A 55,859-nucleotide genomic window follows, 5' to 3' on the forward strand; every position below is an offset into this window, starting at 1 on the left:
GAAGACGCAGTTGCTAAAGCAAAAAAAATAAAAGGTTAGTTGAGGTGAGTTTTAATGGCTGAAACTTTCAGATTAAAAATCATTGCTCCAACCGGCATCTTTTTCGATGAAGATATCGAGCGTATTGTCATCCGGGGAACAGAAGGGGAGTTTGCTGTGCTTGCAGAGCATACCCCGCTGACCACCACCGTAGCCATTGGTTCCTTTAATATAATTTTTGGCGATAAAAAAAGTAAATGCGGCACCCTTTTAGGGGGCGTTGCCACGATTAATCCCAGAGAAACCATTATTTTAACCGATGCTGCGGAATGGCCGGAAGAAATTGATCTTAAACGGGCTCAGGAAGCAAAAGAGCGGGCGCTACAACGTCTTAAGGACGATAAGTATGACTCGGCTCGAGCTCAGGCAGCTTTGGAAAGAGCAATTGCTCGTATCAATTCAAAAGAAGGTTTATAATTTAAAGATTTATAGCTAATAATTTATAGTTAATAAAAGAAAGCTGCGATTCCTTGCGAATCCTGGCTTTCTTTTTTTATTGGGGTTTTTTGGGGCAAGTGTTTTAAAGACCCTTTTTCTGTGCTATAATTTAGGTTGAAAGTTAGGGCATTGTGTGTCAATCGATGAAGGATAAAATAAAGATTAAACAGTGATGTAATGGTAATTAATAACAAAACCATTACAAACGGAGGATAAGGAATGAATATTTGTATAATTGGCCTGGGTATTTTAGGGATTACCTATGGTTCTGTTTTGTCAGATTCGGAAGTGAATGTCATCTGTGTCGACACAGATGAAGAAACAATCAATATGCTCACTGAGGGTGAAATGCCGATTTATGAGCCGGGTTTAAAAGCATTGGTCTCGACTTCAGTTTCAAGTGGTCGGTTAAGCTTTAGTTCAAATATTCAAAATGCCATTAGAAGAAGTGAAATTATTTTTATTACCTGTGAGGTGCCGACCAATGATCATGATTTTCCTGATCTTCGGTTTATGAAGCCGATTGCTCAAAGCATTGGCAATCATATGGAAGCCTATGTAACCGTAGTCATTAAATCAACCGTGCCGCCGGGAACCTGCCAAATTATCAGACAAACCATCCAAACAACGCTGGACGATCGGGAGGTGGATATTCCCTTTGATGTTATCAGCAACCCGGATTTTGCCCGCAAAGGCTCGATGATCAAGGATTGTCTGGTACCGGATATGGTGGTGATCGGATCGGATTCGCCGGCGGCGGTGGAGCGCTTAAAAAGTGTTTATGATAGCCTTCATGTCCGGGAAGAAAACTATATGATTACTGATCCTCAGAGCGCCGAAATGATCAAATACGGAGTGAATGCCTTTCTGGCAACGAAGCTTTCTTTTATCAATGAGATGGCTTTGCTTTGCGAAAATGCCAATGCTAATATCCTCGATGTTTCCAACGGCATGGGTCGTGACGAGCGGATTGGGAAAGGCTATCTGGATGCCGGGCCGGGATACGGCGGCAGTGACCTGCCCAAGGATTCCAAGGCCCTGGTGGAGATTGCCAAAGCCTATGGCGAGGATTTTATGGTGCTCACAGGTGCCATCCAGGCCAATGAGAAACAAAAGAACAAAATGGTGGAAAAAATAAAACGGATTATGGGTAATCTGGAAGGAAAAACCATTGCCATTTTAGGATTGTCCTACAAACCAGAAACCATCGATATGCGGGAAGCCCCGTCGATTAATATTGTCAAGGGACTGGTAGCCGACGGAGCCAGAATCAAGATTTATTGTCCCGAAGGGAATCAGGAAGCCAAATGGCGGTTGCACAACGAAAAGGATGAGATTACCTATTGTCATGACGTGTATGAAGCGGCCCAGGATGCTGACGCGATAGTGCTCATTACCAGCTGGCGGGAATTTAAAGGGATGGATCAGGAGCGGGTTCGCGGGGCCATGAAGGATCGGTTTTTCTTTGATTTTAGAAATCTGTTCGGAGAAGAACCACCAAAAGGTTTCATATATTTAGGCCTGGGGATTCCAGAAAAGGAGATAAAATAAGATGAAAAAAGTACGCAAAGCGGTTATTCCGGCAGCAGGTCTGGGTACCCGATTTTTACCAATTACGAAATCGACGCCTAAAGAAATGCTGCCGATTGTTGATAAACCCACAATCCAATATATTATTGAAGAAATTGTTGCTTCAGGAATCGAAGAAATATTGATTATCACGGGACGAAACAAAGAAAGTATCATTAATCATTTTGATCGGGTGCCGGAACTGGAAGCCCTGTTAAAAGCCGCTGGAAAAACTGCGGCGCTGGAGCAAGTGGAGGCCATCACCAAGATGGCGAAAATCTTCTCAGTGCGGCAGAAAGAAGCCAAAGGGCTGGGACATGCCGTGCTTTGTGCCAAAGAATTTGTGGGTGACGAACCTTTTGCTGTGGTGCTGGGAGATGATATTGTTTATAATGATGGAAACCCGGCACTCAAACAAATGGTGGACGTCTATGATCAATATGGCGCCTCAGTAATCGGAGTTCAGCAGGTCGCTCCCGACCAGGTCAATAAGTATGGTATTGTTTCCGGGAATGCGGTTGGGGAACGGGTATATCAAGTTGATGATCTGGTTGAAAAGCCGGCGATTGGCAAGGCCCCATCGACGATGGCTATTTTAGGACGATATATCATTACCCCGGGAATATTTGATGTGCTGGAGCACACTGGTAAGGGTTCCGGAGGCGAAATTCAACTCACCGACGGACTCAAAGCCCTGGCGGGCCGGGAAAAAATGTTTGCCTATGATTTTGTCGGTCAACGTTATGATGTTGGAGACAAGCTGGGCTTTCTTCAGGCCACTGTTGAATTTGGGTTAAGGGATGACAAACTGGGTGCAGATTTCAAACGATATTTAGAAACCTTGTTGAATGATAAATAAGCAGTTTATACAGATTGCAGGGGGAGAGGTCTGACGCCCTGGTCATTTGTGATCATTCTTACAGGATTGGAGAAAGGAAAATAATGGACTATCAAAAAGCATATCAAAACTGGCTAGATCAGCCGGAACTCGATGGAGAACTCCGTCAGGAGCTGGAAGCCATCACCGATGAAAAAGAAATTGAAGATCGTTTTTATACCGACCTGGAATTTGGCACCGGGGGAATGCGGGGGAAGATGGGTGCCGGTTATAACCGTATGAACATTTACACCGTCGCCAAGGTAACCTATGGCCTGGGAAAACACCTGTTGCGGCAGGACATTCAAAACTGGGAAAAGGGTGTGGTCATTGCCTATGACTCCCGCCACAATTCCAGAAAATTTGCCGAAACCGCGGCGGGGGTGCTGGGCAAAATGGGCGTTGCTGCCTACCTTTTTGAAGAGCTGCGGCCAACCCCGGAACTGTCTTTTGCAGTGCGTGATCTAAAAGCCGCCGGTGGCATTGTCATTACGGCATCCCATAACCCCAAGGAATACAACGGGTACAAGGTCTATGGATCCGACGGCGGGCAAATGGTAACGGCCTCAGCCGATGCCTTGATCGCAGAAATTGCAAAAATAACGGATATATTTGATATTCCGATTATGACATTAGCGGAAGGTCTCAATCAGAAAATCATTAAGATGGTCGGTGAAAAAATGGATAATGCCTTTACGGCAGCTGTGACGTCCATTTGCAGGCCCAATCCCAACAGTGAATTGAAAGTTGTTTATACCCCGCTCCATGGTTCGGGCAATCAGCCGGTGCGTCGGGTTTTAACCGAATTGGGTTATCAGCATGTGATTGTGGTACCAGAACAGGAATTGCCCGATGGCGATTTTACAACAGCACCTTACCCAAATCCTGAGGATCCGTCGGTATTCGTCCTGGCAATGGCATTGGCCGAAGAAAAAAATGCGGATATCATTATTGGCACCGATCCCGATGGTGATCGGGTTGGTGTGGTTGGTCGAAATTTAAAAGGCGAGTTTGAAGTTTTTACCGGCAATCAAACCGGCGCCCTGCTGGTTGATTATTATCTGAAAACGCGAACCGCTCTGCCTGAGAATAAGGTGGTGATTAAGACAATCGTCACCAGTGAATTGGGCGGGATTGTGGCAAAATCCCATGGCGCGGGAGTATTAGATGTGCTGACCGGTTTTAAATACATTGGCGAATTGATGACTGAGTTTGATAAAACCGGCGATTATACCTTCGCCTTTGGTTACGAAGAAAGCTATGGCTATCTGGCGGGAAACTACGCCCGCGATAAAGACGCGGTAGTGGCGTCAGCCCTGGTTTGTGAGATGACTGACTACTATAAAAAACAGGGCAAGACGCTGTATGAAGCCCTGATTGATTTGTATGAGAAACATGGTTATTTCATTGAAGATGTGGTTGCCTTGACCCTTGAAGGTATTGAGGGAAAAACAAAAATCTCTGCGATTATGGAAAAATTCCGAACAGTCAGCTTCCCGGGTTTTGCAAATACCAAACTGATTAATTTTAACGATTATGAAGCGGGCATAAGCAATGATATAATTTCCGGAACAAAAAAAGAAATTGATTTGCCCAAGTCAAATGTTCTAAAATTTGTTTTTGATGACTATTCCTGGTTTGCTTTGCGCCCCTCGGGGACAGAACCCAAGCTTAAGATTTATTTCTCGGTCACCGGAAAAACCCGGGCAGAAGCGACCGCAAAAAAAGAATTGCTGAAAAAGCAGGTAACTGATTTAATTTAAACGTAAAGATCATTAACTAGGCGGCAAAAAAATATAATGAAAAGAATTAATAAAAGGCGTTATCCCATGAATTGGGATAACGCCTTTCAGCTTAAACAGTATTTCTCGAAACCGGAAGTCGCAACTAATTACCAGGCACTAATTATCAGTTTCCGTAGATGTGCTGTCGCCCGGACTCTCTTCTACTGTTGAATCGGAATCCGATGAGCCGGAATCACTTCCGGAATCAGTGTCAGAACCGGAGTCGGTGGTATCATCACGGGAGTCAGAACCGGAAGAACTGTCTTCTGAAGTGGATGAGTCCGATCCAGACGAGCTTGAACTATCGGAAGAACCCGATCCAGAAGGTTCGGTGTTTGAATAAGAAGATCCCGAATTAGTGGTGTCGGAATAATCGCTGCTGTCACTGGGACTGGATTCGGTATAGGATGAGGAGGAACCAGTGCCGGCATAGTAGGCAATGGCATCACTGATTTCCTGAACCCGGTCAGAAGGTACATAAGCTTTATAGGTGCTCGAACTGGCGCTGGTTCCCGACGCTGTACTGGAGTTTGAACTGGTGGTCGGACTGCTGACATTGGTTCGATTTTCGGTGCTGGTTGAGGTACTGTTGGAACTGCTGCTATCCGTTGCTGTGGTTGAACTTCCACTGGTAGCAGTTGTATTGGTTGTCGTGGTCGGCTGGATAGGACCATAGATAAAGGCATGAAGGGCAATGACATTATCGGCAAGACTTTTAGGGACCACATAGGAAACGCTATTGATCATGGCTGTTGTTACATGGGTATCGGTTGGCAGTCGAAACTCCAGAAATTGCTTGTCCGGGGATTCTAAAAATGCCTTGGCATAGGTTGTCAGTTCGCTGATTGAGAGGGTGGTTTTAATATAGGGATAAACCTTGCTCAACAGACTGATGCCGGTGGCCATATCGATATTGAAGGCTTTGTCGGCAATTTGACCGACAACTTCCCGCTGACGTTCGGTCCGATAAAAGTCATCATCACTAAAACGGTTTCGGGCATAAGCCAGGGCCTGGACGCCGGTGATGGTTTGCACACCGGTTGTTTCGAGATAAGGGTCAGCTTTCCCAACCTTATCGTTGACATCATCAATATATTTATTCGTCCATTCCAGAACATCTTCGTTTTGCACATTGACCTCAACTCCGCCCAGGGCATCAACGGTATCCACCATGGCGTCAAAATTGACGATCACATAATCCTTGATATTTAAATCAAAATTTTCATTCAGCGTTTTAACGGCCAGTTCAGGCCCGCCGTAGGAATAGGCCGCATTGATTTTATCAAGGCTTTCATAGGTGTCTTTGGTTTCGGGTATTTGAACTAACAAGTCACGCATCACCGAGGTGACCTTGATGTTTCCGTTTCTAAAGTCCATCGAAACGATCATGATGGTGTCAGTACGATCTCCTTCAATGTCACTACGTCCGTCGACTCCAAAAACGGCAATATTGACGGTATCGATATCCAGATCGTTATTTACATTTAATTGAGCCTCATCCATTTTGGGTTCGGCAACCATTTCATTTATCTGACTAAGGGTATTAAAGCCATATACTAGTCCGGTGCCTATTAGTGAGACAATCAGAAATAGGGTGACTAAAACTATTTTCTTTTTCATGAAGGTTCCTTTCGATTTACGAGCTATAATCATATCAATCAATAATACCATAAACTAGCTTAAAAAAACATTGAATAATACTACGGAAACAAGAAAAAATGAGAAAAGTGGTTTTAAATGGGTAAAGTGATAATCTTAAAAACCTGAAAGAATCTAGAAAAAAATAGACTTTTATAAGGATATAAAGTATAATGACAATGAATTTTTATGGGGTACAGCTAGAAAAATAGTGACGAACGAGAGAATATAAACACTACAAGAATGATGAAATAAGGTGAAATATGAAAGTTTTATTAACCGGTTCGAATGGTCAGCTAGGTCGGGAATTAACCTGGCAGCTGGAGAAAAAAAAGATCGACCATGTGGGATATGACATTCCCGAATTTGATATTACCGATAAAGAAAAAATGATGGCGATTATTGTCAAAGAGCAGCCAACCGTGATTATCAATTGCGGAGCGCTGACTAATGTGGATGGCTGTGAAACCCAGAAAGACCTGGCCATGGCCATTAATGGCATCGGTCCGAAGCATTTAGCCGAAATTGCCCGAGATCAGGATATTGTTTTAGTTCAGGTTTCCACTGATTATGTTTTTGATGGTGCCGGGATTACAGTCGATGGGGCGTTGCGGCCCTATCTGGAAACAGATCCCATCGACCCTAAAACCGTTTATGGCGAAAGCAAGGCGGCGGGGGAAAAAGCCGTTTCTGAAACAACACCCAAATATTTTATTGTCCGGACCGCCTGGTTATACGGGGATGGTAATAACTTTGTTAAAACGATGCTGGAGCTGGCCTCAAAACATCCCAAATTGACGGTTGTCAATGATCAGGTAGGGTCGCCCACCAGCACCGTCGATCTGGCGGCAGCGATCATTGATTTGATCCATACCGATCATTACGGGCTTTACCATGGCACCTGTGAGGGACAGTGCAGCTGGTATGATTTTGCCGTCGAAATTTTCAGATTATCAGGAATTGAGATTCCCGTGGAACCGGTAACCTCAGAACAATTTGTCAGACCGGCCCCGCGACCCAAATACTCAGTGCTGGAAAACAAGGCTTTAAATGATTTGCAGATGAATCAGTTCAGATCCTGGCAGGTTTCACTGGCAGAATATCTGAAAAATTTAAAATAAGACAGAATTCGAACGCGTGTCGGTCTAGCTGGGGCTTTAAATCGGCATCAAAGCCGATGACACGCCGGGAATGCGCAAACAATTTACAAGAGAAGAGGCAATTATGAAAGGTATTATTTTAGCCGGAGGTTCCGGCACCCGACTTTATCCGATCACCCGGGCGGTGTCCAAACAATTACTGCCCATTTATGACAAACCGATGATTTATTACCCACTGGCAACTCTAATGCTGGCCGGGATTAAAGATATTTTAATTATTTCCACACCCCACGATCTGCCCATGTTTGAACGACTTTTTGGTTCCGGGGAAGAATTGGGGTTGAATTTTGTCTACGCCGAACAGGCAGCTCCTAATGGCCTGGCAGAGGCTTTCATTATTGGCGAACAATTCATTGGTGATGACAATGTGGCCCTGGTATTAGGCGATAATATTTTCTATGGTCATGGCTTTACTGATACCATTAGAAAAGCGGCGGAACTCGAAAGCGGAGCCGTGATCTTCGGCTATCCGGTGACAGATCCGGAACGCTATGGCGTGGTTGAGTTTGCCAAAGATGGAACCGTACTCTCCATCGAAGAGAAACCAGAAAGTCCAAAATCCAACTTTGCGGTACCAGGACTTTATTTTTATGATAATACGGTGGTAGAAATTGCCAAAAATATTAAACCATCGGAACGAGGCGAACTGGAAATTACGACCGTTAATGAGACCTATTTAGAACAGGGTAATTTAAAGGTAGAGTTGTTTGGTCGGGGAATGGCCTGGCTTGATACGGGAACCCATGACAGTTTAATTGAGGCCTCCAATTTTGTGGAAACGATCCAAAAAAGACAGGGTCTTTATGTCGCCTGCATTGAAGAAATTGCCTATTTACGTGACTTTATTAATAAAGAGCAGCTTTTAAGACTGGCGGAACCACTGAAGAAAACCGCCTACGGTCAGTATCTGATCCAATGTTCCAAAGGTAAGTTGGCGGAATAATGGCGAAGATAAATGTAATCAAAACGAAAATTGACGGATTGGTGATTATTGAACCATCCGTTTTTGGCGACCACCGCGGTTATTTCATGGAAACCTACAACGAGGAAGAATTCCACAATGCCGGTTTAACGATGCGGTTTGTACAGGACAATGAGTCCAAATCCGGCAAGGGCGTTTTACGAGGGCTTCATTTCCAGACCAAGTTTTCCCAGGGAAAATTGGTTCGGGTAACCAAGGGCGAGGTTTATGATGTCGCTGTGGACCTGCGGAATGGCTCGCCGACCTATGGACAATGGGCCGGGGTGCTGTTAACCGAAGAAAACAAGACCATGTTTTATATTCCGGAAGGTTTTGCCCATGGTTTTTTAGTCGTTTCTGACGAAGCCGTGTTTAACTATAAGTGCACCAATTTATACGCCCCGGAATACGATGGCGGGATTCGCTGGAATGACCCGGCAGTCGGGATTAAGTGGCCGCTTGAAACAATCGATGAAGTGCTGCTTTCAGAAAAAGACGGACAGCTGCCTTTTTTAAGCGAGGTCAGCGAGTCCTTAAGATTTGAATAGATCGTATTTATAGATAGAAGGAGTAATCATGAAAACAATATTAGTCACCGGTGGTGCCGGATTTATTGGCTCAAACTTTGTAAAATATATGCTCAATCAGCACCCGGATTATAAAATAGTTAATGTGGATGTGTTAACCTATGCCGGAAATCTGGAAAATTTAACCGATATTGAAGACAATCCCAATTATGTTTTTGCCAAAGGGGATATCGTTGACCGACCGTTTGTCAAAAACCTTTTTGATCAATACAATTTTGATACGGTAGTGAACTTTGCTGCCGAATCTCACGTGGATCGCAGCATCGAAGATCCGGAAATTTTTGTGCAAACCAATGTGATGGGGACCCTGGTGCTTTTGGATGAGGCAAAAAATCACTGGAAAACCGGAAAAGATGAAAGTGGCTATCCTACCTATCGGGAAGATGTTCGATTCCATCAGGTATCAACCGATGAGGTTTATGGTGCCCTGGGAAAAACCGGGATGTTTACGGAAGCGACACCAATCGCTCCCAACAGCCCCTATTCGGCATCCAAAGCCAGTGCCGATTTAGTGGTGCGTTCCTATGGACAAACCTTTAAGCTGCCAACGACTATCAGTCGTTGTTCCAATAATTATGGCCCCTATCATTTTCCGGAAAAATTGATTCCTTTGATGATCTCCAACGTGGTTGCCTTAAAAAGCTTGCCGGTCTATGGCGATGGGATGCAGATCAGAGACTGGCTGCATGTCAAAGATCATTGCAGTGGGATCGATACCATCCTGGAAAAAGGCGTGGCCGGGGAAGTCTATAATATTGGCGGAAATAACGAAAAGGCCAATCTTGAAATTGTCAATCTGATTATTGAGAATGTGGGCGAAATGCTGCGCTCAGGAAAATATCAGATTGATAATGATGGTTCGCAAATCAGTAAAGATCTGATTACCTATGTTGAAGATCGACTGGGACATGACCGCCGTTATGCCATCGATAATACCAAAATAACTGCCGAACTGGGCTGGGAACCAGCTTACACCTTCGAACAGGGGATTGTTGAAACCATTGAATGGTATTTAAGTAATCAGGAATGGCTGGAACAGGTAAAGTCTGGCGGCTATCAGCAGTATTATGAAAATATGTACGGAAAAAAATAAATAAACTGAAAAAGTTGAATAGATGTAAAAGTAAAAGCACAATTTTTGTGCTTTTTCATTTAAAAATAAGAATGAGGTGTCAGTTTGTACTTGTTTAAAGATTTAATGGATTATATCAGAGATTTGTATGCAAATCGAAAACTGATCCGGAAATTTTCGATCAATGATTTTAAGTCCCGGTATGCCGGGTCATTTTTGGGTATTATGTGGGCCTTTATTCAGCCGACGGTCACCATTGCGGTGTACTGGTTTGTGTTTGACGTGGGTCTGAAATCTTCTCCCACCGGCGGGATTCCGTTTATTTTGTTTTTGATAACGGGTATCATTGTCTGGTTCTTCTTTTCGGAGTCTCTGGTTAACGGAACCAATTGTTTCCGGGAATACAGTTATCTGGTAAAAAAAGTGACCTTTAATATTAAAATTTTGCCGACGGTGAAAATCATCTCTTCGTTGTATACCCATATCTTTTTTATTGCTTTTGCGGTGGTGATGCTGCTTTTATACAGCCAGCCAATCACCCTGCATTTTATCCAGATTATTTACTACCTGGTCTGTCTGATCGTTTTCTTAACCGGATTTACTTGGGTAACAGCTTCCCTTCAGCCGTTTTTTACAGACATTCTGCAATTTATCAATGTCGGCATGCAGGTGCTTTTCTGGGGAACGCCGATTCTTTGGGACGTCAACATCTTTCCGCCAAACTTGTTGTGGATTCTCAAACTGAATCCGCTTTATTATATTGTCCAGGGATATCGGGAGAGTTTTTTTGGAACCGGCTGGTTTTGGGAACATCCGGTTATGACAGCATACTTCTGGGGATTTTCTTTTGTATTGCTACTAATCGGCATCGCGGTGTATCGAAAATTAAGACCGCATTTTGCTGATGTCTTATAGAAAAATGTTGATCACGGATCAGTGGAGGAAATTATGTCAGATGTGGCAATAAAAATAGAAGAAGTTACAAAAATCTATCAACTTTATCAACGACCCATGGATCGCTTAAAAGAGTCAATGAGCCTATTTAAGAAAAAGGAATATCATCATAAATTTTATGCCCTCAATAATATCAATCTGGAAATTAAAAAAGGGGAATCGATTGGGATTGTGGGTAAAAATGGATCAGGGAAGTCAACCCTGCTGAAGATCATTTCTGGTGTTTTGACCCAAAGCAAGGGTGATGTTTGCGTCGATGGGAAGGTATCGGCCCTTTTGGAATTGGGAACCGGGTTCAACCCGGAATATACCGGCATTGAAAATATCTATGCGAATGGTTTGATCATGGGCTATAGTAAGGAAGAAATGGACGAACGATTAGATGACATCGTCAATTTTGCCCAAATTGGCGAATATATTTATCAGCCGGTGAAAACCTACTCCAGCGGGATGTTCGCGCGGCTGGCTTTTGCCACGGCCATTAATGTGGATCCGGAAATACTCATTGTCGATGAGGTTCTGGCCGTTGGTGATGCAAAATTTCAGATTAAGTGTATCAATAAGATGGAAGAATTCAAGGCTTCGGGAAAAACCGTGCTTTTTGTTTCCCATACTCTTGAACAAATCAAACGGTTTTGCACCAAAGGCGTCTGGATCGATCATGGCGAAATGCGGATGTTCGACGAGGTTACCCACGTTATTGATATGTACGAAAGCGAAATGCTAAAAGAATCGATGGAACAGAAAGCCCTTGAGGAAGGAAATCCTGAGGCCCCAAAAATGGAAATTGATGCCCATCTGGGGAAAATCATCGCGACTAGCTGTAATACCGAAACCCTCAACACTTTTGACGATTTTAGTGTCGACATTGAGTATGAGCTGTACGATGATCTTTCCAGTGAACCATTGGTGGGAGTGGCTTTTTATACCATTGACCGTCAATATATCTTTGGGCCGAACACCCATTTGGATGGCGTGAAGATTCCCCGAACCAAGGGCATCCATCATGTCCGTTATGTGGTGTCCAGGCTACCGTTGCTGGGTGGAAAATACGAAGTGGATGTCGGGCTTTTTTCGAATAAAAGTATTGTCAATCTGGACTACGAAACAGCTGCTTTTGTGATCTCGGTTGTGGCCGATTATTTTACCGAAGGTCTGGTTCATATGGAACATCAATGGGAAATAATATAGGATTAAAGAGAAAGGTTAGTGGTATGGAAAAAAAATCAGTTATTGAACAGGAAGAAATAAAATATTTCATCGACAAAATTGTCAAGGATGAAGCGAGTCAATGTGCGACAGTTCAGGGATGGGCTTTTAATACAAAAACCAAAGAACCGGTCGAATTATACTTGTTGGGAAGAGAAGCGGCGGGAGTTCAATTTAAACGGGATTTCAGGATTGATGTTAATAACAAGTATGCGCTGCCAGATGACGCTAAGATTGGCTTTATTATTGAGTTTGATGAAAAAACCTATGGCGAAAAGCTGAAACTTAAATTAAAGGATGAAAACAACATTCGCATTGTTCCCATTAATTTAAAAAAGAACTATGATTATCTTAAACAGCCCAATCTGTTTAATGCCAAACGACTGGTTGGGATTACAACCCGAACCATGGGATATTTTAGTCGCAACGGCCTGAAGAATACCATCCGCAAAATAAAGTTTGAACTTAAATATAAAAACCAGGAAAATTATGATTTCTGGATTGATGTCCATGAAGATTTTGATCTCAAAACGGTCATGGCAGAAATTAAAAGTTTTTCCTATAATCCTAAGGTTTCCATCGTAGTGCCGGTATATAATGTAGAAGAACAATGGCTCAGAGCCTGCATCGATTCGGTTCGCAGTCAATATTACCAAAACTGGGAATTATGTATCGCCGATGATTGCTCTACTGACCCCCATATTAAACCGTTGCTGGAAGAATTCAAAATGTTGGATTCGCGGATTAAGGTGATCTATCGGGAAGAAAATGGCCATATTTCAGAAGCCTCTAACTCGGCGCTGGCCATTGCCACAGGTGAGTTTGTGGGGCTCTTGGATAATGACGATACCTTGGCTGATTTTGCCCTCTACGAAGTGGTTAAATTGTTAAACGAACATCCGGAAGCGGATCTGATTTATAGTGATGAAGACAAGTTAAGTGAGGACAATAAACGCAGCCAGCCATTTTTCAAAACGGATTGGGCGCCGGACATTCTGCTGGCGACCAATTATATCTGTCATTTTGGCGTTTACCGCAAAACCATTATCGACCAAATCGGTGGCTTCAGAAAAGGTTATGAAGGCGCTCAGGATTATGATCTGGTGCTTCGTTTTACGGAAAAAACCGATAAGATTTTCCATATCCAGAAGATCTTGTATCACTGGCGGATGATCAGCAATTCCACAGCGGTTAATCCGGAGTCAAAAGGTTATGCCTTCGAAGCGGGCCTTAGATCCCTCGAAGATGCCCTGCAGCGACGAGGGATTAACGGCACAGTTAGCCATGGCGCCTTTCCTGGGGTTTATAATATTGAGTACGAAATTGTCAATAATGGTTTAGTATCGGTGATTATTCCCACCCGGGATAATGCCACCGACCTAAAAGCCTGTATCGATTCGATTTTCGAGAAGACTATTTACGAAAATTTTGAAATCATCGTCGCCGATAATGGCAGCGAAAAAGAAGAAACCTTCAAATTATTTGAATACTATACAAAAAAATATCCAACTCAGTTTAAGGTGGTGCGGATTGATATCCCCTTCAACTTTTCACAAATCAATAATTTGGCCGTTAAAGAATCACAAGGCGAATACCTGCTGTTTCTGAATAATGACATTACGGTTATCACTAAAGGCTGGATGAAACGGATGGTCAGCTACGCTCAGCAGGAACATGTTGGCGCAGTCGGAGCAAAACTGTATTATCCTGACAATACCATTCAGCATGCCGGTGTTTTGCTGGGGATGGGTGGCGTTGCCGGACATGGACATGTGGGTTATCCCCGGGGCGATTATGGTTATTTTGGTAAATTGGTCACAACGAATAACTACACCTCGGTGACGGCTGCCTGTATGATGGTGAAACGGGAAGATTTTGACCGGGTTAATGGTTTTGAAGAAAAACTGACGGTGGCCTTTAATGATGTGGATTTCTGTCTAAAACTCTATGAAGCGGGAAAATTCAATGTCTGGCTTCACAATGTCGAACTCTATCACTATGAATCAAAATCCCGGGGGGCCGAAGATACCTATTCAAAATATAAGCGTTTTAACAGCGAGATTAAATATATGAAGGATCATTGGTTAAAGTATATTAAAAATGACCCCTACTATAATCGTAACTTAACACGAGTTGACGGAAACTACGCTATTTGTGTCGACATCGTGGGTTATGTAAAGGGAAAAACACAGGAAAATGAAGAGAACGAGATTTAACTTAAGAGTCGATAAGATGTAACGAAAAAATTGACGATGTAAAATATTTGTGATATTATCGCTACAACTATCAATGTAATGACATCGGGAAAAAATTTTGAAGAAAGGAGGAAAATAATGGAACATGTTAAGAACAGAAGCAAGCAGATTGCTCTGGGGATGATTGTCATCCTCACGCTATTCACTTTCTTTTCATATTTTAGTGGGACAGTTGATGCGGCCAGCACCACGATCGTGGTTAATCCGGGGCATTTAGATGGAGTTGATTCTGGAGCAGTGAACAGCAGCAATGGGATTCGTGAGGTTGATCTTAATAATGCCCTGGCAATAAAGATTGTTTCAACGCTTCGAACCAGTGGTTATAATGCCATGTTAAGTCACCCTGTTCCTGGTAATCCCGGATTGCCAACATTGCTTTCAAAAAATCCGGTTTATTCTGCTTATTCAACAACAATTTGTAATAAGGCCAATGAAATTGGCGCTGACTTACTGATTAGCGTTCATCATAATGCTAGCAGCGACAAGACCGCCAGCGGTTATGAACTCTATTGGAGCAGTTATCATCCGACGGTTGACAATAATGGGATTTATCAGAAAGCCGGTTTGTGGGGCGATGGCTCGACGGCTGATTTGGATGCAACGCCGCCAACGATTGCTTTAAAATCAAAAGAGCTGGCGAATTTATTCAATGAAAACTTTAAAAGTCTGGGCTATGTATCCAGTCGTAACAAGGTTGTTGAGCGGGATGATGCGATTACGCGAAAAACAAGCATGCCCTCGGTACTAATTGAAGCCGGTTTTGTTTCAAATTCGAGCGAAGCGGTAAAGATGGCAGATGGATCCAATCAGCAGAAAATGGCCGATCAGGTTCTGATCAGTGTCAGTGAGCTTTTTGGGACGTCAACATCGCCGATGACGGCCACCGGTTTTACGGCCACGGTTAGTGGGGATAAAATCACAGCAACGGTTGAAGGCGTATCAGCACCCAATGGATTACAGGTTATCTATATCCCAACCTGGAGTGATGAGGGTGGACAGGACGATTTGAAATGGTACACGGCAACCAAACAAAGTGATGGCAGTTACAGTGCTACCATCGATGTTAAAGATCATGGCTATACCAGTGGCGATTATCAATTGCATTGTTATGGCGTAGATTCTTATGGTAAATATACCTTGTTAGGAAATACGACTGCGAAGGTAATTTCATCGGTGCAGGAAAAGATGTCGGCAAGCAGTGTAACAGGCGGAGTATCAGGCAAGAACATCACGGCAACGGTAAAAGGGATCATCGCACCGAATGGGATCACTTCAGTATCAATACCAATCTGGAGTGAAACCGGTGGTCAGGATGATCTCAAGTGGTATACCGCCACCAAACAAAGCGATGGTAGCTACAAGGTAATTATTGACATCAAAGATCATAATTATGATGGTGGTAACTACAATATTCACGCCTACGGAACAGACAGCAACAATAAGATGACATTTTTGGGCAGTACAACGGCAACCGTTAAAGTTGACACCATGACAGCAACCAGTGTAACCGGAACGGTATCAGGCAGTAAAATTACAGCAACAGTCAAAGGGATAACCGCACCAAACGGTATTACTGAGATGGTATTACCAATCTGGAGTGAAAATGGTGGTCAGGATGATATAAAATGGTATACCGCCACCAAGCAAACGGATGGCAGTTATAAAATTACCATTGACATCAAGGATCACAATTATGATGGTGGAACCTATCATATTCATGCCTACGGTAAGGACAGCAATGACAAAATGACATTTGTCGGTTCGACAACGGTAAAGACGATTGTTGAACCCATGACAGCAACCAGTGTTTTAGCGAACGTGTCAGGGAACAAGATTACAACAACCATTAAAGGGCTTAATGCACCAAATGGTATTAAGTCAATTTCTGTACCAATCTGGAGTGATGTGGGCGGTCAGGATGATTTGAAGTGGTACACGGCGACCAAACAAGGTGATGGCAGTTACAGTATCACCATTGATATTAAAGATCATAACTATTCGGGTGGGGCCTATAATATCCATGCTTATGGTACAGACAACAATGGGAAGATGACATTTCTAGGAAATACATCAGTGAGTGTAGCGACAACACCGATGTCGGCAACAACAGTAAATGCAACCGTATCAGAAAATATTATTACCGCGACAGTCAGTGGAATAACAGCTCCAAATGGGATCAACAGCATTTTAATTCCAACCTGGAGTGAAGCTAATGGCCAGGATGATATTAAATGGTACACGGCTACCAAAAAAAGTGATGGCAGCTATCAGATTATGATTGATGCAAAAAATCATAACGGCGACAGTGGTACCTATTTTATTCATGCCTATGGCGTGGAAACAGATGGACGATCAGTATTTCTTGGCCAAACATCAGTTAGTGTCCGATATGTGGAAACCCCGATTATGGGGGCAACCACAGTGACAGCAGCTCAATTGGTGGCTTATTATAAGGGGACAGGAAGTACATACCCACAAATTTATAATGATCTGGGAGTGAATCTGGAGACCTTTGTTGGGCTCTATATCAGTGAGTGTAATGCCGAAGGCGTTCGTGCCGAGGTTGCCTTTGCGCAGGCAATGCTGGAAACCGGAAACCTTCAGTTTGGCGGAGACGTTAAACCGGCACAATTTAATTTTGCCGGTTTGGGTGCCACCGGAGGTGTGCCAGGTTACGATTTTGCAACGGTGTATGGATATAACAAGGCTGGTCTTCAAACCGGAATCAGAGGACATGTACAACATTTAAAATGTTATGCCAGCAGTGCGGCATTGAATCAAACCAAGGTTGATCCGAGATGGAACGATGCGCTTCGGTTAAGAGCCATTTCAGTTGAAGAACTGGCAGGAACCTGGGCAGCTGACACCACCTATGCAGGTAAGGTTAAAACGATAATGAAAAAGTTTTAGTTAAAGGAGGCAGAGCTGAAGAAATTCAGCTCTGTTTTTTTTAGCTAAGTCTTGACGCCGGGAATGGTTCAATGGTAGGGTAGTGATAAATCAAAGGATTATTATGAGGGGTGCAGAAATGATGAAAAGCACGGATCGGAAAAGCTGGAAGAAAATATTGGTCATTTGTTGGATAGTTTTTTTGTTTTTTTCATCGGGTCAAATTATGGCCCAGGAAGTGACAGAATCTGCTGGTCAAGAAAATATATTACCAGAAGAAACGTCAATATTGGCTGATCCTGAACAGGAGCCAGTAAAAGAAAATTCAGAAGTGACAGAAGATACCCCAGAGAATAATATTTTGGATTTGCCGACAGAAGAGGAAAAGTCAATCACTGATGAAGACCAGACCGTTGAGGAATCGACAGAAATGTCAGCGACTTATCTAAATGATTTAAAAGTAAACGTAACACGCGTTGAAGAAAATAAGACTCAGTTTATCATCAGTACCGTTGGTTATGCCGGAAAAACCGGGATCGGCAAGGTTTTGTTTCCCACCTGGACAGAACGAAATGGACAGGACGAAATTCGTTGGTATCAGGGCGTACTCAATAGTAACGGTGAATACAGTATTACTGTGGATAACAAAGACCACGGATTTGAAACGGGGGAGTATCATATCCATACCTATATTTATGGGTTAACGGGAGAAGTTGCTAAAACATATACTAATATATACAATTTAGAAAGGTCTAACCCTTCAATTAGCGTCGGCGAAGTAGCAAACAATAACTATAAAGTTCGAATAGTTGGGGTGAGTAATCCGAGTGGCGTTGTAAGCGTGAAATTTCCCACCTGGAGTCAGGTGAGTGGACATGATGACTTGCGCTGGGAGTCTGGTATATATGTGGGAAACGACACCTGGGAAGCCACCATTTCAATTAATAACTACAGATGCAGTTATGATACATTTATTACTCATGCTTACGTAACGGATAAAGATGGACAGCAAAAGTATATTGGTGCTGTCGAGCAGATTGTCAGCAATCCATTCTTAGCGGAACCTTTAGAAATAAAAACTCAGCAGGATCGAGATGTGTCGAAGTTTTCAATCAGCACACAAAATTGCACGGCAAAAACTGGTGTTAAGAGTGTTGTTTTTGCAGTGTGGTCGAATCGCAATGGACAAGATGAATTAAGGTGGTATGAGGGGGAACTGGGCCCGGATGGCGAGTTTTACGCTTATGTTGACATCTCTAACCATGGCTTTGAATCAGGACCTTTTATTACCCATGCTTACTTACGGGGAACCGGGGGAGAAAACATTGCTTTCACCAGTTCCGAATTTATCATGCCAAAGATTAATCCAACCATTGAATATGATAATGCGGTGCTCAATAATATTTTTAAAGTACGGATCAAGAATGTGAGTAATGAAAACGGGGTGTCCGGTATTATCATTCCGACCTGGAGCCTAACAAATGGGCAGGATGATGTCAGGTGGGAGACGGCGACCTATATTGGGAATCATACCTGGGAAGCCACCATTAATCTGCGCAACTACAATATCATTGTTGATGAGTTTGTTTCACATCCTTATCTGATCGATCAGAACGGAAAATATCTTTTCTTAAAAGCTTCAACAAAGAAAATTTTGCAGAATACAGCCACTATTTATGGTTTTTTCAATTATCCCCTGGATAAAAATTACAAACCAAATGCTGGTGATCCCACTGATTGGTTTGGACCCCGATGGGGTGATATCCACGAAGGAATTGATATTCCGGCGCCCTATTATGCCGCTTGTTATGCGGTTGGCAATGGTGTCGTAGAAAAGGCTGGCTATTTTATGGGTTATGGACGCTATGTTAGAATACGAACTACTGATCGATATGGCGAAAGTGTTTCTTTCTTTTATGGTCACCTGCAGGAGATCAACGTCGCTGTGGGGCAATCGTTAAGCAAGGGACAAAAGATTGGATCGGTTGGCGGATCAGGTTATAATGCCCAGGGTAAGTATATTGATAATGCCTATGGCCCCCACCTTCATTTTGGAGCAATTGTCAATGCCGATTATGCCTGTGTCGATCCGGAAATATGGATCGATTTTCATAATCCATACAGCAACGCCAATTAAGGATCAATCATAAAAGCGACTGGGGACAGATCCTGGTCGCTTTTTGTTTAGTAAAGGAAGATCCTGTGTTATAATGAAGCGGAATATTTATGGGAAAAAGGAAGATTTTATGAAGTGTGACGTTTCAGTTATTATACCGAACTACAATGGGGAAAATTTTATCGCAAATTGCCTGGATAGCATGATGGTTCAAAGTTTTAGTGAGTTTGGACATATCGAAATCATCGTCGTGGACGATTGTTCGACCGATACCAGTGTCAGTATTATTAAAGCATATAAAAATGTCACGTTGTTGGAAAATCCAGTTAATTCGGGTTTCGACAAGTCCGTTAATCAGGGCATTCTGGCGAGCCGGGGAGAATACTGTTTGCTTCTAAATAATGATGTGGTGGCGGATCCGGATTTTGTGAAATATTTATATCTGCATATTGATGACACGCCCAGTGTTTTTTCAGTGAGCTCAAAAATGATTCGTTTCTACGAACGTGATAAGCTCGATGACACCGGTGATTTTTATAATATTCTTGGCTGGGGGTATAAACGGGGCGATGGACATTCGGTGGATTCCCATAATAAGCCAACGGGGATTTTCAGCACCTGTGCCGGGGCTGGGATTTACCGTCGCTCTGTTTTGAATGAGATCGGCTTGTTTGATGAGGCTTTTTTTGCCTATATGGAAGACGTTGACATTTCCTACCGGGCTTTGATTAATGGCTATAAAAATCGCTATGAGCCAAAAGCCATCTGTTACCATATCGGCAGCGCAACGACCGCTGAAGGACAGAAGTACAGCCCATTCAAAGTACAGATTTCGGCGCGTAACAATATTTATGTGGCTTATAAGAATATGCCGTTAATTCAGTTGCTGGTTAACAGCCCGTTTTTGCTGCTGGGATTTTTAGTTAAGTATGCCCTTTTTGTAAAAAGGGGCTATGGCCGAGACTATGCTGCGGGAATTAAGGAAGGACTCAAAAACCATAAAAAAATTGCTAAGCTACCCTTTCAATTAAAAAATCTGGAGCATTATTTTTTTATTGAAGCGCAATTGATATTGAACGTATTTCGATTCTTCGAAAATAAAATAGGGAAGTAAAATGTTTCCGTTTCTACCCTTCCATATTTAAAGGGTGTATGGTAAAATATAATGTCTTTTGAAAGACAAAAGGGCTTAAGAAAGGCTGAAAATGGATTTATCGATTATTATTGTTAATTATAAAACAGAAGAATTGACATCAAATTGTATTGATTCAATTATCAAAAGCAATACCAAAGGTTTGAACTATGAAATCATCCTGGTGGATAATGCTTCCGAAGACGGCAGCATTGAAGCCATTGAAAGGCAGTTTCCAGTTATAACAATTATCAAAAACAAGGAAAACCTCGGTTTTTCGAAGGCCAATAACATTGGCATGAAGGCGTCACAGGGGGACTATATCCTCTTGCTGAATTCCGATACGATTGTTGATCTGAATGCGTTAAAAGGTGCTGTGGCATTTATTAAAGATCATAAACATGTTGGGGCTCTCGGTTGTAAGGTACTGCTGCCTTCAGGGAAGTTGGATCCAGCCTGCAAACGAAGTTTTCCGACACCGCTAAATGGGCTCTATCACAGCCTTAGTCTGGACACCGCATTTCCCGAAAGCACCCGTTTTGGGGCCTATAATCTGACCTATGTGGATGAGAACAAAACATGCTCCATTGATTGTATTATGGGGGCTTTTATGCTGGTACCGCGGCGAGTTATCGATGCTGTTGGGATGCTGGATGAGGATTTTTTTATGTATGGGGAAGACGTCGATTGGTGCTATCGGATCAAACAGGCCGGATATCAGATCATCTATTACCCGGAAGTTCGCATCTTTCATCATAAAAAAGCCAGCGGCATTGGAAAGCGGAACCCCCGGGTGATTGCCGCATTTTATGATTCGATGACAATTTTTTACAATAAACATTATCAGAATAAGTATAATCGTTTCACCCGGTGGGGTGTGATCACTGGTACGACGATGATGAAAAAAATGGCATTGGCCAAAAATAAGCTTAGAAAATAAAAAGCGGGAAGGGAGACTCGGAATGATCAAAAGCAATCAGCGTTTTTTTAACTTTGTCTTGGTGTTGTTTGATATGGGCGTTGTGACGGCTTCCCTTTTATTTGCCTGGTATATCCGATTTGTTTCACCATTTTTCGATGATGGCGTCCGCACCATGAACCTAAGAGCATATATCGAATTATTGGTGATCATTATTCCTCTCTATCTGATCCTTTTTCTTTTCTTTGGTCTCTACCAACCTTATCGTAAACAGCGTTTTTTTAAAGAATGCCGGGAAATAGTGTTTGCTAACATTATTGGGATAACGATTCTGATGTCGGCCCTGTTTACCATGAAAAGCATCCATTTTTCCCGAATCATGTTGGGTATTTTCTTTATTACATCGACAGTAGCAATGATTATGGAGCGAGGCTCGATTCGCAAAATTTTACGAATGGCCCGGGAGCGGGGTTTTAACATAAAGTATATCATCATTGTCGGCGCCGGTAGTATCGGTCAGACCTTTGCTGCAAAGGTTGCCGGAGATCGGCAGCTGGGTTATAAGGTCACCGGGTATGTTGATGATTATTATCATAAAAGCGATAAGGATGGGATTCCGATCCTCGGAAAAACCCGGGAAATGAATGAAATCCTGGAAGAATATCAGGTTGATGAGGTCATTATTGCATTGCCTAATACCAGTTATAAACGGATCGATGAAGTTATCGATATTTGCGAATACCAGGGGATTAAAACCCAGATTATCCCGGATTATTTTCATTTGATTCAGGGAACAACGGCTTATTTTGATGAATTGGATGGCATTCCCCTGATTAATACCCGCTATATTCCACTGGATCAGCCATTAAATAAATGGATTAAACGCGTGATTGATATTATCCTTTCGATGCTGATTATGATTCTGGTTTCGCCAATCATGCTGGTGACAGCAATTCTGGTTAAACTGACATCACCGGGGCCTATTATCTATAAGCAGATCCGGGTGGGAATGGGACGAAAAGAGTTTTGGATTTACAAATTCAGATCGATGCGTTGTGATGCCGCCATTCCCGGTGAAATCGGCTGGACCACAGAGAACGATCCGCGAAAAACAAAATTTGGGGCGTTTATCAGAAAAACCAGTATTGATGAATTGCCACAGTTTTTCAATGTTCTCAAAGGGGACATGAGCATTGTTGGCCCCCGGCCTGAGCGACCCCATTATGTTACCCAGTTTCAACATGAGATTCCCAAATATATGATTAAACATCATGTCCGCCCGGGGATCACCGGTTGGGCTCAGGTACAGGGGTGGCGGGGCGATACCTCAATTCATAAACGGATCGAGTGCGATATTGAATATATCGAGAAATGGACATTGTGGTTTGATGTCAAAGTCTTTTTTATGACGTTTAAAGCGGTATTTGAGAGTGGGTATTAAATTTGAATGGAATATTGTCAAATAAGAAAGCAAAGATTTTTAGTTTAATAATTCTGTCACTGATGTTAGCTAGTTTTGGTGAATTGTATTTTTTAATGATCGAAAATAAGATAGCGATTGGATTCTTTCAATCTTGGACAGGAATCACCCAAATCATCGTTGTCGTTAATTATCTCAGACTATTCTTCTTCATGGGTTTGGCTATTGGATTAAGCGTTTTGACGCATGTTTATGGAATGGAAAAACTAACTGACTTAGCTTATCAATATCGTTTCTGGATTTCGGGAGTGTTGCTGGTTGTATTTGTTTTGTTTGAAATTCATGGTTCATCGATCTTGTATTGGCAGAATTATTTAAGTAATCTGACCACTATTTTTGAACCATTAATTGGCATATCGAGAGGGATCCGCAGTGATGAGTGGGCGGTCAATACGCCGATGATGTTGTCACAGTATTATAACAATTCTGGGTTGTTCCCCTATTTCAGCGAAACCATTCGGGGGACATTAACCGATACCTTTATTATTTATGGTCAGCCAGTACGAGATATTGCCATATTTTTCCGCCCCTTTCATTGGGGTTATTTATTGCTGGCTCCGGCCAAAGGGTTGTCATTTTTTTGGATTGGCCGGGCGATAGCCCTATTCCTGGTCTCTTTTGAGTTTGGGATGATACTAGCAAAAAAAAGCAAATTGCTGGCACTGATTTATGCGTTGCTGATCACCTGGTCTCCGGTTGTATCGTGGTGGTTCGCCATCAATGGTCTTGTTGAAATGCTGGTTTTTGGTCAATTGGTATTGATCATGATCACATTATATATGAATAGTCAGAATTATTTTAAGCGAATGCTTTATGCTCTGGTGATTTTAATTTGTGCCGGTGGATACATTTTAACCTTTTATCCGGCCTGGCAAGTACCGCTGGTCTATGTGTTTCTGGCATTATTTATGGGCGTCTTTCTTGAAAATCACAAATATTTTATTTGGAATAAAAAAGATGTTGGGATTGGGATTGGGTTAGTTTTGTTATTAAGCCTGGGTATGATTTATATTTTATCGAAATCCGGTGGAACGATCAGTGCAGTGATGAATACCGTTTATCCGGGAGGTAGTGCGGAGACCGGTGGGAACCAGGTTTCACGATTGTTTTTATATCCGGGGAATCTGTTTTTTTCTTTTTCCCGGGAATTAACTTATGCAAATCTTTGTGAATTGGCAGTTTATTTTGATTTCTTTCCAATGGGATTAATTATGACCGGCTGGGTTTTGTTCAAACAAAAGAATTTTGACAAATTATTAATTCTGATGCTTGTGACAAATGCGATTCTGATATTATGGTGTTTGTTTCCGTGGCCGGAGTGGCTGGCAAAAGCGACATTATTAAGTTACTCAAAACCGGTCCGGGCATTTCTGGCAGTGGGATTTTTAAATATCCTGTTGCTGATCCGAGCCCTTGCTTTATTTGAAGGTACGTTTTCAAAATGGGTAAAAGCTGGCAGTGCGATGCTGATGAGCCTGGTGATCACGCTTTTGGCATTTAAAACATATGAAGGCTATCTTGATTTAAAGATGAGCATTATTATTCTGTTTTTTTTGTTTGGATCATTTTATATCATTTTAAGTGGAAACAAGGACTGGGCCCGAAAAGCTTTGATCGTGATTTCGCTCATTATTGTCTTTGTGGCAGGATTGTTTGTCAATCCGGTGGTTAGTGGATTGGATGCTATTTATCAACTGAATTTAATCAAGAAAATCGAGCAGATAAATACGGTGGAAAACGGCTTGTGGATTGTCGACTCGGGAGCAGAAATCGGTTTTCCGGTTATAAACTTACCGCTGATGGCCGGGGCGCCGACAATTAACTCGACTAATGTTTATCCCACCCTGGAACGATGGCATTTACTGGATCCTGATGGATCGGAAGAAGAGATTTATAACCGTTATGCCCATATCAGCATGAATTTGACCAACACGGATAATGAAACGAATTTTGTTTTAAAGTCGCCAGATCTTTTCGAAGTCAATTTAAATATTAATGATTTAGAAAAAATGGAAGCAGCTTATGTTTTCACGAAACGTGATTTGTCGATGCTTTCAAGTGAGAAAGTAAGTTTTGATGAACTGGCAGATGAAAATGGATTTAAAATATACACAATAAATTATCATTAAAGGAGTAGTGATGGAAAAGGGAAAAAAGACAGCGATATTAATCCCCTGTTATAACGAATCAAAAACCATTGAAAAAGTAATTAAGGATCATCAGGCCGTGATGCCTGATGCTGATATTTATGTTTACGACAACAATTCCAGTGATGGCACTGACGAAATTGCCCGAAAAGCCGGCGCGATTGTCCGGTATGAGTATCGGCAGGGGAAAGGGAATGTGGTCAGAGCGATGTTTCGGGACATCGATGCCGACTGCTATATTATGACTGACGGAGATGACACCTACCCCGCTGAATTTGCATTGGAATTGGAACAACAGATATACCAAAAACGGGCTGATATGGCCATCGGTGATCGGTTGTCATCGACCTATTTCACAGAAAACAAGCGTCCTTTTCATAATATCGGAAATGTGCTGGTGCGAAAATTAATCAATGTTTTGTTTAAAGCAGAAGTAAAAGATATCATGACCGGCGCCCGGGGGTTCACCAGAGAATTCATCAAGTCCTTTCCAGTAACATCAAAGGGCTTTGAAATAGAAACTGAAATGACGATTTTCGCACTGGATAACAATTTTAAAATTGTTGAGGTGCCCATCGATTATCGGGATCGACCGGAAGGTAGTGAGTCAAAACTCAACACCTACTCCGATGGCTATAAGGTTTTAATGACCATCGGAACCTTGTTTCGGGATACCAAACCCTATTTGTTTTTTTCTATCGTTTCGTTAGTATTGCTAGTAATCAGTGGGGTCTTTTTTGCGCCAATTTTAATGAATTATTTTGAAACGGGCATGGTAGCCAAATATCCGACTCTGATTGTGATTACGGCCTTGTGGATTATTGCGATCATCAGTTTTTTCAGTGGGGTTATTCTGCAGGTGCTAAAAAAACAGCACCGTCATAACTTCGAAAGACATCTGAATCTGCTCAACGAGATTTGGAGAAAAGAATCCTGATTTAAATAAAGTATATGTGTTAATAAATTTAAAAAAGCAGAGACTAAAAATACAAGATATAAAGAGGATAAGTGATTGGAAGAAAGAGAAATCGAGTTAACAATATTAATGCCTTGTCTGAACGAAGCCGAAACATTGGAAATTTGCATCAAGAAGGCGATGTCTTTCTTAACAGATAACAAGGTAAACGGAGAGGTGTTGATTGCCGATAACGGCAGTACAGATGGATCTCAGGATATTGCAACAAGAAACGGCGCCCGGGTCGTTAATATCGAACAAAAGGGATATGGTAGCGCTCTGCGAGGTGGCAGTGAAAACGCCCGCGGTAAATATGTCATTATGGGCGATGCGGACGATAGTTATAATTTTTTGAACCTGATGCCCTTTCTGGAAAAGCTCAGAGCGGGATATGAATTGGTGATGGGAAACCGGTTTAAAGGTGGTATTGAAAAAGGGGCGATGCCGCCACTGCATAAGTATCTGGGCAATCCGGTGTTATCATTTATCGGGCGGATTTTTTATCCCAGTGAGATTAAAGATTTTCATTGCGGGCTAAGGGGTTATAATCGTGCCGCCATAAAGAGTCTTCAGTTGCAAACAACTGGAATGGAATATGCTAGCGAAATGGTTGTTCAGGCAACCTTGCACAAGCTGAGAATGATCGAAGTGCCGACAACCTTATCTCCGGATGGTCGGACACGACCCCCTCATTTGAGAAGCTGGCGGGATGGCTGGCGGCATCTGAAATTTCTGATGATGTACAGTCCTAACTGGACATTCTTGTATCCTGGTCTGATATTATCCGTTCTTGGACTGCTGATGATGATAATCATTGGCGTGGGGCCAACAAAAATCGGCAATGTCAACTTTGGGATCAATACAATGATGTATGGATCGGCGAGCTTGTTGGTGGGTGTCAATATCAGCCTGTTCTCAATGTTTACTAAAGCCTATGCATTAAGTTCGGGATTTATCCCTAATAGTCCCAAAACAATTGGCATTTTTGAGAAGTTTACCGTCGAAAAAGGTGTTGTGATTGGGGTTGTGTTAACCTTTTTAGGTATCGCTGCCACCATTTTTGCGTTTATAATTTGGGGCAACAACTCTTTTGGGAACCTGCAGCCAGAATCAATTATGAAGATAACGATTCCGGCAACAACATTGATTGCCATCGGAATCGAATTGATTTTTGCCAGTTTCTTTTTAGGGATTCTGGAAATCGAAAGAAAAAAATAGCGACATTTCAGACAAGCTGGAAAGAAATGCAGGTTGTCTGTTATTATGTTTGAAAAATTAAAATGATCGAGAGGGGGGATAAGATGGTATCGACAGGTTCGGGAACAGAAAAGAATCGGTTGCGGATATTTATTAATAAATATCGGTTAGTGATTTTCATGATTAGTTTTATTATAATTAAACAATTATTGGTCATTGGCATGCCGCTATTTGCCCATGCTGGTGCCGGACACGATGATCGTTTAATGATTAATATGGCGAACTCGTTAAGCAGTGGCGAGTGGTTAGGTGAGTACTCTGAAAAAACGCTGGTAAAGGGTTTGTTCTTCCCGCTTTTTTTGGTAGCAAATGATGTTTTAGGAATACCTTATTCGCTGTCGATCCCGGGAATTTATGCCCTTGGTTGTATGATCTTTGTTTTTGGAGTAAAAAGACTATTTCAGACAGAGTTTCCACTCTTTATTATTTTTTTAGCACTGCTATTCAATCCGATCTCATTCGCCGATGAAACCTTTCTCAGGATCTATCGAAATAGTTTGACGGCGACCCAGGCATTAATTATCAGCGGCAGCATGTTTGCCGTTTACCTGAATCGCTTTGGAAAAAAATGGCTTCAAATTCTGTGGGCGATTAGTGCCGGGCTTGGACTGGCTTCCCTTTGGCATACCCGGGAAGATGGCATCTGGATTATTCCGTTGGTACTGGGAGTAATTGTGATTACGTCGATATCCATCTTTTTGAAAAAAGAACTGCTGATAAAGGAAAAGGTAAAAAAAACTATCATTACTGTTATACCGGTGATGATACTGATAGTGTCCACCATCATTATTTCCAGTATAAACTACGCTCATTATGGAATCTATACCTCCAATGAGTTGAATAAAAGCAATTTTACGAATGCTATCAAGCTGATCTATTCCGTGGCAGCAAATGAAGAGGTTGAGCGGGCAGCAGTCCCCCGAAGTACGATTTCAAAAATCTATGAGGTATCACCGACGCTTAATACGATTAAAGCAGAATTGGAATCAAGTCTGGATCGCTGGTCCTGGTATGAAAAAGATGCGAAGGTGCGACAGGTCGAAGACGGATTTTTCTTTTGGGCCTTGAGAGAAGCGGTCGCTAATGCCGGCTATTACGAAAATGCGGTAAAAGCAAATGATTTTTATGGAAATTTAGCCAAAGAACTGGAAGCCGGATTTGAAAGCGGCGAGTTAAAACGCAGATCAACGATGCCATCAGCACTGATGTCTCCCTGGCGGGATGGATACTGGGAAGAATTACCGATTGCTTTTTTTAGCACCATCAATTATGTTGTCAGGTTTGAAGCGATTAAAACCAGTATGACTGACAGCATCGATGATGGGAAGAATGGAATCTTGCTTTTTGAAGAAATGACAAACAATTCGGCTCGGATCAAAGGGGAACCAATTTCATTGGGTGTTCAAGTCAGACTGGCGCTTTTAAATGGCATCACCGGAATTTACCAAATCATTGGGTTCATTGCCTTTGTTGCTGCTATTTTAGCTTACGGACTGATTTTAATTTTGATACTCACAAAAAAATTGCGAAATAAATATGGACTGCTGGATTGCTGGTTGGTATTAACCGCCTTGCTATTTAGCGCATGTGTTTTGGCTGGCGGGGTTGCCTATACCGATATTTCTGCCTATGTGGCCATTTCATACTGGTATCTGGCAGGGGCTTATCCATTAATCATTGCATTTAATGTGATCGCGATTTATAAAGTAACAGAAGTGATCGTTAAAATGATTTATACGAAAACAAAAGGACAAAATCGAATCAGATTGAGGGAACAATGAGATTAAAGAACTATTTATTTTTGCATGCAAGTTTATTATTATATTCTTTCGGTTCGGTTTTATCAAAGATGGCCAGCGCAGAAGAATTTCTTTCTTTTGCGTTTATTCTTTACTATGGCCTGTTTTTGGCGGTATTGTTTGTTTATGCACTGCTATGGCAGCAAATTTTAAAACGCTTTCCATTAACAGTGGCATTTGCAAATAAAGCGATTACCATTTTGTGGGGAATTGTCTGGGGCGTTCTGTTTTTTGGAGAAGCATTGCGTTGGGGAATGTTGTTGGGTTCAGTGATTATTGTTTCAGGAATATATTTGGTGGTGAGTGATGATAAATAACGAATGGGTTTATTATGTGCTGTATTTGTTTTCGGTTTTAGTGGCATCACTGTCACAGGTTATTCTGAAAAAAAGTGCCATGATTCATTATGAAAGTCGAATCAGAGAATATCTCAATCCCTATGTGATGGGGGCGTATTTTTTCTTTTTTGGATCTTCACTGTTAACAACCTTTGCCTATCAAGGGGTGCCGCTGACTCTGGGACCAGTTTTAGAATCGACCGGATACATTTATGTCGGGATTTTAGGGATGCTGATTTTAAAAGAAAAACTCAGCCGGCGTAAAATTATTGGCAATGTATTGATCGTCGGTGGAATTCTTGTTTATGCTTTTGTTTAGGAAATAACTTTCAGTAACAACAGGAGACTAATTTCTGAACTGAGAAAATCTGATTTTTAGAATGTAGGTGGGATAGAGATGGATAATGATCGTGTTATTAAAAGATATGAAAGTCGATTGATTCAAAATTTAATGGAGTCCCGAAAAACAAATCTGCTACTTTTTTCGGCAATCGTGGCAGTTACCTTTACTTATATGGTTTTTTTAAATTTCAAAACCCCCCTGATTGCCGATGATTTTGTGTATACTTTTATCTTTGCGACATCAAAGCCGGTAATGAATTTTGGCGATATCATTAATTCGCAGATTTCTTACTATACAACCTGGGGGGGGCGGGTTGTGGCAGAAACATTAACTCAGCTGTTTATGTTTTTAGGAAAAGATGTTTTTAATATTGCTAATAGCCTGTGTTACCTTATTTTTTGTCTGGCTGTTTATTTTCTGGCAGTAGGCCGAAAAATCCGCTTTGAGTTATTATTATTAACCACTGTGTTAATCTGGTTTTTCATCCCGATGTTTGGGCAGACAGTGATGTGGTTAACCGGCTCCTGCAATTATTTATGGTGTGGTACCATCATTCTATTGGCTATTCTTCCCTTTCGTCTGTATGAAGAGAAGCAGACGAAGTTATTAAACAGTATTTGGTTTGCCCTGGCGATGAGTCCCATATTTTTTATTAGTGGGATTACCAATGAAAATACCGCCGGGGCGATGATTTTGATTATGATCATGTTCTGTGCGGTTTATTTTAAACGCAACATTCGAATTCCGGCATTTGCATTCACGGCCTTATTTTTCTCAGCCTGTGGTTTTGGATGCATGATCTTCGCTCCAGGGAACAGCCTGCGGGTAGAAAATGAATCGGCAGTAGCTGAGGTAACCATGATGGTGGGCTCAAATCCGATCATTACCCGGCTTTCATATTTCGCCTACAATCTTTATGCCCTGATGCCGTTGGTGATTTTGGTGACCATCGCTTTTGTTTTATTAAAAAATCAAATAGACAGGAATGAAAAAGATCGAAAAGCATTGGTGAATTTTGGAATTTTTACTGTGGCTGCAACCGCGGCAATGCTGGTAATGCTTCTGCCGCCGAAATTTCCGCCCCGGGCGATGTTTGGGCTGGCGGCATTTTTAATTATCGCTGTTGTTTATGCATTCAGTCGACTCAAATTGACACCAGAACGGATCAGCAAATTTGTGTTAATTCCCGGCTGCGCTGTTTTGTTGTTTTATATAATGTCCTGGGGTTATGTGGGAGTAGACGCCATCACGGTCAACAAACAGTACATCGCCCGGGTTCAGATCATTCAGGAGCATAAGAACGAAGATTTTATTCAGGTGCCGGAAATTGTACCCTTATCCAGCCATAATGGCATGTATGGATTAAAGGATGTCCAACTGGACCCCAACCATTGGGTCAACCGTGCCCTGGCAGATTATTTTGGCATTCCGAATATCATCTTAAAGCCATAGGGCAAAAAAATCGAGCTGCGGTAGACTAGATTCGTTTTGAATAATATTAATGAAAAGCGAACAAAAGCCACCCGTTGCCAAATGCAGCGGGTGGCCTTAATTATGTTAGTTTGACGCTTCTTCGATATAAGAATCTGAATCGTTTGAGGTGCCATTGACGGCATCTTCTATTTCATCACTGATTTCCATTGCCGCATCCGAAGGGGTATAGTCGGTCTCGTATACGAATTGATAGAATGCTTCAATATTTTCGGCCAGGGTGTTGGGGATAACGTAGGAAACGCCATCCAGCATATCAAGCGAAATCAGCTCATCAATGGGGAAGCGACTCTGTTCAATGTCTTTTGAGGGCATTAAGGCCAGGTTTGCACCATATTTGAGCATTTCCATGGTACTTAGGGAAGTTTCCACATAAGGCAAGGTGGCCATTACCAGATTGTATTGATCTTTGACATCGAGATCAAGGGCTTTTGATAATACCTGTTCAAAAACAACCCGCTGCCGCAGGGTGCGATCAAAGTCGCCATCTCCTACATAACGAACTCGGCAGTAGGCCAGAGCCTGGGATCCATCAACAACCTGAGAGCCGATTTCTTCCAGAAAAGGAGAACCGGTTTCGACTTTTTCATTGACATCCATCAGGTATTCATTGACCCAGTCCAGCTCTTCTTCGGTTTCGATATCGATGGTGACACCACCGACGGCATTAACCATCGAAACCATGGCGATGAAATCGATGGTGACGTAATCGGTGATGGTGGTATCAAAATTCTGATTGATGGTTTGAAGAGCCAAATCCGGGCCGCCATAGGCGTAGGCGGCGTTAAGTTTGTCATAGCCGTATTTTTTGTCGATATAAACATAGGTATCGCGCATCAGCGATGCGACCTTGACCTTGCTGTGCTCGTAATCAGCGGTGGCCACCATGATGGTATCGGTCCGGTCGCCATCAACATCATCCCGTCCATCGACGCCGAAAACAGCAATATTGACAATTTTATGATGTTTGGCAAAGCTGGCCGCTTCATCGCTGATTCCATATTTGCTTAAATTTCCTTTCAGATCACTGGTGACATTACCTAAGAAAAAAGCATTAGCGGCAAAACCGGTAGCCATCAGAGAAATAATAATCAGCAATATGGTTCTCATGAATTTTTTCATAAAGCCACTGGATTTTTTCTTTTTTTTCGGTAGTGGTTCAGGAAGGATTATCGGTTTTGTTTTTTCTTTCCGAAAATTCTGTTTCGATTTGGTTTCTGATTTGATGGTTTTTAATGGACGCGTATCTTGTCTTAAGTTTTTATTAGATAATTTCTTGGCGGATGGATTTCGTCTATTTTCAATCACACTCTTTTTTCGATTATTCAAAATTTTACCTCATTTGGAAATCATTCTATCTACACATAAAAAACTTGCAGATTTGCAGCAGAGACGGGATTTGCGAAGCTATTTTCACGTCTTTAATTTGGAAATGAGTCCGAATTACTCTATTTTTAGACTTCTAGTAGGGTATTATATCATATTTGTAAATATTTGTAAAAATAATATAAATAGAAAAAATAAGTGAGCTGTAAATCTTGTTATACATTTTAGGAAAACTTTGTTATAATAGAAAGCAAAGACTGATAGCAAATATAGGAGTGGGGTTATTATGACAAATGAACAGGAACTCAATAAAAAAAATGAGTACTTTGAATATGTTGAATCGCGCATTGAAAATTTAGAAAAACTGATTTTGAAAAAGGATGAAGAATTGAAATCGCTGATTCTTAGAACCGTCCAGAGTGGGGCATCGCAGCCAGAGAAAAAGCTCGACGGGGAAAATTCACAGCGATCTGAGTCAGGAAACTTCGAGCACGTGTTTGAAGATCTGAAGGAAGAAGAAACCCGCTTTTTAAAAAGTGAAGGCGAGGTTCCCAATTACAAGGCTGAAGAGCTCAATAAACAACTGGCCAATATTGAAAAACGGGAAAAAATGGTTCAAGATATGCTGGATTCATTGGGAACAGCCCTTGCTATTTTGAAAAAGCGTCACGAAGAAGTGAATCGAAAAGAAGAAACCCTAAATCGTGAGTATCAGAAGCTTCAGGAAATTGAAGCTTTGTATCGGAGCACCGAAGGTTTGGATGGATTGACTTCGACCTTTGGGCAAATTTCAATCGATGGCAGAAGTTCTCAAGAAAACAACAGAACCTCGCTAAATAGAGATAGCAAGGAGTGATTTGATGAAATTAAGTTTTGGTAAATGTTGGGGTTTGTTGATTTTTGATATCATTGGATTGGCAATCTCCGGTTACGCGTTTTTATTGGGATATCAGGTAATAATGACACTTGCCAACGCAAATGCTTATATTATTCTGATGGGTTTTTTTGTGGGGATTAAGGCCATTGTCTTATCCTTATACGATTTAAACAGAAATTTGCTGCGTAAGAATATTCCCTTCATCGGTGGAGGAATAACAATTCTGGGCAATGGCATTATTTTTGCGATGTGTTTTTTTCTGATACCAGAAGTGCCGCTAACTTTTTTTATTGGCTTGGCCATTTCGGACTTCCTGATTATCACCCTGTGTCATCTGTTATGGTGGGTTCTCATCGGCAAGGATGACAATTATCCAAAAGAACCGAAAGAACGGAAAATATCAGCAAAAGAAGAGCGCGCTCCGAAGAAAGAAAATAAGAAAGCCACTAAAAAAGATTTGAAAAATGAAATGAAAAACGAGTCGGCAAAAGTGGATAAAAATTCAGGGAAAAAAGTGAAAAGCGAAAAAAAAACCTGGCTTTCGCGAGATGATGAAGAAGAATCCGAGTATGACAGCATCTTTACCAGTCTGCTGGAAAACGAAAAAAGAGGACAGCAACGCTATGTGGAATCGCCTAAAGCTGATGCACTAAGAATTATTGAAGAAGAAAAGCGCTATCAAACTAGTGACTTTCTCAATGAAATCAAGGAAAATTTGAAGAAAGAAAATAAAATACCGGTGGAACCAACAGCAGTACAAGGTGGAGTGGCAATGAAACCGGTGGAGCAGGAATTTAACCCATCGCCAGTAAAAATGCCAGCGGGATTACCGCCCACGGAGTCGGCTCTGAAAAAAAAAGCAGGGATTGACTCAACGCCGTTAATGAATAATCATCCAGTTGGAGAAACTATAATGCTACCCTCACAGATATCGGAAGCCACAAACCCGATTTTACTGCAGAATAATCATGATCTTTTTGGTGATTTGCCAACGATCAAAGAAAAAAAACCTGATTTTCAAAAAACGGAGACCGTAAATCTAAGCTCATCTGAAATCGATACATCAGAACTGGGTGATAATGAAGAAGGTTTTCTCTCCATTGAGCGTCGACTGGGTTATCTGTTTCATGAAATCGAAAAATCCATGAAGGAAACCCAATATCTTCAAGGCGCAATCAGTAATTTTCAGAAGGAAGTGGAAAACTATGAACCCATTGCCGGCGATGAAAAAATTGTTGCCGCCGGAAATTTGATTCGGGAAAAGCTGAAAATGATCATTGATAAGCAATTTGTTGTGGATGAGGTGCTGGATGATCTGATTCGCCTATCCAAACTGATCAATAAACGGATCAATGATTTAGATGTTATTGAAGCGGGACTGAACCAGCGCAAGATTGCTTTGGATCAAAAAGACTTGCTATTGGTTGAAGCCCGAAACCGGAATACGGTGAAGAAAGAAGTAGAAATTCTGCCGGAAGAAGTGGTACTGGAAAATTTAGGCGCTGAGTTTATCGTGGCCGAAGGTGACTATGAATCGATCCGAAAATATCTGACTGAAAACCCGGAAGAATAGATCGGGATTAAGCCAGCAAAACCGCAAAACATAACCGGATGTGTGCGCTGAGCCTGTACGAGACTGGCGCACACTGAAAATCGCTATGTTGTATCCATATCGATCATTCGGGAAACAATAACCATCCTTTTGTTATAATCGATGGTTTTTTTTTATTGCGAATTTTTAATAAAAATGATATACTGCTACCTGTATAAAAGTGGGTGTATTGGCTAAAGATACATTAAAACTTATTATTATTAGGAGGAAAAGAAATGAAAAGAATCGCAAAGCTCGGTGTTTTGGTTATGGTAGCGGCCATGGTTTTATCACTTGCTGCTTGTTCCGGCGGAACAACAAAAACTAGCAGTGATACAAAGAAATATGTAATCGCTACAGATACAACATTCAAACCATTTGAATATGAAAATGAAAAAGGTGAACGGGTTGGGATTGATATTGATCTTTTAACGGCAATTGCTAAAGACCAGGGATTCGAATTTGAATTAAAAGCAGTTGGTTTTGACGCTGCCTTAGGGGAAGTATCCACCGGACAGTCTGATGGTATGATCGCCGGCATGAGTATTACCGACGAACGTAAAAAAACCTTTGATTTTTCTGATCCATACTTTGATTCAGGTGTAGTTATGGCAGTATCTGCTTCAAACGATACAATTAAGGGGTATGCCGATTTAAAAGGACAAAAGGTAGCTGTCAAAACAGGAACTGAAGGTGCAACCTTTGCAGAATCAATTAAAGATCAATATGGTTTTACAACGGTCTCTTTCCCAGATTCAGCTAATATGTATGAAGATGTCAAAGCCGGAAATTCGGCAGCTTTGTTTGAAGACTATCCCGTAGTTGGTGATGCCATCGCCAGCGGTGTGCCGCTTAAAATGGTCACTGAAATGGAAAAAGGCAGTTCTTATGGCTTCGCAGTGAAATTGGGTCAAAATCCTGAGTTAATTGAGATGTTCAATACCGGTTTAGCTAATTTAAGAGCTAATGGCGAGTATCAAAAAATTCTCGATACATATATCAAAAAATAATCTGTTAGAAAAAATTTAACACGTTATTAATTTTGAAATCATCTGTCAGCATATGCTGACAGATGATTTCTCTAAGTTATCTAAAAGTGTTTACTCGCGTGATCGCTTGCGTGTGAGTAAAGACTGTTGGACAACTGGAACCAGAGAAGGAGGTTGACGTGAATATACTAGCATTAATTGTACAGTATTGGCCCCGCCTGATAGCAGGACTGGGTTTAACGGTTCAAATTACAATCATTTCCCTTATTTTAGCAGGTATTTTAGGCATGGTTTTTGGTCTCTTATCGGTATCGAAGCGGAAAAGTTTTAGAGCAATTGCTCTTGTTTATGTGGATATTGTCCGGGGGACCCCATTATTGGTACAGGCATTTTTCATTTACTTTGGTATCCCAGCGGCTTTAGGAATCCAATCAGATCCTGTTGTTTCCGGCGTTATTACCTTAAGTCTGAATGCTGGCGGCTATCTGGCCGAGATCGTCCGCGGTGGGATTGAGTCCATCAGCAGAGGTCAGATGGAAGCAGCCAGAAGCTTGGGTTTACCCTACGGAATGGCAATGCGGAGTGTCATTTTACCCCAGGCGATCCGAACCATGACTCCGGCGCTGATCAATCAATGTATTATCACTCTCAAGGATACGTCACTGCTTTCTGTTATTGGGGTGACCGAATTAACCCAGACCGGACGGCTGATCATTGCCAATAATTATCAATCCTTTGAGGTATGGGCCATTGTAGCAATGATGTACTTTGTCATCATTATGATCTTATCGAAGATCTCAAAACGAATTGAAAGGAAAATGTCTTATGGGAAAAGTAAAAATTAAGAACCTGAAAAAGAGTTTTGGCGATTTAGAAGTCCTGAAAGATATTAACCTGGAGGTTAAAGAACGAGAAGTGATCTGTATTATTGGTGCTTCAGGTTCGGGGAAGAGTACCTTACTGAGATGTATCAACGCCCTGGAAGACGCCAGCAGCGGTACAGTTGAAGTGGATGGCAATGATATTACCAGGGCTGATGGTAATATCAACAAATATCGGCAGGATATTGGCATGGTTTTTCAGCAGTTTAACCTCTTCCCGCATATGACGGTTTTAAAAAATATTTCTTTTGCACCAGTAGCGCTTAAACTCAAAACAAAAAATGAAGCCGAAGAAGCGGCACTGAAACTGCTAAGACGGGTTGATCTGGAAGAAAAAGCCAATGTTTATCCGGAACAGCTGTCTGGGGGACAACAGCAACGGGTAGCCATTGCCCGGGCTCTGGCGATGAATCCGGATGTGATGCTTTTCGATGAACCAACTTCAGCCCTGGATCCCGAAATGGTTGGGGAAGTTTTGAATGTTATGAAGCAACTGGCAAAAGATGGCATGACGATGATTGTTGTAACCCATGAAATGGGATTTGCCAGAGAGGTGGCTGATCGGGTAATCTTTATTGATGAAGGTTTTATCGTCGAGGAAGGTCCCCCAAGTGAGATATTCGGTAATCCCAAGAATCAGAGAACCATCAATTTCTTGAATAAGGTTTTATAATTTCGATTATTTTATTAAGTTCGGATATCAGGAAGTTAAAAGATCGATGATAATGAAAACCATCTTGTGAAAGGTGGTTTTTTTTGGCAAGTGGTAATGATTTTATTTTGAGGGTATAATTGGATATAGAATGCCAGAGAGGGGATTAAAGCGATGATGATGATTAAAGAGCGTTTAATTGATTGGTTTGATTGGATTAAAACAAGGATAATGGAAAACAAACAGAGGACCGGAGCCTTGCTATGCGCCTTTCTTACTCTGATTGGATTCTTTTTGCCATTTATCAGTGCCAAGGCCGATGTATCGGTATCGGGGATCATGAACAATAGCATGGCAGTGATTAGCCCCGAGTACGACATGATCAATTTTTCATTAAGTGATTTTGTCTTGCAGGAACCCATTGACGCGTTTGAGATATATGGGATTCCCCTTGGTAATCTTAAAATACTTGATCAGCCGGTCCTGGAAATGCTAAGAAATCCACTGCCGGATAAGGGTTACGTCAGTAGTGTGAATGAGGCCTTATCAAGCCCGGCATTGGATTATCTGGTCGATCCCAAGGTTCAGGAAATTGTCGCCACCCGGTTTAGTAATGGGGCAAACATCAATACCATTCTCAGTGACCTATGGAATATAATTCAAAGCGCCAGAAATATTGCGGGTAAGGTCAATGATGTGACTATTCAGGCCCGTCAGTCCATGGATCAGGTCAACGCTGCGATGGCAACTATCGATGGTTATAAAGCCACTGCGAATGGGTCCATTCTCATTCTGTTTCTTGTTATCATTGGTTTAATGGCGCTCATTTTATATAAACGAGCCAGCATTAAACTATCTATTTTTATTTCCGGATTATTATCGGTTCTGTTTATGTCGGTTGGTATTGGTATTGCTGTTGCCAATAATAAAATTAATGAGCAGCTTGCCAGTTTGGCAAATCAGGTGAATAACGGCATTGTGGATGCCCTGAGAGCCATATTAACTGGAACATTTGGCGATTTGGGGACATTTATTGCCAATTATATTAGCGGCCAGGCAAATTTCCTGGTAATGGCCTTTACTCTCCAGTTGGAAGCCGGGTATTGGATCAGTCTGCTTGGTTTGCTGGGAACCTTTATACTACTGATATTGACAGCCCGAAAAGAGCAACGGATCAAAGTGGAAGCGGAAATACAAACCGAGCTGGATGAATCGGTTTTAGCTGAAGAAATCGATGAAGCGCTTGAAGCCCAGAAAGACCTGCAAGCTGAGGCCTAATTAAACGAAGCTAGTGAAATGGAACAGCTAAAAATTGATGAAATTAGAAAATAGTTGGTTTAATAAAAATAAATTAAAGCTAAAAAAAGGATGATCCGTGGATCATCCTTTTGCTTATTCGACTAATTGAGAGATCTTGATGCTTTTGGTATGCTCAATGGGTTCCCAGATTTCAATTGGTTTGACAAAACATAACACATTGATGGGAATCCAGGAGGCCAGGTAAAACCAGAAAGAAAAAACCGAAATATTGTTGATCTGACGGAGTTTTTTGCCTTCCAGCCATAAAACTATGGTGGTAAAGACCACGCTGAAGATGACGCCGCCAATTGAAAAGAGAATGGCGAAGTTCAAAGCGTTGGACCAGACACTAGTAGTGATAAATAGCATTCCCAGGATGATAAAGGAACAAATAGTATAAATGCAGGTTAATACTTGCATAAAGGGAGCAACCAGAAACATCAGCATATCCATAGCACAACGATTTTTATCCTTGATCACCGCGTCGATAAGTTGTGGTGAATACTGGTTAAAGCACTGAATCGTACCAGTCGACCAACGTTTGCGCTGAGACCAGGATTGATCAAAGGTAATCGGATGCTCGTCGTAGGTAACCGCTTCGGGAACCCAGGCGACCCGGTAACCCTTGATGATGCACTGGGTGGTAAATTCGATATCTTCGGTCAGGCTGAAAGTTTTGAAACCTTCTTTTTTGATCACGTCAGCATGCATCATAAACCCGGTTCCGTTTAAGGTCGCGGACCAGCCCAGTTTATGGCGAGCCAGGTTCATAAAACGATTAAGGGTCCAGTAAAACACCGATTGGCAACCAGAAATCCAGGAATCATTGGGATTTTTGCTGTCCCGGTAGCCTTGCGCAATTTTTTCACCCGATTCAAGAACATTGTTCATCGCGGCGATAAAATGTTTATCAACCAGGTTATCGGCATCAAAGACGCAGAAGGCATCGTAAACATCATTTTCTTTAAAAATATAATCAAAGAATTGAGAAAGGGCGGCGCCCTTTGACTTAACTTCGGCTGTACAGGTCATGATCCTGGCACCATGAGAAAGGGCCACTTCTTCGGTATTATCGGTGCAATTATTAGGAATAACATACACATCCATTAATTCTTCCGGATAATCCTGCTGCTGAAGGCTTTCGATGAGATTGCCAATAACCGCAGCCTCGTTTCTTGCAGCAACCACCACGGCAATGCGGTTTTTGGGAGGGGAGAGGGTGTATTTATTGTGTTTGGTATACCCAAATAGTCCGATAGCTAAGTAGTAGATACCATAAACAAAAAACGGGATGCCTAAAATAAATAACAGCGTAAAAATTTGTGAAACCATCTCTATTTAATTTCTCCTTCATATTAAGTTATATCGATCGTTATGAAAGCCGGAAACAAATTGTGCTGTTCGGTTCCAATAACTACCTGATATAGTATAAATGCTTTTTTATCATGACACAACCACCAGGAATTGTCATTCATGGTGGTTGTGTGTAGTTTATGTTCGGCGCATTTAAGTTCCTTCATTTTAACACGAAATAGCGTATTTATCAAGGATATGGGGTCTTTCCTGAAAACGAGATCATCGATATTTTAAGGTTATTCAAAGGTTTGTATTGATTTTGCGTATTTATAAATCCTCTAAATTATCTTTAATCAGGCGGGTACGTGGCATTTCGGTTTTATGCATATTGGAAAAATAACCCCAGAGCATAACCAATCCGATTGGCCAAATGAGGAGACTCCAAACAACAAGCCACCACTTGGAATAATAAAATGGTTTTTTTTCGGTGCTATCCTCTATTTCATTTTCTTCCATCATATCTAATTTATCTTCTAACATTGTCACATCCTCCTTTATTTTATTTGTTGAATTATAGATACCCCAAAACTGAAAAAAGCAACAAAAAAACTTAAAAAATTAAAGGGTTCATTTTTGATTCATATTGAATGTTTAAAATGCTGGTATAAAATAAATTCAATGATTGGAGGATCGACGTGAAAAAAGGAAAAACAAAAAAGATTATTATTGGTAGTGTTGTTGCGGTATTAGTGATTGCGGGAGGATTTTTAGGATATCAGGTTTTTGCAAATTCTGCAAAAGATCAATATACTGAGACCCTGGCGACAGTGGGAAGTATTGTGAATGACAATCGTTTTTCAGGGGTAATTGAAAGTCAGTCCCGGGAAGATATCTTGGCATCCGGCGAACTGGAAATATACGAGCTGTATGTTGGTGAAGGCGAACTAATTGGCGAAGAGACGGATCTTTATGAACCGGTTTCAGGGGATATTGTCACCTCATCCGTGGCCGGGGAAGTTGCCGAGATTTATTATGATGAAGATGAAACCGTGGCCGCTGGTGGGAAAATTATGGAGATCGTCGATTTTACCAATCTTCAGGTCAGCATTAAGGTGGACGAATATCAATTGTCAACGCTGGCCGTGGGGGTACCGGTTACCATCAATATCGACAGCATTGGGCGCAGCGTTCAGGGATCTGTCAGTGAAATCAGCCGGGAAGCCAAAAACGAAAATGGGGTGGCCTATTTTACCGCTATCGTTGATTTTCAAGGCGATGCGCAGATTCGCATCGGTATGAATGCCGAAGTGGTTATTGTCAAGGAAAGTGCCGAGAATGTATTGATGGTACCGGTGGATGCTATTCAATTTGGGACTGACAACGAAAGCTTTGTGTTGGCCAAAAGCGAATCTGAAGATCCCGAGCAGCGCCCGGTGATCACCGGGATTACCGATGGCATCAATATTCAAATCACTGAAGGTCTTGCCGAAAATGAGGTGGTTTTAATTCCCGTGATGACAACCACAGAGACTTCAACCTTCCAAAGACCGGAAACTGGTGGTGAAATCTAATGCCTGAAAAAATATTGGAAATGAAGAACCTGGTTAAAACCTATATAATGGGTGAAGAAGAGCAGGTGGTTTTGAAAGGGATTGATCTTTTGATCAATCGGGGCGATTTTCTTTCCGTCCTGGGACCATCGGGCTCGGGAAAATCCACCTTGATGAACATTATCGGCTGTCTGGATGTACCAACCAGCGGCACCTATTATCTGTCCGGGGAGTTGATTCGCGATCTGCCAGAGGTGGATCTTTCCCATATCCGAAACCGCGAAATCGGCTTTATTTTTCAGCAGTTTCAACTGCTGCAGCGGTTATCGGCCCAAAAAAATGTGGAGCTGCCGCTTATTTATGCCGGAGTGCCCGAGAAAGAGCGACAACAGCGAAGTGCCCATATTCTAGAACGAGTAGGATTGGCAGATAAAATGAAAAACCGCCCCAATCAGTTATCCGGCGGCCAGCAGCAGCGGGTGGCTATTGCCAGAGCCCTGGTCACCGAGCCAACCATTTTGCTGGCCGATGAACCCACTGGTGCTCTCGATCAACAGACCGGGCATCAAATTATGAACCTGTTTAAAGAACTATATGAAGAAGGAAAAACCATTGTGATGATCACTCATGATGCCGATGTGGCTAAAAATGGCAGTCGGATTGTCCGGATTGTCGATGGGAATCTCAGTGAGGGGGTATACAATGCTTAAGGAAAGTATTAAAATGGCACTAGAAAATATCATCAGCAATAAAATGCGGTCCTTTCTCACCATGTTGGGCATTATTATCGGGGTGGGATCGGTGATTGCGCTGATCACCATTGTTTCCGGAGCAACCAGCACCGTTACCGATCAGGTGGCTTCCATGGGGGCCAATACAGTGACCGTCCAGATCCAGGGAACACCATTGAAACAGGGGCTGACCCAGGGTGATGTCAACAAGATTTCCGAACTTGCTAATGTCGAAGGGGTCGCTCCGACCATTTCCGGCCAAACAACAGTGGCCTTCAATGGAAACACCATGGATGAGATTGCCCTCCAGGGCAAAAATGATGTTTACTTTGAGAACACCGAAGATGTTATTTCCGCTGGCCGGATCATTAGTACCATTGATACCGAAAATCAGAGCCGGGTGGTGCTGATTGGAAATGACATCGCCAATGAACTTTATGTGGGGAAAAACCCCATCGGTCAGGAAATAAAAATTGGTGGCATTACCTATAACGTCATCGGGATCTTACAGGAGTCAGACAGTTTTGCCTCCACTGACACCAATAATTCGGTAATCATCCCCTATACCACCGCCATGGGTGTGGTCGGAGCAAAATACATTAACAGTATGACTGTCTACATTGCTGACGAGGCCCTGGCGGATACCACAACCCGGCAAATTGAAGGGGTTTTAACAAAAGCATTCAATGGTGACGAAGATGGGTACTCGATTGTCAATATGCAGAGTATCCTGGAGACGATTGAAGAAATGACCAGCATTCTTTCGATGATGCTGGCAGGGATCGCCTCGATTTCATTGGTCGTAGGCGGCATTGGGATCATGAACATGATGCTGGTTTCGGTCACCGAACGTACCAGTGAAATCGGTTTGCGCAAGGCATTGGGAGCAGAGCCCAAACAGATTCAGCTCCAGTTTCTGATTGAGTCGGTGGTACTCTGCCTGATTGGTGGCATCATCGGCTTTATGCTGGGGGTCAGCCTGGCCTGGGTGGTGGCCAATCTGATCGGAACCAGCTTTGCCCTGACCGCCTCCACCGTTGTATTAGCGATTGGCTTTTCTGCCGCCATCGGTGTGGTTTTTGGTTTTATGCCGGCCCGCAAGGCTTCCCGTCTGAACCCCATTGATGCCCTGCGAAGTATTTAGGAGAGAAAACAGGAGAATAAAATGTTCAGTATATTGATTTGTGAGGATGACAACCACATTCGCCGCCTGTTTCGGGATACTCTGGAAAAAGAAGGCTATTCGGTTTTTGAAGCAATTGACGGCGTCATGGCGCTGGAAGAGCTGGAAAAAAATCACATTGATCTGTTAATCACCGATGTGATGATGCCGCATATGGATGGACATGTTTTGACCAAAACCCTCAGGGATGGGGGCTTTGAGCTCCCGATCCTGATGATCACTGCCAGAGAAAGCATTGATGATAAAAAAACCGGTTTTAAAGCCGGTTCTGATGATTATATGGTCAAGCCGGTGGATATGGATGAAATGCTGCTGCGGGTCTTTGCTTTATTGCGGCGGGCCAAAATTGCCAGTGAACAGCGGCTGGTGGTGGGAAAAACGATCCTGGATTATGAGGCCTTGACCTTAAGCATTGATGATGAAATCATCACCCTGCCAAAAAAAGAGTTTTTGCTGCTGTTTAAACTGCTATCGGCATCCAACCGTATTTTTACCCGGGCCCAAATTATGGACGAAATCTGGGGATATGAAAGTGAAAGTGATCACCGCACCGTTGATGTCCATATCAAACGATTACGGGAAAAACTGGAAAATAACCGGGATTTTGAAATCATCACCGTCAAAGGCCTGGGCTATAAAGTCCGGGTTTTATAGTCGGGCATAAGGAGTCATATGAAAAATAAAATTTTTCATTCAATCTATACAAAATTTCTGGTGACCTTTTTAGGAGTGCTTTTTTTCTCATCCACCTTAACCTTTGGGGTGATTTATTGGTCCCAGTTGGGAAGTATTCTTGATCAGATCCGGGTGGAATTGGTTAACCAGGCCCAGGCGGTTCAGAACCTGAATCATGAAAACTTGAGTGATGATGCGATCACCGGTTTATATGCTCAGGGAATTGTGGTATCCCGGATCTATGACAGTCTGGATGAAGTGGGGGCAGTGCTTTCAGAGGATGAGCGAGAAAAACTCGAAAAGGGAGAGATTGTCTACCTGATTGCCTACCAGGCCCACGACTTACCCATGGCTCTGGGAAAACTGACGGATGGTTATGTTGTCAGCATGCCAAATCTGGAAAAAAATCAAATCGCCGGTTTTATAAACCTTCAGCGGACTACCATGCTGGTAACCCTATTAATTGGTTCGGTGCTGATTGTCATTGCCGTAGCGATGATTGCAAAACCGATTAAAGCCGTTTCGGAAGCCACCAAAAAAGTAGCCGATGGTGATTTTGATATCAGACTTGCGGTACGGGGCAAGGATGAACTGGCGGTGCTGGCCCGAAATTTTAATATTATGACCGCAGCGCTTTCTCGCAATGACTACATCCATCGGGATTTTGTCAGTAATGTATCCCATGAGTTTAAAACCCCGATCGCCTCCATTAAAGGATTTGGCAAGCTCTTAAAAGATCCTGATATTACCGAAATCCAGCGGCAGGAATACATCGACATTATTGTCGACGAAAGCGATCGGCTGTGGAAACTGTCGGCCAATGTATTAAAACTTTCGGAATTGGAGAATGGCGTTCTGGGGCTGAAGAAAGAAGCCTTTGCGCTGGATGAATCAATCCGGCGGGTGGTACTGCTGCTTCAGGAAAAGTGGGAAGCTAAAAATATCGATCTGGATATCCAATTGGATGAAATTAGCTACAAGGGAGACCAGGAGCTGATGGCCCAGGTTATTATCAATCTTTTGACAAATGCCATTCATCATACCCCGATAAATGGTGAAATCGGCATTGATCTCCACGCAACAGCCAAAGAAATTGTAATAAAAATAGTCGATACCGGAAAGGGCATCACCAAGGAGGATCAGGAAAAAATATTTGATCGCTTTTATAAGGCCGACCAATCGCGCAGCACTCCGGGTACCGGGCTGGGACTCACCATATCTCAGCGTATTGTGAGTCTTCACAGTGGAACCATTACCGTCGAAAGTGCGCTAGGAAAGGGAAGCACCTTTTTTGTCAGACTGCCCCAATAAAAAAAGCAGGGAGCAGCTCTGATCGTTCGTAACGATCAGAGCTGCTCCCTTTTATTTGGATTATCTATGGTAGGTAATTAGTTATAATAATTAGTTGAACATGGACCCAACATTTTGCAAATCTTGAGCCAATTCATTTTCCAGTTCCTCAGCTTTTTCAAACTGCGAGTTGTAAAGTTTGGCATAGAAACCATTCGCAGTCAGCAGGTTTTCATGGTTACCCTGTTCGACAATGTCGCCTTCATTCATAACCAGAATGAGGTCGGCATTTTTAATGGTCGATAGGCGATGGGCGATGACAAAACTGGTTCGCCCCTCCATCAGGTTGTCCATCGCTTTCTGAATCAGCATTTCGGTACGGGTATCCACCGAGCTGGTGGCTTCATCAAGAATTAGGATTTTAGGATCAGCTAAAATGGCCCGGGCAATCGTCAGCAGCTGTTTCTGTCCCTGGGAGACATTGCTGGCTTCTTCATTTAAGAACATGTTGTAACCATCCGGCAGGGTGTGGACAAAATAGTCCACCTGGGCGGCGACAGCAGCAGCTTCCACTTCGGCATCTGTAGCATCGAGACGGCCATATTTGATATTGTCGCGGATGCTGGCATTGTAAAGCCAGGTATCCTGGAGTACCATCCCAAAAAGACTGCGCAGATCGCCGCGGCTGAAGTCCTTGATATTATGGCCATCCACCAGGATGGCACCGGATTCGACATCATAAAAACGCATCAACAGCTTGACGATAGTGGTTTTACCAGCTCCGGTGGGACCAACAATGGCAATCTTCTGCCCTTCTTTGATGTGGGCAGAAAAGTCTTTAATAACCGTTTTATCGGGATTATAACCAAAGTTGACGTGGTCAAAATCGACACTGCCAGAAACCGTTGCGAGATCAAAAGCAGTGGTGCTTTCGGAAACCTCTTCTTCTTCATCCAGAAAGGTGAAAACCCGTTCGGCAGCGGCGGTGGTTTGCTGCAGAATGTTAGAAATATTGGCGATCTGCATAATCGGCTGGGTAAACTGGCGGACGTATTGGATAAAGGCCTGAATATCGCCAACGCTTAAGCGACCGTTAACCGCCAGATAACCGCCGAGAATACAAACGGCGACATAACCGAGATTACCGATAAAGGTCATCATCGGCATCATCAGTCCGGACAGGAACTGCGATTTCCAGGCCGAGCTGTAGAGCGTGGTGTTATAGTGGTCGAAGGTTTCAAAAGAAGATGCTTCGCCGTTAAAGGCCTTAACCACGTTGTGCCCGCTGTACATTTCTTCCACATGGCCGTTAATATGACCCAGATAGGTTTGTTGTTCGCTGAAATGCGGCTGCGACTTTTTAACAATATTAACTACAATGACAAACGAGATGGGGACAATCAACAGTGCTACAATCGTCATTTGCCAACTGATTGAGAACATCATAATCAGAATACCCACCAGCGTGGCCACCGAGGTAATGATCTGGGTGACACTCTGGTTCAGAGTCTGGTTGACTGTTTCAATATCATTGGTCAGGAAGGAAAGCACCTCACCATAGCTGGTTTTGTCAAAATATTTAAAGGGCAGCCGATTAATTTTAGCAAAAATATTTCGTCGCAGTTGATAGGTTACTTTCATCGAAACTCCGGTCATAATATAGCCCTGAATATAAGAAAACAGCGCGGCAATGACATAGAGACCTAGGAGCAGGATCAGGATCTGACCGATATAGTCAAAATCGATGCCTTTGCCATTATCGGCAATCATATTCATGACCCCTTCAAAAAGCGCCGTGGTGGCGTTTCCCAGGATTTTGGGGCCGACAATCATGAAAACGGTCGAGGCCACCGCGAATATCAGTACAAAAAAGAGACTGATCTTATAGGCCGACAGATAGCGGGCCAGTTTTTTAAGGCTGCCCTTAAAATCTTTGGGTTTTTCGCCGGGCATCATTCCGGCCGGTCCCCCGGGGCCTCGACCCATTCCGCCGCCGATGGGGCCGCGTTTTGGTGTTTTGATATTATTTTGATCGCTCATATGTTTAGTTCCTCCTCTGATAATTGTGAGGATGCAATTTCCTGGTAGGTTATACAATTTTTCAACAATTCATGGTGGTTTCCTTGGCCAACCACCCGGCCGTGATCCAGAACGATGATCTGCTCTGCGTGCATAATCGTGTTGATCCGCTGGGCGACGATCAGCACCGTACTATTGCCGGTGTACTCTTTTAAAGCCCGGCGCAGCGCCACATCGGTTTTGTAATCCAAAGCTGAAAAGCTGTCGTCAAAGATGTAGATATCCGGTTTTCGGACCAACGCCCGGGCAATTGACAGGCGTTGTTTCTGCCCGCCGGAAACATTACTGCCACCTTGGGCGATTTCCCGTTCATAGCCGTCCTGACTGCCTTCGATAAAGTCGGTGGCCTGGGCGACCTGGGCGGCAATGGCCAGGTCGGCTTCATTGGCATTCGGATCGCCATATTTGAGATTGGAAGCGACAGTGCCGGAAAACAGCACCCCTTTTTGGGGAATGTAACCAATTTTCTGCCGCAGATCGTGCTGGGTGACCTCCCGGATATCCAGACCATCGATTTTCACAGTACCGGAGGAGACATCGAAAAATCGCGGAATCAGGTTAATCAGGGTTGACTTACCCGAACCGGTGGAACCGATGAAAGCGGTGGTTTCACCGGGCTTGGCGACAAAGCTGATATCGTGGAGGACATCTTCCTCGGCCCCTTCATAACGGAAGGAGACATGATCGAACTCCAGGGTGGTCTGGGCGTTCATCGGCAGTTGTTTGGGTGTGGCGGGATCGATAATGCTGGGTTTAACCGCCAGTACTTCCTGAATCCGATCGCCGGAAACCGCCGCCCGGGGAATCATGATAAACATCATCGACATCATCAGGAAGGAGAAAATAATCTGCATCGTGTATTGCATAAAGGCCATCATATCGCCAACCTGCATGGCTGAAGCGGCGATTTGCTGAGCTCCGACCCAGACAACTAACAGGGTGACGCCATTCATGATAAACATCATGGTCGGCATCATAAAGACCATGACCCGATTAACAAAGAGATTATTGGCAGTGGTGTCCTGGTTTACCGCATCAAAGCGGTTTTCTTCGAATTTCTGGTTACCGAAAGCCCGCACAACCATCAAGCCAGTCAGGCTTTCCCGAGTGACCAGATTCAGTTTATCAACCAGTTTCTGGATCAGTTTAAAGCGGGGCATCGCAATGGTAAAAACCACACCAATAATCAAGATAATGGCTAAGACGGCCACAACGATAATCCAACCCATCGAAGTGGTCCGTCGCAGCGCCATAATGATCCCGCCGATGGCCAAAATCGGAGAATAGCAGAGAATTCGAATCCCCATAATCAGCATCGTCTGGATTTGGGTGATATCATTGGTGTTTCTGGTGATTAATGAAGCAGTTGAGAACTTATCGAACTCGGTATTGGAAAAGCATTGTACCTTTCTAAAGACATCCCGGCGGAGACTTTGGGAAACCCCGGCGGCAGTTCGGGCTGAAAAAAAGCCAACCCCGATGGCTGCCAAAATAGCGATTAACGAAAGCAACAACATAATTGCGCCAATTTTTAAAATGTAAAGATTTTGAATGGCTCCGACATCAACCCCAAGTTCGGTATAGAATTGCTTGGTGAACTGAACGGCGGTTTGAACCTGCATTGATTCCGGGGTTTCAGCTGCCTGTTCCCGGGCTTCATCAAAGGTGGCTGGAGGAAGCTGCGTGAGCATCGGCAGAGCCTGGTAAATCTCGGTAAAATCGAGATCGGTTGCGCTTGCGGTGGAACTGGAGTCAGCCGCACTGGTATCCAGGGAACGCATGTAATTAATAAATGTCCAGGTTGCTGCTCCGAAGATAGGATCCAGGGTGGCAAATGTTTCGGCACTGGCATCCGTCAGGACATAAATCGACTCGGTTCCCAGCGCCGGGAATTTTTCTAGCGTGGCTTGATAGTCGGGATTAGTGGTGTCATCCGGACTCATCAGCAGGTAGTCATCCGCCACGCTCTGCTGGTCAGCTGCGGTCATAAAGGTCGTCATCAGGGCATAGCCGTCTTCACTGATGGCTTCCGGAGTTGCGTGTTCGATCCCATTTTGCTGGATACCCACATTGACAATATCCGACATGTAGTTGGGCAGGTTCAGATCGGATATGGCCTGCACAAAAAGCAGTGCCAGGGTAATGAAAAGGACCCCCAGATAGGGTTTTAAATAGCGTGAAAGCTTGATCATGTTGTTTTCCTTTCTTTTGTTTCGTTTGGTTCTAAGTTGAACTGGTTATTGATCGATCTGATTATGATCAATCTGATCAAAGGCGACTGTCAATTTGTCTAATAGATGAATAAGCGACTGGGTGTCTTTTTCGCCTAAAAGTAGAGCTGCTTCATCATAGATCTGATAGCAGGACTTTGATGCATCGGCCTCAAGTTGTTTACCAGACCCAGTCAGATTAACATAAACCAATCGTCGATCCTGATTTGAGGCAATTCGTTTTACATAACCATGTTTTTCCAAAGCAGAGATGGTTTGAGAAACACCAGGCATCGAAATTGAAATCACACGGCTCAGCTCAGATACTTTAATGCCGGGAGGGACATCGGTTTGGTTTTTTGCAGCATCATCTTCTTGTTCGGTCAGTAATTTTTTCAGGGTGCTTAACATAAAAAATTCATGGGGTTTGAGATCATGCGAAAAGTTTTTATGAATGATTCCCATACTTGCTTTTTTAATGCGATGAAATGCCTGAAATAGTTCGTGTCCTTGAGGATTCAATGGAAACTCCTTTCATGGGTAAATATTTAAGCAGGATAATAGTTAATCCAAGTTAAGTATTATTAGTATAACCTAAATTGGCGAAGTTGCAAGAAAAAATAATATTGAAAAGGTTTAGCAAAAAAAAATATGTTATAATAGGCCATCGATTAAGAAAAATTAAGGAAATGGAGTAAGCAGTGCAATGACAATAAAAATGATTATAACTGATTTGGACGGTACCTTATTAAACAGTGCCAACACAATTTCAGACAAGAATATACAGGCGTTTAGAAAAGCAATAACGATGGGAATTATTCCGGTGGTGGCAACCGGACGTATTGATAGCGAAGCCCTCTTTTTTGCCCGGTCGATTGGAGCAACAGATTACCTTATCGCTGGCAGTGGTGGTGTGATTAAGGATTACAAAAATAATAAGATTATTCATGAGGTTGCTTTAGACAGTAAAAATATTAAGGAATTATTGGGGATTGTTGAATCCTGTAATGAAATATTTTGGCAGGCATTTACAAATAGAGGCTGCGTTTGCACGGAAAAATCTTTTGTCTGGATGGATCGGTCTGGCTGGGCTAAAGCACATGTGGAAGAGTTTAAGGATAAGCAAATTGTAGCAAGAGATGTACAAGCTTACGTAGACAATCACGAGTTGGGGATTAATAAATTAGTTATATCATCAACAAATTATAGTTTATTAGATGAACTCATGGAAAAAATGGATAAAATAGATGGCGTGGAAGTGATTAGACCGATGGATTATTGTGCGGAGTGTATTCCGGCCGGGGTGAATAAGGGTTTTGGTTTAATAAAATTGTGTAATTATTTAGAGGTTGATATTAAAGACGTGATGGTTATTGGTGACAGCGACAATGACAGAGAAATGTTTGAGGTTCATGGACCACTGAAAATAGCCATGGGAAATGCAAGGGATTCAATCAAAGAACTTGCCACCCACATTGTGTCCACTAATGAAAAGGATGGTGTTGCCGAAGCCATTAATAAATTTGTTTTAAACAAAAAAGCAGAAGAGTAAGTAGGTTGGCATGAAAAGAGAAACATTAAAATATGCATTTATTCAAACCCTGCCAGTTCTTTTCGGTTATGTTTTCATGGGGATAGCCTTTGGCATTCTGCTGGAAAAAGCCGGCTACAATTTTATCTGGGCATTTTTCATCAGCTTAATTATTTACGCCGGTTCGATGCAGTTTGTGCTGATCGGTATGCTGGGCGGCGGCATGGGACTCTTGTCGATGATCATCCTGACTTTGTCGGTCCAGAGCCGTCATATCTTTTATGGTCTATCCTTTATCGAAAAATTTAAAGCGATGGGAAAATGGGGCTGGTATATGATTTTCTCATTAACCGACGAAACCTATTCGTTGCTGTGCGGGATGAATATACCCAAAGATCTCAATCAGAAGCAGGTGTTTTTTACCGTGGCGGCTCTCGATCAAAGTTACTGGATTATTGGCTGCACCCTTGGCGCCGTCATCGGCAGTTTCATCGGTTTTGATACCACTGGCATTGATTTTGCCATGACCGCCCTGTTTGTGGTTATTTTTATTGAACAATGGTATAGTTATCAATCCCATTTGCCGGCTCTGGTTGGGACGGTTTGCGGGGTGGCATCGCTGTTCATCTTTGGCGCCGGGGCCTTTATCTTACCGGCCCTGATTGCTTCGGTTTGTTTGCTGTTGGTTTTTAAAAACAGCATTCAACAAGGGGAAAATCAGGAGGTGTGTCAATGAGTTCAGATTTATTAACGCCATTTTTTGTGATTCTGGTGGTTGCGGGATGTACCTTTCTGACCCGCTTTCTGCCCTTTGCCCTTTTTGGCGGCGGTAAGGAAGTGCCGGCTCTAGTTAAAACCCTGGGTGATCTGCTGCCGCCGGCGGTCATTGCCATTCTGGTGGTTTATTGTTTAAAAGGCGTCAATTTGATGGTGCCACCCCATGGTTTTCCCGAGTTTATTGCGGTGGGGATTGTGGCGCTGCTCCACATCTGGAAGCGTAACAATTTGCTGAGCATTGGCGGGGGAACGCTGCTCTATATGGTGCTGATCCAAATGGTGTTTATCTAGTTGGAATTGAAGGGTGAGACAGTGAAAAGAGGAAATGATGTTTAAAATCGGTGAGTTTTCTAAATTAACTCAGGTATCGATTCGGATGCTCCGCTATTATGATGAAAATGACTTATTGAAACCTGCCCAGACAGATCCTTTTACCGGTTATCGCCTTTATTCGGTGGAACAAATTCCGAAACTGCAAAAGATTATCTTCTTAAGAGATATTGGCTATACAGTTGCGGAGATTGGGGTGGCGCTGGATCATTGGAGTGGAAATTTTATAGCTGATCAATTAAGAAACAAACAAATCGAAGTACGACGATCGCTGGAGCAAGAACAGGAAAAGCTGAGTAAAATAGAAACTGCTTTGGACAGCATCAAAAAAGATGAAATCGGTATTCGTTATAACTTTACCATTAAGCAGATTCCTTCATACCCGGTTATTTCACTGCGGCGGGTGATACCAAATTATTTTTATGAGGGAATGCTTTGGCAAGAACTGACAGAATTAATAGACAAGAGTAAAATTGAGCTGCCAGTAACGCAACAGTGCTTTGCTGTTTACCACGATAACGAATTTAAGGAAGCCGATGTGGATGTGGAGGTCTGTGTGGTGGTTACAAAGGCTGTGGCGGTGGCTGAACCGCTGTGTTTTCGAAGGACAGAGGCGGTGGCGATGATGGCCTGCACCATGGTTTATGGCCCCTACGAAAATATCTCCGGGACTTTTCGCGCCTTGGCCTATTGGCTGACTGAACATGCCGGATATAGAATGAAAGGAAAAGACCGGCAAATCTGTCATCGGGGGCCCTGGAATGAGGAAAACCCGGATCACTATCTGACTGAAATTCAAATTGAACTGGAAAAAACTGAGATCTCAAGCAAGTAATCTGTCTAGTTAACGTTTTAGCAGTCGATTGATCATCGGCTGTTTTTTTAGTTGACTCTGACATGGTGTCAGGGTCTAGAATGAGGGTATAATAAAATTATGGAGGTAAGCAAATGGAACAAGGCTACGTAAAACCAATTGGCACCATTCATGTTCAGGGTGAGAACATCTTTATTGAACTGGAAGAGGCCTATCGTGAAGGGCTGGAAGGACTGGACGGATTTTCTCACATCAATGTTTTCTGGTGGTTCAGTGAGTTTGATAATGAAGAGGCAAGAAAGGTTCTTTCTGGGCACCAGCCCTACAAGCTGGCCCCGGAGGTGATGGGGGTATTTGCCACCCGATCGCCGCTTCGGCCCAATCCCATTGCCTTAACCCCGGTTTCGGTGCTGGAAATCGACTATCAAAAAGGTGTCATCCGGATTCCCTACATTGACGCCAATGATGGCACCCCGGTGCTGGATATCAAACCTTATACCCCTAGTCTGGATCGGGTAGAAAATCCCAAGGTGCCGAGCTGGTGCGATCATTGGCCTAAAAGTGTTGAAGGGTCCGGAGACTTTAATTGGGAAGATGAGTTTAACTTCTAAAAGTTAAGACTAACCGATTGTAGCAATTAAAAATTTAATCTTAATCCCCTGCTCGGCATACATTTTTTCGTGCTCGGTTTTTATATTGTCCGGGTAGTCCGCGGCGTGAAGATCAGGGATCAGGGTTGTGATGGTAAAACCGGCTGCTTCAAAATAGTTGATGGAGTCGGCAAACAGCTCATCATTGTCGGTCTTAAAATAGATTTCGCCGTTTTCTGATAAGAGCTGCTTATATTTTTCCAGATGTTTGCTATGAGTCAGACGTTTTTTCTGGTAGCGACGGCGCGGCCAGGGATTACAGAAATTAATGTAAATCCGCTCGACACCATCCTCTGAGGAGAGGATGGTGTCAATGCGTTCAATGTCCCAGGACATGATCTGGACATTGTCAATGGCTCGATGCTTGTCGGCATAGGCCGATTCAATATTACGTTTGGTCAAACCCAGCACCGCGTCAATCAGATCAATGGCCAGATAGTTGATCTCCGGATGGCGGCTGCCCAATGCCGCAATAAAGGTTCCTTTGCCGCAGCCCAATTCAATATGAAGGGGCTGCTTTTTTTCAAATAACGGTTGCCATTGCCCGCGATGATCCGGGGGATAGGCCTGAAAAAATCCACAGGCCTCCAGTTCTGGGCGGGCCCAGGGTTTTGGTCGTATATGCATGGTGTTACTCCTTTGGTAAATTGTTCTTTTTAGAGTTTTATAATTTTTGTCGCTATATGGTCAATGAAGGATCGGTCATGCTCCACAAAAATCATGGTTGGCGGGGTCTGTAACAAAAGTTCTTCAATCTGCACCCGGGAGAGCACGTCGATATAATTTAGCGGTTCGTCCCACAAGTATAAATGAGCCGACTGACAAAGGCTGCGGGCTAAATAGACCTTCTTTTTTTGACCCTCACTGAAGCTTCCCAGATTTTTTTCAAATTGTTCCCGGTTGAATCCCAGCTTTCGCAAAATGGTTTTAAACAGACTTTCGTCAATCCCTTCGCGGCGGGAATAATCACGGAGATCCCTGGTCAGCAAGTCGGTATCTTGAGGAATATGTGAAAGTTGCAGTTGACTGCCCAGGTTCAGACTGCCGGAGAAGCTGATCGGTTCGCCCAGCAGTAGTTTAAGCAGACTGGATTTTCCCGAGCCGTTCGGACCGACAATGGCAATGCGGTCGCCCTGATTGATCTCGAAATTTAAATTTTCAAGAATTGGTCGATCGCCATAGCTAAGGGACAGGTTATTTGCCGAAATCAGCCGGTCTTTTTGATAAGATCGGGGTCGGATCTGGAGCGCATCGGCCCAGTCAATGTTCTTCAGCAGTTTTTCTTTTGACTCAATACTTTGATGCTGGCGTTTTTCCAGCGACTTGGATCGTTTCATCATTTTGGCCGACTGATGGCCAATATGGCCGCGATCGGGGCGAAGACCGGAAACCCGTTGGCCGTTTTTTGACTTCTCAACGGCATGAGACCAATTTTCGGTTCGTTTAGCGACGGTTTTTAATTGCACAATTTTCTGGTTGAGTTTTTTATTCTGATTGAGTTCAAACTGATCCTGACGCTGTTTGTTAATGAGCCAGGTGGAATAGTTGCCTTTCTGGATATCGATGTTCATTTTGTTAATTGACAAGACGTGATCCACGCAGTTATCCAGAAAGGTGCGGTCGTGGGAAACCAGAATAAAACCCTGTTTTTTATTCAAATACTCACTAACGATTTGACGGCCTTCCAGATCCAGGTGATTGGTAGGTTCATCAATTAAG

48 protein-coding genes are annotated in these 55,859 nt (G+C 42.8%); 39 read left to right on the plus strand and 9 right to left on the minus strand.

Going from position 1 to position 55,859, the window contains the following annotated elements; all coding sequences use genetic code 11:
• The first annotated feature begins 54 nt into the window (after positions 1–54).
• From atpC to ACEW8F_RS10740, 4 genes are all read left to right on the plus strand, one after another.
• Positions 55–456 (plus strand): ATP synthase F1 subunit epsilon, encoded by a 402-nt coding sequence (gene atpC, locus ACEW8F_RS10725; protein ID WP_373483461.1) that lies wholly within the window; start codon positions 55–57, stop codon positions 454–456.
• Between the two features lie 240 nt (positions 457–696).
• Complete coding sequence (locus ACEW8F_RS10730) at positions 697–2,028, plus strand: UDP-glucose/GDP-mannose dehydrogenase family protein (protein WP_373483462.1); 1,332 nt, start codon at positions 697–699, stop codon at positions 2,026–2,028.
• A 1-nt stretch (position 2,029) separates the two neighbouring features.
• Complete coding sequence (gene galU / locus ACEW8F_RS10735) at positions 2,030–2,905, plus strand: UTP--glucose-1-phosphate uridylyltransferase GalU (RefSeq protein WP_373483463.1); 876 nt, start codon at positions 2,030–2,032, stop codon at positions 2,903–2,905.
• An 83-nt stretch (positions 2,906–2,988) separates the two neighbouring features.
• Complete coding sequence (locus ACEW8F_RS10740) at positions 2,989–4,686, plus strand: phospho-sugar mutase (RefSeq protein WP_373483464.1); 1,698 nt, start codon at positions 2,989–2,991, stop codon at positions 4,684–4,686.
• Between the two features lie 138 nt (positions 4,687–4,824).
• Here the strand turns inward: ACEW8F_RS10740 and ACEW8F_RS10745 are convergent, their stop codons facing one another.
• Entirely contained in the window at positions 4,825–6,327 is a 1,503-nt protein-coding gene (locus ACEW8F_RS10745; RefSeq protein WP_373483465.1) for an LCP family protein, read from the minus strand.
• 281 nt (positions 6,328–6,608) lie between these two features.
• Between ACEW8F_RS10745 and rfbD the strand changes: the two genes are divergently transcribed.
• The 19 genes from rfbD (at position 6,609) to ACEW8F_RS10840 (ending at position 31,370) form a co-directional block, all read left to right on the plus strand.
• Entirely contained in the window at positions 6,609–7,466 is an 858-nt protein-coding gene (gene rfbD / locus ACEW8F_RS10750) for a dTDP-4-dehydrorhamnose reductase (RefSeq protein WP_373483466.1), read from the plus strand.
• Positions 7,467–7,569: 103 nt separating this feature from the next.
• Positions 7,570–8,448: a sugar nucleotidyltransferase gene (gene rfbA / locus ACEW8F_RS10755; RefSeq protein ID WP_373483467.1), complete on the plus strand. Its 879-nt coding sequence runs from the start codon at positions 7,570–7,572 to the stop codon at positions 8,446–8,448.
• Positions 8,448–9,014, plus strand: coding sequence for a dTDP-4-dehydrorhamnose 3,5-epimerase (gene rfbC / locus ACEW8F_RS10760; RefSeq protein ID WP_373483468.1), 567 nt, complete (start codon positions 8,448–8,450; stop codon positions 9,012–9,014). Before rfbA ends, rfbC begins: the two co-directional genes overlap by 1 nt.
• A gap of 28 nt (positions 9,015–9,042) precedes the next feature.
• A complete protein-coding gene (rfbB, locus tag ACEW8F_RS10765) occupies positions 9,043–10,146 on the plus strand; it encodes a dTDP-glucose 4,6-dehydratase (RefSeq protein ID WP_373483469.1) in 1,104 nt (367 codons plus the stop codon).
• Between the two features lie 84 nt (positions 10,147–10,230).
• Positions 10,231–11,040, plus strand: coding sequence for an ABC transporter permease (locus ACEW8F_RS10770; RefSeq protein ID WP_373483470.1), 810 nt, complete (start codon positions 10,231–10,233; stop codon positions 11,038–11,040).
• 33 nt (positions 11,041–11,073) lie between these two features.
• On the plus strand, positions 11,074–12,270 hold the full coding sequence (locus ACEW8F_RS10775; RefSeq protein WP_373483471.1) for an ABC transporter ATP-binding protein: 1,197 nt from the start codon (positions 11,074–11,076) through the stop codon (positions 12,268–12,270).
• 23 nt (positions 12,271–12,293) lie between these two features.
• Positions 12,294–14,504: a glycosyltransferase gene (locus ACEW8F_RS10780; RefSeq protein WP_373483472.1), complete on the plus strand. Its 2,211-nt coding sequence runs from the start codon at positions 12,294–12,296 to the stop codon at positions 14,502–14,504.
• Positions 14,505–14,621: 117 nt separating this feature from the next.
• Entirely contained in the window at positions 14,622–17,453 is a 2,832-nt protein-coding gene (locus ACEW8F_RS10785; RefSeq protein ID WP_373483473.1) for a GBS Bsp-like repeat-containing protein, read from the plus strand.
• A gap of 118 nt (positions 17,454–17,571) precedes the next feature.
• Positions 17,572–19,569, plus strand: coding sequence for a GBS Bsp-like repeat-containing protein (locus ACEW8F_RS10790; protein WP_373483474.1), 1,998 nt, complete (start codon positions 17,572–17,574; stop codon positions 19,567–19,569).
• A gap of 109 nt (positions 19,570–19,678) precedes the next feature.
• On the plus strand, positions 19,679–20,662 hold the full coding sequence (locus ACEW8F_RS10795; RefSeq protein ID WP_373483475.1) for a glycosyltransferase family 2 protein: 984 nt from the start codon (positions 19,679–19,681) through the stop codon (positions 20,660–20,662).
• 91 nt (positions 20,663–20,753) lie between these two features.
• Complete coding sequence (locus tag ACEW8F_RS10800; protein ID WP_373483476.1) at positions 20,754–21,620, plus strand: glycosyltransferase family 2 protein; 867 nt, start codon at positions 20,754–20,756, stop codon at positions 21,618–21,620.
• A 22-nt stretch (positions 21,621–21,642) separates the two neighbouring features.
• On the plus strand, positions 21,643–23,040 hold the full coding sequence (locus ACEW8F_RS10805) for an undecaprenyl-phosphate glucose phosphotransferase (protein WP_373483477.1): 1,398 nt from the start codon (positions 21,643–21,645) through the stop codon (positions 23,038–23,040).
• 95 nt (positions 23,041–23,135) lie between these two features.
• The gene (locus ACEW8F_RS10810) at positions 23,136–25,208 is read left to right on the plus strand and encodes a hypothetical protein (protein ID WP_373483478.1); all 2,073 of its coding nucleotides are present in this window, start codon (positions 23,136–23,138) and stop codon (positions 25,206–25,208) included.
• A 10-nt stretch (positions 25,209–25,218) separates the two neighbouring features.
• Positions 25,219–26,163 (plus strand): glycosyltransferase family 2 protein, encoded by a 945-nt coding sequence (locus ACEW8F_RS10815; protein WP_373483479.1) that lies wholly within the window; start codon positions 25,219–25,221, stop codon positions 26,161–26,163.
• A gap of 75 nt (positions 26,164–26,238) precedes the next feature.
• A complete protein-coding gene (locus tag ACEW8F_RS10820; RefSeq protein ID WP_373483480.1) occupies positions 26,239–27,399 on the plus strand; it encodes a glycosyltransferase family 2 protein in 1,161 nt (386 codons plus the stop codon).
• An 83-nt stretch (positions 27,400–27,482) separates the two neighbouring features.
• Entirely contained in the window at positions 27,483–29,219 is a 1,737-nt protein-coding gene (locus tag ACEW8F_RS10825; protein ID WP_373483481.1) for a hypothetical protein, read from the plus strand.
• The gene (locus ACEW8F_RS10830) at positions 29,216–29,554 is read left to right on the plus strand and encodes a transporter (RefSeq protein WP_373483482.1); all 339 of its coding nucleotides are present in this window, start codon (positions 29,216–29,218) and stop codon (positions 29,552–29,554) included. The genes ACEW8F_RS10825 and ACEW8F_RS10830 overlap by 4 nt, the downstream gene beginning before the upstream one ends.
• Positions 29,544–29,894, plus strand: a complete 351-nt coding sequence (locus ACEW8F_RS10835) for an EamA family transporter (RefSeq protein WP_373483483.1) — start codon at positions 29,544–29,546, stop codon at positions 29,892–29,894. Before ACEW8F_RS10830 ends, ACEW8F_RS10835 begins: the two co-directional genes overlap by 11 nt.
• A gap of 78 nt (positions 29,895–29,972) precedes the next feature.
• The gene (locus ACEW8F_RS10840; protein ID WP_373483484.1) at positions 29,973–31,370 is read left to right on the plus strand and encodes a DUF6056 family protein; all 1,398 of its coding nucleotides are present in this window, start codon (positions 29,973–29,975) and stop codon (positions 31,368–31,370) included.
• Between the two features lie 105 nt (positions 31,371–31,475).
• Here ACEW8F_RS10840 and ACEW8F_RS10845 read toward each other — a convergent pair whose 3' ends face one another.
• On the minus strand, positions 31,476–32,519 hold the full coding sequence (locus ACEW8F_RS10845) for an LCP family protein (protein ID WP_373483485.1): 1,044 nt from the start codon (positions 32,517–32,519) through the stop codon (positions 31,476–31,478).
• A 502-nt stretch (positions 32,520–33,021) separates the two neighbouring features.
• Here ACEW8F_RS10845 and ACEW8F_RS10850 point away from each other — a divergent pair.
• From ACEW8F_RS10850 to ACEW8F_RS10875, 6 genes are all read left to right on the plus strand, one after another.
• The gene (locus tag ACEW8F_RS10850) at positions 33,022–33,591 is read left to right on the plus strand and encodes a hypothetical protein (RefSeq protein ID WP_373483486.1); all 570 of its coding nucleotides are present in this window, start codon (positions 33,022–33,024) and stop codon (positions 33,589–33,591) included.
• Positions 33,592–33,595: 4 nt separating this feature from the next.
• Positions 33,596–35,185 carry a hypothetical protein gene (locus ACEW8F_RS10855; protein WP_373483487.1) on the plus strand — a complete coding sequence of 530 codons (1,590 nt, stop codon included), beginning with the start codon at positions 33,596–33,598 and terminating at the stop codon, positions 35,183–35,185.
• A 254-nt stretch (positions 35,186–35,439) separates the two neighbouring features.
• Positions 35,440–36,213 (plus strand): transporter substrate-binding domain-containing protein, encoded by a 774-nt coding sequence (locus ACEW8F_RS10860; protein ID WP_373483488.1) that lies wholly within the window; start codon positions 35,440–35,442, stop codon positions 36,211–36,213.
• Positions 36,214–36,371: 158 nt separating this feature from the next.
• Positions 36,372–37,037, plus strand: coding sequence for an amino acid ABC transporter permease (locus ACEW8F_RS10865; RefSeq protein WP_373483489.1), 666 nt, complete (start codon positions 36,372–36,374; stop codon positions 37,035–37,037).
• Positions 37,018–37,746 carry an amino acid ABC transporter ATP-binding protein gene (locus ACEW8F_RS10870; protein ID WP_373483490.1) on the plus strand — a complete coding sequence of 243 codons (729 nt, stop codon included), beginning with the start codon at positions 37,018–37,020 and terminating at the stop codon, positions 37,744–37,746. The genes ACEW8F_RS10865 and ACEW8F_RS10870 overlap by 20 nt, the downstream gene beginning before the upstream one ends.
• 153 nt (positions 37,747–37,899) lie before the next feature.
• Positions 37,900–39,003, plus strand: coding sequence for a hypothetical protein (locus ACEW8F_RS10875; protein ID WP_373483491.1), 1,104 nt, complete (start codon positions 37,900–37,902; stop codon positions 39,001–39,003).
• A 114-nt stretch (positions 39,004–39,117) separates the two neighbouring features.
• Here ACEW8F_RS10875 and ACEW8F_RS10880 read toward each other — a convergent pair whose 3' ends face one another.
• Together ACEW8F_RS10880 and ACEW8F_RS10885 are read right to left on the minus strand one after the other, a co-directional pair.
• The gene (locus ACEW8F_RS10880) at positions 39,118–40,356 is read right to left on the minus strand and encodes a glycosyltransferase family 2 protein (protein WP_373483492.1); all 1,239 of its coding nucleotides are present in this window, start codon (positions 40,354–40,356) and stop codon (positions 39,118–39,120) included.
• 291 nt (positions 40,357–40,647) lie between these two features.
• Complete coding sequence (locus ACEW8F_RS10885; RefSeq protein WP_373483493.1) at positions 40,648–40,860, minus strand: hypothetical protein; 213 nt, start codon at positions 40,858–40,860, stop codon at positions 40,648–40,650.
• Between the two features lie 155 nt (positions 40,861–41,015).
• Here ACEW8F_RS10885 and ACEW8F_RS10890 point away from each other — a divergent pair, with 155 nt between their 5' ends.
• From ACEW8F_RS10890 to ACEW8F_RS10910, 5 genes are read left to right on the plus strand one after another with little or no spacing between them, the layout of a single operon-like run.
• Positions 41,016–41,891, plus strand: coding sequence for an HlyD family efflux transporter periplasmic adaptor subunit (locus ACEW8F_RS10890; RefSeq protein WP_373483494.1), 876 nt, complete (start codon positions 41,016–41,018; stop codon positions 41,889–41,891).
• Positions 41,891–42,580, plus strand: coding sequence for an ABC transporter ATP-binding protein (locus ACEW8F_RS10895; protein ID WP_373483495.1), 690 nt, complete (start codon positions 41,891–41,893; stop codon positions 42,578–42,580). Before ACEW8F_RS10890 ends, ACEW8F_RS10895 begins: the two co-directional genes overlap by 1 nt.
• A complete protein-coding gene (locus ACEW8F_RS10900) occupies positions 42,573–43,745 on the plus strand; it encodes an ABC transporter permease (protein ID WP_373483496.1) in 1,173 nt (390 codons plus the stop codon). The genes ACEW8F_RS10895 and ACEW8F_RS10900 overlap by 8 nt, the downstream gene beginning before the upstream one ends.
• A gap of 21 nt (positions 43,746–43,766) precedes the next feature.
• Positions 43,767–44,438, plus strand: a complete 672-nt coding sequence (locus ACEW8F_RS10905) for a response regulator transcription factor (protein ID WP_373483497.1) — start codon at positions 43,767–43,769, stop codon at positions 44,436–44,438.
• 18 nt (positions 44,439–44,456) lie between these two features.
• Positions 44,457–45,770 (plus strand): ATP-binding protein, encoded by a 1,314-nt coding sequence (locus ACEW8F_RS10910; protein ID WP_373483498.1) that lies wholly within the window; start codon positions 44,457–44,459, stop codon positions 45,768–45,770.
• 90 nt (positions 45,771–45,860) lie between these two features.
• Here ACEW8F_RS10910 and ACEW8F_RS10915 read toward each other — a convergent pair whose 3' ends face one another.
• From ACEW8F_RS10915 to ACEW8F_RS10925, 3 genes are read right to left on the minus strand one after another with little or no spacing between them, the layout of a single operon-like run.
• Entirely contained in the window at positions 45,861–47,789 is a 1,929-nt protein-coding gene (locus tag ACEW8F_RS10915; RefSeq protein ID WP_373483499.1) for an ABC transporter ATP-binding protein, read from the minus strand.
• Positions 47,786–50,020 (minus strand): ABC transporter ATP-binding protein, encoded by a 2,235-nt coding sequence (locus ACEW8F_RS10920; RefSeq protein WP_373483500.1) that lies wholly within the window; start codon positions 50,018–50,020, stop codon positions 47,786–47,788. The genes ACEW8F_RS10915 and ACEW8F_RS10920 overlap by 4 nt, the downstream gene beginning before the upstream one ends.
• 45 nt (positions 50,021–50,065) lie before the next feature.
• Positions 50,066–50,560 carry a MarR family winged helix-turn-helix transcriptional regulator gene (locus ACEW8F_RS10925; protein WP_373483501.1) on the minus strand — a complete coding sequence of 165 codons (495 nt, stop codon included), beginning with the start codon at positions 50,558–50,560 and terminating at the stop codon, positions 50,066–50,068.
• Between the two features lie 184 nt (positions 50,561–50,744).
• On the opposite strand from ACEW8F_RS10925, the gene ACEW8F_RS10930 reads away from it, so the two are divergent.
• The 5 genes from ACEW8F_RS10930 (at position 50,745) to tsaA (ending at position 54,101) form a co-directional block, all read left to right on the plus strand.
• On the plus strand, positions 50,745–51,590 hold the full coding sequence (locus ACEW8F_RS10930; protein WP_373483502.1) for a Cof-type HAD-IIB family hydrolase: 846 nt from the start codon (positions 50,745–50,747) through the stop codon (positions 51,588–51,590).
• A gap of 10 nt (positions 51,591–51,600) precedes the next feature.
• Positions 51,601–52,305: an AzlC family ABC transporter permease gene (locus ACEW8F_RS10935; RefSeq protein WP_373483503.1), complete on the plus strand. Its 705-nt coding sequence runs from the start codon at positions 51,601–51,603 to the stop codon at positions 52,303–52,305.
• Entirely contained in the window at positions 52,302–52,637 is a 336-nt protein-coding gene (locus ACEW8F_RS10940; protein WP_373483504.1) for a branched-chain amino acid transporter permease, read from the plus strand. Before ACEW8F_RS10935 ends, ACEW8F_RS10940 begins: the two co-directional genes overlap by 4 nt.
• Before the next feature lie 37 nt (positions 52,638–52,674).
• Positions 52,675–53,511 carry a MerR family transcriptional regulator gene (locus ACEW8F_RS10945; protein ID WP_373483508.1) on the plus strand — a complete coding sequence of 279 codons (837 nt, stop codon included), beginning with the start codon at positions 52,675–52,677 and terminating at the stop codon, positions 53,509–53,511.
• Between the two features lie 113 nt (positions 53,512–53,624).
• Entirely contained in the window at positions 53,625–54,101 is a 477-nt protein-coding gene (tsaA, locus tag ACEW8F_RS10950) for a tRNA (N6-threonylcarbamoyladenosine(37)-N6)-methyltransferase TrmO (RefSeq protein ID WP_373483505.1), read from the plus strand.
• A 9-nt stretch (positions 54,102–54,110) separates the two neighbouring features.
• On the opposite strand, the gene trmB is transcribed toward tsaA, so the two are convergent.
• Together trmB and ACEW8F_RS10960 are read right to left on the minus strand one after the other, a co-directional pair.
• Positions 54,111–54,767, minus strand: coding sequence for a tRNA (guanosine(46)-N7)-methyltransferase TrmB (gene trmB, locus ACEW8F_RS10955; protein ID WP_373483506.1), 657 nt, complete (start codon positions 54,765–54,767; stop codon positions 54,111–54,113).
• 29 nt (positions 54,768–54,796) lie between these two features.
• Positions 54,797–55,859: ATP-binding cassette domain-containing protein (locus ACEW8F_RS10960; protein ID WP_373483507.1), on the minus strand; the 1,063-nt coding region annotated here is incomplete at its 5' end.

The organism is Acetobacterium sp., from assembly GCF_041752335.1.
Lineage (GTDB): Bacteria > Bacillota > Clostridia > Eubacteriales > Eubacteriaceae > Acetobacterium.

Coding starts and splice junctions, on each gene's coding strand:
- ACEW8F_RS10745 (WP_373483465.1), bottom strand. CDS start 6,327: ATGAAAAAGAAAATAGTTTTAGTCACCCTATTTCTGATTGTCTCACTA.
- ACEW8F_RS10830 (WP_373483482.1), top strand. CDS start 29,216: ATGAGATTAAAGAACTATTTATTTTTGCATGCAAGTTTATTATTATAT.
- ACEW8F_RS10790 (WP_373483474.1), top strand. CDS start 17,572: ATGATGAAAAGCACGGATCGGAAAAGCTGGAAGAAAATATTGGTCATT.
- ACEW8F_RS10915 (WP_373483499.1), bottom strand. CDS start 47,789: ATGAGCGATCAAAATAATATCAAAACACCAAAACGCGGCCCCATCGGC.
- ACEW8F_RS10860 (WP_373483488.1), top strand. CDS start 35,440: ATGAAAAGAATCGCAAAGCTCGGTGTTTTGGTTATGGTAGCGGCCATG.
- ACEW8F_RS10930 (WP_373483502.1), top strand. CDS start 50,745: ATGACAATAAAAATGATTATAACTGATTTGGACGGTACCTTATTAAAC.
- trmB (WP_373483506.1), bottom strand. CDS start 54,767: ATGCATATACGACCAAAACCCTGGGCCCGCCCAGAACTGGAGGCCTGT.
- ACEW8F_RS10840 (WP_373483484.1), top strand. CDS start 29,973: ATGGATAATGATCGTGTTATTAAAAGATATGAAAGTCGATTGATTCAA.
- rfbD (WP_373483466.1), top strand. CDS start 6,609: ATGAAAGTTTTATTAACCGGTTCGAATGGTCAGCTAGGTCGGGAATTA.
- ACEW8F_RS10850 (WP_373483486.1), top strand. CDS start 33,022: ATGACAAATGAACAGGAACTCAATAAAAAAAATGAGTACTTTGAATAT.
- ACEW8F_RS10945 (WP_373483508.1), top strand. CDS start 52,675: ATGTTTAAAATCGGTGAGTTTTCTAAATTAACTCAGGTATCGATTCGG.
- ACEW8F_RS10875 (WP_373483491.1), top strand. CDS start 37,900: ATGATGATGATTAAAGAGCGTTTAATTGATTGGTTTGATTGGATTAAA.
- atpC (WP_373483461.1), top strand. CDS start 55: ATGGCTGAAACTTTCAGATTAAAAATCATTGCTCCAACCGGCATCTTT.
- ACEW8F_RS10825 (WP_373483481.1), top strand. CDS start 27,483: ATGGTATCGACAGGTTCGGGAACAGAAAAGAATCGGTTGCGGATATTT.
- ACEW8F_RS10815 (WP_373483479.1), top strand. CDS start 25,219: ATGGAAAAGGGAAAAAAGACAGCGATATTAATCCCCTGTTATAACGAA.
- ACEW8F_RS10905 (WP_373483497.1), top strand. CDS start 43,767: ATGTTCAGTATATTGATTTGTGAGGATGACAACCACATTCGCCGCCTG.
- ACEW8F_RS10845 (WP_373483485.1), bottom strand. CDS start 32,519: ATGAGAACCATATTGCTGATTATTATTTCTCTGATGGCTACCGGTTTT.
- ACEW8F_RS10730 (WP_373483462.1), top strand. CDS start 697: ATGAATATTTGTATAATTGGCCTGGGTATTTTAGGGATTACCTATGGT.
- ACEW8F_RS10920 (WP_373483500.1), bottom strand. CDS start 50,020: ATGATCAAGCTTTCACGCTATTTAAAACCCTATCTGGGGGTCCTTTTC.
- rfbC (WP_373483468.1), top strand. CDS start 8,448: ATGGCGAAGATAAATGTAATCAAAACGAAAATTGACGGATTGGTGATT.
- ACEW8F_RS10775 (WP_373483471.1), top strand. CDS start 11,074: ATGTCAGATGTGGCAATAAAAATAGAAGAAGTTACAAAAATCTATCAA.
- ACEW8F_RS10785 (WP_373483473.1), top strand. CDS start 14,622: ATGGAACATGTTAAGAACAGAAGCAAGCAGATTGCTCTGGGGATGATT.
- rfbA (WP_373483467.1), top strand. CDS start 7,570: ATGAAAGGTATTATTTTAGCCGGAGGTTCCGGCACCCGACTTTATCCG.
- ACEW8F_RS10940 (WP_373483504.1), top strand. CDS start 52,302: ATGAGTTCAGATTTATTAACGCCATTTTTTGTGATTCTGGTGGTTGCG.
- ACEW8F_RS10795 (WP_373483475.1), top strand. CDS start 19,679: ATGAAGTGTGACGTTTCAGTTATTATACCGAACTACAATGGGGAAAAT.
- ACEW8F_RS10810 (WP_373483478.1), top strand. CDS start 23,136: ATGATCGAAAATAAGATAGCGATTGGATTCTTTCAATCTTGGACAGGA.
- ACEW8F_RS10870 (WP_373483490.1), top strand. CDS start 37,018: ATGGGAAAAGTAAAAATTAAGAACCTGAAAAAGAGTTTTGGCGATTTA.
- ACEW8F_RS10805 (WP_373483477.1), top strand. CDS start 21,643: ATGATCAAAAGCAATCAGCGTTTTTTTAACTTTGTCTTGGTGTTGTTT.
- ACEW8F_RS10835 (WP_373483483.1), top strand. CDS start 29,544: ATGATAAATAACGAATGGGTTTATTATGTGCTGTATTTGTTTTCGGTT.
- ACEW8F_RS10855 (WP_373483487.1), top strand. CDS start 33,596: ATGAAATTAAGTTTTGGTAAATGTTGGGGTTTGTTGATTTTTGATATC.
- ACEW8F_RS10885 (WP_373483493.1), bottom strand. CDS start 40,860: ATGTTAGAAGATAAATTAGATATGATGGAAGAAAATGAAATAGAGGAT.
- rfbB (WP_373483469.1), top strand. CDS start 9,043: ATGAAAACAATATTAGTCACCGGTGGTGCCGGATTTATTGGCTCAAAC.
- tsaA (WP_373483505.1), top strand. CDS start 53,625: ATGGAACAAGGCTACGTAAAACCAATTGGCACCATTCATGTTCAGGGT.
- ACEW8F_RS10880 (WP_373483492.1), bottom strand. CDS start 40,356: ATGGTTTCACAAATTTTTACGCTGTTATTTATTTTAGGCATCCCGTTT.
- ACEW8F_RS10740 (WP_373483464.1), top strand. CDS start 2,989: ATGGACTATCAAAAAGCATATCAAAACTGGCTAGATCAGCCGGAACTC.
- ACEW8F_RS10935 (WP_373483503.1), top strand. CDS start 51,601: ATGAAAAGAGAAACATTAAAATATGCATTTATTCAAACCCTGCCAGTT.
- ACEW8F_RS10910 (WP_373483498.1), top strand. CDS start 44,457: ATGAAAAATAAAATTTTTCATTCAATCTATACAAAATTTCTGGTGACC.
- ACEW8F_RS10900 (WP_373483496.1), top strand. CDS start 42,573: ATGCTTAAGGAAAGTATTAAAATGGCACTAGAAAATATCATCAGCAAT.
- ACEW8F_RS10895 (WP_373483495.1), top strand. CDS start 41,891: ATGCCTGAAAAAATATTGGAAATGAAGAACCTGGTTAAAACCTATATA.
- galU (WP_373483463.1), top strand. CDS start 2,030: ATGAAAAAAGTACGCAAAGCGGTTATTCCGGCAGCAGGTCTGGGTACC.
- ACEW8F_RS10800 (WP_373483476.1), top strand. CDS start 20,754: ATGGATTTATCGATTATTATTGTTAATTATAAAACAGAAGAATTGACA.
- ACEW8F_RS10780 (WP_373483472.1), top strand. CDS start 12,294: ATGGAAAAAAAATCAGTTATTGAACAGGAAGAAATAAAATATTTCATC.